The organism is Helicobacter jaachi, from assembly GCF_000763135.2.
GTDB classification, from domain to species: Bacteria; Campylobacterota; Campylobacteria; order Campylobacterales; family Helicobacteraceae; genus Helicobacter_C; species Helicobacter_C jaachi.
This window is the reverse complement of sequence record NZ_JRPR02000006.1, coordinates 57,672-108,733: the sequence shown is the minus strand read 5'-3', so window position 1 is coordinate 108,733 and position 51,062 is coordinate 57,672. Positions and strand designations below refer to the sequence as shown.

The 51,062-nt window shown below is 40.7% G+C and carries 44 protein-coding genes, 2 tRNA genes and 2 pseudogenes; 27 read left to right on the top strand and 21 right to left on the bottom strand.

Annotation, left to right across the window (positions count from 1 at the left end):
* Nucleotides 1–310: 310 nt before the first annotated feature.
* A complete protein-coding gene (locus LS71_RS07670) occupies nucleotides 311–694 on the bottom strand; it encodes a hypothetical protein (protein ID WP_138109897.1) in 384 nt (127 codons plus the stop codon).
* A 355-nt stretch (nucleotides 695–1,049) separates the two neighbouring features.
* Between LS71_RS07670 and LS71_RS09830 the strand changes: the two genes are divergently transcribed.
* Nucleotides 1,050–3,128, top strand: coding sequence for a methyl-accepting chemotaxis protein (locus LS71_RS09830; RefSeq protein WP_034356591.1), 2,079 nt, complete (start codon nucleotides 1,050–1,052; stop codon nucleotides 3,126–3,128).
* 152 nt (nucleotides 3,129–3,280) lie between these two features.
* On the opposite strand, the gene LS71_RS07660 is transcribed toward LS71_RS09830, so the two are convergent.
* From LS71_RS07660 to LS71_RS07645, 4 genes are all read right to left on the bottom strand, one after another.
* Nucleotides 3,281–3,748, bottom strand: a complete 468-nt coding sequence (locus LS71_RS07660; RefSeq protein ID WP_052058186.1) for a hypothetical protein — start codon at nucleotides 3,746–3,748, stop codon at nucleotides 3,281–3,283.
* 227 nt (nucleotides 3,749–3,975) lie between these two features.
* On the bottom strand, nucleotides 3,976–5,862 hold the full coding sequence (locus LS71_RS07655) for a primosomal protein N' (protein WP_034356594.1): 1,887 nt from the start codon (nucleotides 5,860–5,862) through the stop codon (nucleotides 3,976–3,978).
* A gap of 16 nt (nucleotides 5,863–5,878) precedes the next feature.
* Nucleotides 5,879–6,145 (bottom strand): hypothetical protein, encoded by a 267-nt coding sequence (locus LS71_RS07650; protein ID WP_034356597.1) that lies wholly within the window; start codon nucleotides 6,143–6,145, stop codon nucleotides 5,879–5,881.
* Nucleotides 6,145–6,366: a hypothetical protein gene (locus LS71_RS07645; protein ID WP_034356599.1), complete on the bottom strand. Its 222-nt coding sequence runs from the start codon at nucleotides 6,364–6,366 to the stop codon at nucleotides 6,145–6,147. Before LS71_RS07645 ends, LS71_RS07650 begins: the two co-directional genes overlap by 1 nt.
* A 79-nt stretch (nucleotides 6,367–6,445) precedes the next feature.
* On the opposite strand from LS71_RS07645, the gene uvrB reads away from it, so the two are divergent.
* The 4 genes from uvrB (at nucleotide 6,446) to acpS (ending at nucleotide 10,089) form a co-directional block, all read left to right on the top strand.
* Complete coding sequence (gene uvrB, locus LS71_RS07640; protein WP_034356601.1) at nucleotides 6,446–8,422, top strand: excinuclease ABC subunit UvrB; 1,977 nt, start codon at nucleotides 6,446–6,448, stop codon at nucleotides 8,420–8,422.
* 88 nt (nucleotides 8,423–8,510) lie between these two features.
* A complete protein-coding gene (gene rsmD, locus LS71_RS07635) occupies nucleotides 8,511–9,089 on the top strand; it encodes a 16S rRNA (guanine(966)-N(2))-methyltransferase RsmD (protein ID WP_034356603.1) in 579 nt (192 codons plus the stop codon).
* A gap of 1 nt (nucleotide 9,090) precedes the next feature.
* On the top strand, nucleotides 9,091–9,675 hold the full coding sequence (gene fliL, locus LS71_RS07630) for a flagellar basal body-associated protein FliL (RefSeq protein ID WP_138109895.1): 585 nt from the start codon (nucleotides 9,091–9,093) through the stop codon (nucleotides 9,673–9,675).
* 3 nt (nucleotides 9,676–9,678) lie between these two features.
* Nucleotides 9,679–10,089: a holo-ACP synthase gene (gene acpS, locus LS71_RS07625; protein WP_034357206.1), complete on the top strand. Its 411-nt coding sequence runs from the start codon at nucleotides 9,679–9,681 to the stop codon at nucleotides 10,087–10,089.
* 220 nt (nucleotides 10,090–10,309) lie between these two features.
* On the opposite strand, the gene motB is transcribed toward acpS, so the two are convergent.
* The 7 genes from motB to LS71_RS07590 all read right to left on the bottom strand — a co-directional run bounded on the left by motB (nucleotide 10,310) and on the right by LS71_RS07590 (nucleotide 15,946).
* Nucleotides 10,310–11,062 carry a flagellar motor protein MotB gene (motB, locus tag LS71_RS07620; RefSeq protein ID WP_034355685.1) on the bottom strand — a complete coding sequence of 251 codons (753 nt, stop codon included), beginning with the start codon at nucleotides 11,060–11,062 and terminating at the stop codon, nucleotides 10,310–10,312.
* An 11-nt stretch (nucleotides 11,063–11,073) separates the two neighbouring features.
* On the bottom strand, nucleotides 11,074–11,844 hold the full coding sequence (gene motA / locus LS71_RS07615; RefSeq protein ID WP_034355688.1) for a flagellar motor stator protein MotA: 771 nt from the start codon (nucleotides 11,842–11,844) through the stop codon (nucleotides 11,074–11,076).
* Nucleotides 11,845–11,895: 51 nt separating this feature from the next.
* Nucleotides 11,896–12,516, bottom strand: coding sequence for an MBL fold metallo-hydrolase (locus tag LS71_RS07610; protein WP_034355692.1), 621 nt, complete (start codon nucleotides 12,514–12,516; stop codon nucleotides 11,896–11,898).
* Nucleotides 12,517–12,523: 7 nt separating this feature from the next.
* Entirely contained in the window at nucleotides 12,524–12,913 is a 390-nt protein-coding gene (gene rpsI / locus LS71_RS07605) for a 30S ribosomal protein S9 (RefSeq protein WP_034355695.1), read from the bottom strand.
* Between the two features lie 12 nt (nucleotides 12,914–12,925).
* Nucleotides 12,926–13,354: a 50S ribosomal protein L13 gene (rplM, locus tag LS71_RS07600; protein WP_034355698.1), complete on the bottom strand. Its 429-nt coding sequence runs from the start codon at nucleotides 13,352–13,354 to the stop codon at nucleotides 12,926–12,928.
* Between the two features lie 138 nt (nucleotides 13,355–13,492).
* A complete protein-coding gene (locus tag LS71_RS07595) occupies nucleotides 13,493–15,337 on the bottom strand; it encodes a menaquinone biosynthesis decarboxylase (protein WP_034355700.1) in 1,845 nt (614 codons plus the stop codon).
* 87 nt (nucleotides 15,338–15,424) lie between these two features.
* On the bottom strand, nucleotides 15,425–15,946 hold the full coding sequence (locus tag LS71_RS07590) for a hypothetical protein (RefSeq protein ID WP_034355703.1): 522 nt from the start codon (nucleotides 15,944–15,946) through the stop codon (nucleotides 15,425–15,427).
* 270 nt (nucleotides 15,947–16,216) lie between these two features.
* Here LS71_RS07590 and LS71_RS07585 point away from each other — a divergent pair, with 270 nt between their 5' ends.
* A complete protein-coding gene (locus LS71_RS07585) occupies nucleotides 16,217–18,310 on the top strand; it encodes an RNA degradosome polyphosphate kinase (protein ID WP_034355706.1) in 2,094 nt (697 codons plus the stop codon).
* A gap of 1 nt (nucleotide 18,311) precedes the next feature.
* Here LS71_RS07585 and LS71_RS07580 read toward each other — a convergent pair.
* A tRNA-Arg gene (locus LS71_RS07580) sits at nucleotides 18,312–18,388 on the bottom strand.
* A 195-nt stretch (nucleotides 18,389–18,583) separates the two neighbouring features.
* On the opposite strand from LS71_RS07580, the gene gap reads away from it, so the two are divergent.
* The 3 genes from gap to LS71_RS07565 all read left to right on the top strand — a co-directional run bounded on the left by gap (nucleotide 18,584) and on the right by LS71_RS07565 (nucleotide 21,321).
* Complete coding sequence (gap, locus tag LS71_RS07575) at nucleotides 18,584–19,600, top strand: type I glyceraldehyde-3-phosphate dehydrogenase (protein WP_034355708.1); 1,017 nt, start codon at nucleotides 18,584–18,586, stop codon at nucleotides 19,598–19,600.
* A 9-nt stretch (nucleotides 19,601–19,609) separates the two neighbouring features.
* Entirely contained in the window at nucleotides 19,610–20,860 is a 1,251-nt protein-coding gene (locus tag LS71_RS07570) for a glucose-6-phosphate isomerase (protein ID WP_034355710.1), read from the top strand.
* 119 nt (nucleotides 20,861–20,979) lie between these two features.
* Nucleotides 20,980–21,321, top strand: coding sequence for a cupin domain-containing protein (locus LS71_RS07565; protein WP_034355712.1), 342 nt, complete (start codon nucleotides 20,980–20,982; stop codon nucleotides 21,319–21,321).
* Here the strand turns inward: LS71_RS07565 and LS71_RS09465 are convergent.
* Entirely contained in the window at nucleotides 21,313–21,462 is a 150-nt protein-coding gene (locus LS71_RS09465) for a hypothetical protein (protein ID WP_194145679.1), read from the bottom strand. The two genes, LS71_RS07565 and LS71_RS09465, sit on opposite strands and share 9 nt — an antisense overlap.
* The gene (locus LS71_RS07560; protein ID WP_034355715.1) at nucleotides 21,462–23,609 is read right to left on the bottom strand and encodes a carbon starvation CstA family protein; all 2,148 of its coding nucleotides are present in this window, start codon (nucleotides 23,607–23,609) and stop codon (nucleotides 21,462–21,464) included. The genes LS71_RS09465 and LS71_RS07560 overlap by 1 nt, the downstream gene beginning before the upstream one ends.
* 290 nt (nucleotides 23,610–23,899) lie before the next feature.
* Between LS71_RS07560 and LS71_RS07555 the strand changes: the two genes are divergently transcribed.
* The 4 genes from LS71_RS07555 to LS71_RS07540 are packed head-to-tail and all read left to right on the top strand — an operon-like array spanning nucleotide 23,900 to nucleotide 29,800.
* Complete coding sequence (locus tag LS71_RS07555; RefSeq protein WP_034355718.1) at nucleotides 23,900–24,940, top strand: cytochrome-c peroxidase; 1,041 nt, start codon at nucleotides 23,900–23,902, stop codon at nucleotides 24,938–24,940.
* A gap of 45 nt (nucleotides 24,941–24,985) precedes the next feature.
* Nucleotides 24,986–27,199 carry an autotransporter domain-containing protein gene (locus LS71_RS07550; protein WP_034355722.1) on the top strand — a complete coding sequence of 738 codons (2,214 nt, stop codon included), beginning with the start codon at nucleotides 24,986–24,988 and terminating at the stop codon, nucleotides 27,197–27,199.
* Between the two features lie 10 nt (nucleotides 27,200–27,209).
* Nucleotides 27,210–28,742: a bifunctional indole-3-glycerol phosphate synthase/phosphoribosylanthranilate isomerase gene (gene trpF, locus LS71_RS07545; protein WP_052058104.1), complete on the top strand. Its 1,533-nt coding sequence runs from the start codon at nucleotides 27,210–27,212 to the stop codon at nucleotides 28,740–28,742.
* Nucleotides 28,743–28,759: 17 nt separating this feature from the next.
* On the top strand, nucleotides 28,760–29,800 hold the full coding sequence (locus LS71_RS07540) for a CapA family protein (RefSeq protein ID WP_034355727.1): 1,041 nt from the start codon (nucleotides 28,760–28,762) through the stop codon (nucleotides 29,798–29,800).
* 32 nt (nucleotides 29,801–29,832) lie between these two features.
* Here LS71_RS07540 and LS71_RS07535 read toward each other — a convergent pair whose 3' ends face one another.
* Complete coding sequence (locus LS71_RS07535; RefSeq protein WP_034355730.1) at nucleotides 29,833–30,390, bottom strand: manganese efflux pump MntP; 558 nt, start codon at nucleotides 30,388–30,390, stop codon at nucleotides 29,833–29,835.
* A 163-nt stretch (nucleotides 30,391–30,553) separates the two neighbouring features.
* Here LS71_RS07535 and kcuS point away from each other — a divergent pair, with 163 nt between their 5' ends.
* Nucleotides 30,554–30,781, top strand: coding sequence for a KCU-star family selenoprotein (gene kcuS, locus LS71_RS07530; protein ID WP_052058106.1), 228 nt, complete (start codon nucleotides 30,554–30,556; stop codon nucleotides 30,779–30,781).
* A 216-nt stretch (nucleotides 30,782–30,997) separates the two neighbouring features.
* On the opposite strand, the gene LS71_RS07525 is transcribed toward kcuS, so the two are convergent.
* A complete protein-coding gene (locus LS71_RS07525; RefSeq protein ID WP_034355223.1) occupies nucleotides 30,998–31,363 on the bottom strand; it encodes a methionine-R-sulfoxide reductase in 366 nt (121 codons plus the stop codon).
* Between the two features lie 108 nt (nucleotides 31,364–31,471).
* Here LS71_RS07525 and guaA (LS71_RS09855) point away from each other — a divergent pair.
* The 3 genes and pseudogenes from guaA (LS71_RS09855) to LS71_RS07515 all read left to right on the top strand — a co-directional run.
* Nucleotides 31,472–32,155, top strand: a pseudogene (guaA, locus tag LS71_RS09855) (glutamine-hydrolyzing GMP synthase); the annotation flags it as partial.
* Nucleotides 32,156–32,266: 111 nt separating this feature from the next.
* A pseudogene (gene guaA, locus LS71_RS09850) lies at nucleotides 32,267–33,235 on the top strand (glutamine-hydrolyzing GMP synthase); the annotation flags it as partial.
* Between the two features lie 4 nt (nucleotides 33,236–33,239).
* Nucleotides 33,240–33,875 carry a hypothetical protein gene (locus LS71_RS07515; protein WP_034355213.1) on the top strand — a complete coding sequence of 212 codons (636 nt, stop codon included), beginning with the start codon at nucleotides 33,240–33,242 and terminating at the stop codon, nucleotides 33,873–33,875.
* Between the two features lie 362 nt (nucleotides 33,876–34,237).
* On the opposite strand, the gene LS71_RS07510 is transcribed toward LS71_RS07515, so the two are convergent.
* Nucleotides 34,238–34,314 (bottom strand) — tRNA-Arg (locus LS71_RS07510).
* 155 nt (nucleotides 34,315–34,469) lie between these two features.
* On the opposite strand from LS71_RS07510, the gene flhA reads away from it, so the two are divergent.
* The 10 genes from flhA to LS71_RS07460 are packed head-to-tail and all read left to right on the top strand — an operon-like array spanning nucleotide 34,470 to nucleotide 47,702.
* Nucleotides 34,470–36,674, top strand: a complete 2,205-nt coding sequence (flhA, locus tag LS71_RS07505) for a flagellar biosynthesis protein FlhA (RefSeq protein WP_034355210.1) — start codon at nucleotides 34,470–34,472, stop codon at nucleotides 36,672–36,674.
* 8 nt (nucleotides 36,675–36,682) lie between these two features.
* The gene (locus LS71_RS07500; RefSeq protein WP_034355207.1) at nucleotides 36,683–37,813 is read left to right on the top strand and encodes a DHH family phosphoesterase; all 1,131 of its coding nucleotides are present in this window, start codon (nucleotides 36,683–36,685) and stop codon (nucleotides 37,811–37,813) included.
* Nucleotides 37,810–38,076 carry a hypothetical protein gene (locus tag LS71_RS07495; protein WP_034355204.1) on the top strand — a complete coding sequence of 89 codons (267 nt, stop codon included), beginning with the start codon at nucleotides 37,810–37,812 and terminating at the stop codon, nucleotides 38,074–38,076. The genes LS71_RS07500 and LS71_RS07495 overlap by 4 nt, the downstream gene beginning before the upstream one ends.
* A gap of 9 nt (nucleotides 38,077–38,085) precedes the next feature.
* The gene (purN, locus tag LS71_RS07490; protein WP_034355201.1) at nucleotides 38,086–38,751 is read left to right on the top strand and encodes a phosphoribosylglycinamide formyltransferase; all 666 of its coding nucleotides are present in this window, start codon (nucleotides 38,086–38,088) and stop codon (nucleotides 38,749–38,751) included.
* Nucleotides 38,752–38,754: 3 nt separating this feature from the next.
* On the top strand, nucleotides 38,755–39,939 hold the full coding sequence (locus LS71_RS07485) for a cation:proton antiporter (protein ID WP_034355198.1): 1,185 nt from the start codon (nucleotides 38,755–38,757) through the stop codon (nucleotides 39,937–39,939).
* On the top strand, nucleotides 39,939–41,324 hold the full coding sequence (locus LS71_RS07480) for a sodium-dependent transporter (RefSeq protein ID WP_034355196.1): 1,386 nt from the start codon (nucleotides 39,939–39,941) through the stop codon (nucleotides 41,322–41,324). Before LS71_RS07485 ends, LS71_RS07480 begins: the two co-directional genes overlap by 1 nt.
* On the top strand, nucleotides 41,325–43,115 hold the full coding sequence (locus LS71_RS07475; RefSeq protein ID WP_034355193.1) for an extracellular solute-binding protein: 1,791 nt from the start codon (nucleotides 41,325–41,327) through the stop codon (nucleotides 43,113–43,115). It begins immediately after the preceding gene.
* Between the two features lie 47 nt (nucleotides 43,116–43,162).
* Nucleotides 43,163–44,884 (top strand): ABC transporter ATP-binding protein/permease, encoded by a 1,722-nt coding sequence (locus tag LS71_RS07470; protein ID WP_052058056.1) that lies wholly within the window; start codon nucleotides 43,163–43,165, stop codon nucleotides 44,882–44,884.
* On the top strand, nucleotides 44,881–46,632 hold the full coding sequence (locus tag LS71_RS07465; protein ID WP_034355190.1) for an ATP-binding protein: 1,752 nt from the start codon (nucleotides 44,881–44,883) through the stop codon (nucleotides 46,630–46,632). The genes LS71_RS07470 and LS71_RS07465 overlap by 4 nt, the downstream gene beginning before the upstream one ends.
* Nucleotides 46,633–46,637: 5 nt before the next feature.
* Nucleotides 46,638–47,702, top strand: a complete 1,065-nt coding sequence (locus LS71_RS07460) for an ATP-binding protein (RefSeq protein WP_034355187.1) — start codon at nucleotides 46,638–46,640, stop codon at nucleotides 47,700–47,702.
* A gap of 12 nt (nucleotides 47,703–47,714) precedes the next feature.
* On the opposite strand, the gene mnmL is transcribed toward LS71_RS07460, so the two are convergent.
* From mnmL to dapB, 3 genes are all read right to left on the bottom strand, one after another.
* On the bottom strand, nucleotides 47,715–48,677 hold the full coding sequence (mnmL, locus tag LS71_RS07455) for a tRNA modification radical SAM protein MnmL/YtqA (RefSeq protein WP_034355184.1): 963 nt from the start codon (nucleotides 48,675–48,677) through the stop codon (nucleotides 47,715–47,717).
* Nucleotides 48,677–50,080, bottom strand: a complete 1,404-nt coding sequence (gene purF, locus LS71_RS07450; RefSeq protein ID WP_034355182.1) for an amidophosphoribosyltransferase — start codon at nucleotides 50,078–50,080, stop codon at nucleotides 48,677–48,679. Before purF ends, mnmL begins: the two co-directional genes overlap by 1 nt.
* A 115-nt stretch (nucleotides 50,081–50,195) precedes the next feature.
* Nucleotides 50,196–50,963 carry a 4-hydroxy-tetrahydrodipicolinate reductase gene (dapB, locus tag LS71_RS07445; RefSeq protein WP_034355178.1) on the bottom strand — a complete coding sequence of 256 codons (768 nt, stop codon included), beginning with the start codon at nucleotides 50,961–50,963 and terminating at the stop codon, nucleotides 50,196–50,198.
* Between the last annotated feature and the right edge of the window lie 99 nt (nucleotides 50,964–51,062).

Here is a 51,062-nt window from a genome sequence, read left to right as displayed (position 1 = left end):
CGCCCACATTTTGGGAATGCGCAATCCCCCGCCACATTTTTGAGGAGCGGCTTTGGTGGCTGCTTTGGGGTTTAGGAAAATGGCTGCTAGATTGATTTATGCGCGGGATTTTGTGGCAAAATTGCACGCTTGGCGAAAATTTCTAGAAAAAATTGCAGTGCAAAAGTGCAAAAATATCTTTGCTTTAGCTTATTTGCGTATGGATTTATTTGCGCTTTTGTATGCGCAGTGCAGGCTGTCTTGGCGCTTTGATTGTGTCGTTTAGGGCTGTGCTTTTAGCAAAATTTGCGCGTTTTGATTTTTGCGCATTTTATGCAGGGCGTGTGGTTTTGTAGCTGTGGATTGGCGTAAAATTACCTGTAGCGCGTGCGTGCGAGAAATTTGCAAAAAATGCAAAAAAAGTGTAGAATTTCTGCACTTTTAAGCTGCTAGCTTGCAGGCTGGGCTTTGCTTGGCTTTGCGCTGCGACTTTGGGCTTTGCGTGTGTTTGGTGCGCAGGCTGCTCTAATGGCGCGGCTCGTGCTTGTGCGCGGGCTGGTGGCTTATGTTTTTTAACAACGATGTGAAGTGTGTCTGTGTGTCCAAAAGCGTGTCTTTTGCTCAAAAATGGTTTTGATTTTTTGGATAGTGCGCGCGTGTATTGGGCGATTTGAGAAAGCCACTTGACACAATGTGGAATTATAGAATCTAGCATATTTCACAAGTAACCATACAACACCGCAGGATTTCCATACTCAAATTTTATATAAAATTTATATTTTGATAATTTTAAGTAATATTTCCTTTAATTATAAGTAAAGCATGGATAAATTATATAAAATTACTTTGCATTATTGTTACTTTTATAGATTTTATTTTGATTTTTTAAAATTTTGTATTTTCATTATATTCGTTTTATACATTTATTGTGATAGAATTCCACTCGTTTTTTGATGTCTAAAGTATCCTTAAAATACCTTAATTTTTGGGAATTTGGCACAAAGGTAGCTTAAGGCAATGGCTAGCAGCCACTTTGCTCCATCTAAAATATCTCTTCTAGGAGGAAAATTATGCATTATTTCTCTTCGCTTAAAATTGGGACAAAAGTTGTGATTTTTGTCATTTCGGCAGTTATTGTGTGCCTGATTGGGCTTATTTCTTTTGTGAATTCTTACACTTCAGGTGTTCTCGCAGAAGAATCAAAGAAAATCCTACTCAACACATCTAAGCGCGTGAGTAACTTGATACAAGGCTACATGATGGAGTCCCGCGTATCGGTGGCTTTATCTGCGACTGAAATTCAAGATTTAATCCGCCTTGAGCAAGTGAGTTCATATAGTTCTTTATCGGAGAATATCTTATCAGATATGCTTGATGAGAACACGCTAGGTATTTTTGGCTATGTGTATATTAAAAACGCGCAATCTAGCAAGTATCAATTAGGCAATGATATCCTCATGCTTGGTCATGATACTACGCCAAATGCTAAAGGTGGTGTGCAGATTGTGAAACCAGACCCCGCGCTTTTTGAGCTTAAAGGCTTGCAAGAAGCGCTAAAGACAGGAAAAATGTCTGTGGGCAATCCTAGAAAGATAAAGCTAGCTGGCACAGAAGCAAGGGTGCTTAGTATTAATATGCCTTTACTTGATAATAAAGGTGCTGTTGCTGGTGTGGTTGGGATTTTGCTTGATGTAGATGAATTGAGCGATATTGTTAATAACGCAAAGAGGCTGCAAGTGTTTGAGAATGACTATCGTGGTTTATTAACTTCAGATGCGGTGCTTATTAGCCACCCTAAAGCTGAGTTTATTGGTATGCCACTCACAGAGGCAAATAAGGACAGCTCCGCGCTTGCTCTCAAAGAAGCCATTGAAAAAAGACAAGAAACTATTGTGCAGTATAAGAATCTAGAGGGCAACCTAAGCTATACTGCTACAGCGATGTTTGATGTGGTCGATGGTGTGTATTGGTCTGTGATTGTAACTGCACCAGAAGAGAGCATTTTTGCGCCTGTTATATCGGTGCGTAATTATATGATTTTTGGTAGCATTGTAGCTATTTTACTTGTGTGCATTGTCGTATGGTGGGTGATTAGGAGTAATATTACCATGCGTCTTCACACAGTGCAAAGCGTGCTTTTTGCGTTCTTTAAATATCTTAATCACGAGACAAACACGCCGCCAAAGCTTGTCCACCCAAAAGCAAAAGATGAAATTGGCTCAATGGCAAAGGCGGTCAATGATAATATTGAGAAAACACGCCAAGCCCTTGAGCAAGATACTAAAGCTATTGAGCAATCAGCTCAAACAGCTCAAGCTATTGAAAGTGGTGACTTGACTGCGCGTATTACCGCTATGCCTGCTAATCCGCAGCTAGTGCAGCTCAAAGAAGTGCTTAATAGAATGCTAGATGATTTGCAGCACAAAATAGGAAGCGATACTAATGAGATTGCGAGGGTGTTTAACTCTTACACAAAGCTAGATTTTACCACAGAGGTTAAAGACGCTCAAGGTAGGGTGGAAGTGGTTACAAACACGCTAGGCGAAGAGATAAGAAATATGCTTAACACTTCGGCGAGTTTTGCTAAAGATTTGGAGAGCAAATCAAAAGAGTTAGAGCAAGCTGTGCAAACACTTACAGAATCTACCAACACGCAAGCATCAAATCTAGAGCAAACTGCCACTGCTGTGGAGGAAATCACAAGCTCTATGCAAAGCGTGAGCGGTAGGACAAATGAGGTTATCCAACAAAGCGAAGATATTAAAAATGTCATTGGCATTATTCGAGATATAGCAGACCAAACCAACTTGCTAGCTTTAAATGCCGCTATTGAAGCCGCGCGCGCGGGTGAGCATGGGCGAGGCTTTGCCGTTGTTGCTGATGAGGTGCGAAAGCTTGCAGAGCGCACACAAAAAAGCCTTGGGGAAATCGAGGCTAATACAAATGTGCTTGTGCAGTCTATTAATGATATGGCAGAATCTATTAAAGAGCAAGCGGCAGGCATTGGGCAAATCAATGAGGCAATTTCACAGCTTGAGAGCCTAACGCAACAAAATGTCGATATAGCCAACCACTCAAAAGAGATAAGCAGCTCTGTAGATGGTGTCGCTGCGCAAATCTTAGAAGATGTGAATAAAAAGAAATTTTAATTTGTAAATGCTTCTATCGCCCTGCTGTGCGTTTATGCACATTGGGGCTTACTGCGATTATCAACTATTATCAACTTTCATCACTCAAGCTTACAACTCATAAACCTCGTGTTTTTATGTGCTAGATTCTATATCTGTAAGGAATCTAGTCTTTAAGATTGATGTTTGAGCAGTGTCATAATTTTATGGGCAAGCTCTTTGGCAGACTGCTCGCAAAGGGCTTGGATTTTATCTTCTAAATCATCATGTGGATATTGCGGCGCAGACATAGGCGGCTCAAATGCTTTAAGCGCAGATAGGCTAGATTCTGTATCTTGCGTAGCAAGCTCATTTAAAGTAGCAGTCTCATGCAAAGTAATAGACTCATGCGGAGTGGCAAACTTATCCAAATGCTGCTCATAAAAAGCTTGTATATCCTTTAATAGGCTTTTTTGTGTAAAAGGCTTATGAATATGGCAGCACTCATCATCGCCCACAAAGCACAGAGGCTTTTGGCTTACTTTCTGCATATCATCGGTGATAATAAAATCGCATTCTTCTTGGCTTGCAAGATAGTGTTTCAAAAAAGCATTCAAACTGCTCTGCACTAAAGGTGATACGCAATCAATAGCCACTTTCATCGCTGCTCCTTTATAGGATTTGTGCCATTATAGCTAATGCTCTTTTGCGCGTGCCTTAATGTGGGCTAGATTCTATAATTCCCACGCTCTTGCTTTTTTATAAAAAGCCGCGCGGTCTTGTTTTCGGGCAAATGAATTGCCCTGCGAGCCCTCAAAGTATAAAGTTATAGCTGCTTAAAGCATCTATCAACTTGTTTTTTAAGGCTAGATTCTATAATTTATAGAATCTATAAAATACTCAAAGGGTCAATGTCTATCTCACAAATATCTCGTGCGCTAAGTTTTGATAATACAAAATGTATAGCCTCCAAAAGCGCGCGCGTGGAGGGTGAGCGCAGTAAAAGCACAAAGCGATATTTATCATGCAACCGCTCAAGCAAAGCCTTGCTATCGCCCACTATCTCCACTTCTTTGGCGTTGTGATGTTTAAGAATTTTATGGACTTTTTCTAGCGCGTCTTTGGCTTTAGATTCTATCTTATGCGCGAATGTAAGCGTAGCAAGCCTTTGATGTGGTGGATAAATATGCGGGCGCGTATTTAGCTCTGCGCGCAAAAAATCCTCATAATCCCCCATAAATGGCTGCAAAAATGCACCATTAGCGCTTTGAATATACACATATCCATCATATTTGCGCCCAGCGCGTCCAGCAATTTGATACAAAAGGCTTAGCGCACGCTCATTGCAGCGATAATCGCTACTTTTTAGCACATAATCAATGCCTAGCACAACAGCTAGATTTACACGATGATAATCATGCCCTTTGCTTAGCATTTGCGTGCCTACAAGCACATCAATTTCGCCATTATTAAAGGCTTCAAGCGTGGTCGTGAGTTTTTTATGCGTGGTGATATTATCCCTATCAAAAAGGGCGATTTTTGCTTGTGGAAGGGCTTCTTGCAGAGCTTTGGCTACTTGCGCTGTGCCTATGCGATAAGAATGCAGTGTGGGATTATGGCAGTGTGGGCAGGCTGTGGGAATGGGCTTGCTCCAATGGCAGTAGTGGCAAATGAGAGCGTTTTTATCAAGATGTAAGGACATATTGACAGAGCAGAATGCGCATTCTACGCCATTGCCGCAAGCACTGCATACAAGCATTTTATAATGCGCGCGCGTGGGCAGAAAAATAATAGCCTGCTGTTTTTGTGCAAGCGTTTTTTGAATCTGTGTTAGCAGGGCTTCATCAAGGGGGCTAGATTCTGTAGATATGCTAGATTCTGGGCTAAAAATAATATGTTTTTGTGCGTTAAAATATTGTCCCCTCAAGCGATGCATGTTTGCTTTTTTTGTGGCGTGATAGTAGCTTGTAAGCGAAGGCGTGGCTGAACCTAAAATCACTTGAATATCAAGCTTTGTGCTAAGGTAGAGCGCTATATCGCGCGCTTGATAGCGGGGCGCGCTTTGTGATTTATACGCATCATCATGCTCTTCATCAACAATGATTAACCCTAGATTCTCTATAGGCAAAAATAGCGCGCTCCTAGCCCCTGCGATTATGCGTATAGTGCCTTGAGTAAGCGCGCTTAGAATCTGCCTTTTTTTGGGAGCGGTAATTTTACTATGCCAAATGCCCACCATATCGCCAAAGACGGCTTTTAAGCGAGATTCTATCTGCGGAGTGAGCGAGATTTCAGGCATAAGAAATAGCGCATTTTTGCCTTGAGCAAGCGCGTGTATGATGAGATGAATATAAATTTCTGTTTTCCCACTGCCCGTATCGCCAAATAAGAGCGCATTTTTTTGTGATTTTAAGAATCTAAAAGCTTCTTCCTGCTCTGTGCTAAGGGCTTTTAGTGGCTTAAGCTGCAAAGGCTTAGGGCTTAGATTCTCACCTTCTTTTGGAGTGAAAAGCCCATAGCTTTCACCAAGTGTTGCACAGTAATATTGCGCGATAAATGTGGCAAGTATTTTTTGAAATTTTAAAAAATAAAATGGGCTTTTTTGCGCGACCTTGCAGTCGAAAGCAGGCTTTTTGAGGCTTTTAATAATAATGCCAAGATAGGGCTTATTACGCACGCTAATGCTACAAATCTCATCTTTTTCACACGCCTGCTTGCATTCATAGGTAAGCGGCGGGGACTTTAGCCCAAGTGGCGCGATGAGATAGTAATACATCGCCTTAAATACGCCTTTAGCTCATCGCTTGAATATGAATATGTGAAGTAGGCGTGTCGATGTTTTCAAGGCTTGCATAAAGCCTTTCAAGGGATTGGCAGATGAGGGCGTATTCTTGTGCTTTGGTGATGTAGAGCTTTAAAAGCGTGATAGGCTCTACTTCTTTAGTAAATACTGCCCTTAATTCGTTTTTCACTTCAGCATGCAAAGGCTCAAGTGAAATCGTGTAGCGCTTGCCATTTAGGGCGATTTCAAGATTGTCTTGCAGGCTATCTTGGGGCATTATTTTAAGCCCTCATCAATTTTGGCAAAGAGATTTTCAAAACCTCTATCTTTGGCAGCAATTTCCTCATACAAATTAGAAATTTGGCTATCTTTGGCTTCATTTTGTGCTTTGAGCGATGAGATTTCAAGGTGGAGAGATTCTATTTCTTCTTTTTGTGTGGCGATTTTTAATAACATTTCTTCAATTTTTTGGGAGAGTTTATCCATAACGCTACTCATCTTACAATCCTTTGGTTGCGAAAATAAAGTATAATTCTAACACAAAATCTGCCACAATCTACAAGGAGCGAGCTAAAAAATGTCAAATTTTATCCTAGATTCTCAATATCAACCAGCAGGCGACCAACCCCAAGCTATTGAGAAAATCACCCAATACATCACGCAAGGAGCAAAATACAGCACGCTTATTGGCGTTACAGGCAGTGGCAAAACCTACACTATGGCAAATATTATTGCTAAGCTTAATATCCCCACACTCATTATGACACATAATAAAACCCTAGCCGCGCAGCTTTATAGCGAGTTTCGCGCATTTTTTCCTAAAAATCATGTGGAGTATTTCATTTCACACTTTGATTATTATCAGCCAGAGGCTTATATCCCACGCAGAGATTTGTTTATAGAAAAAGATTCGAGCATTAATGAGGATTTAGAGCGTCTGCGTCTAAGCGCGACTACTTCGCTTTTAGCGTATGATGATGTGATTGTAGTAGCAAGTGTATCGGCAAATTATGGTCTTGGCAATCCTAAAGAATATCTCACCATGATAGAAAAGCTAGAAGTAGGGCAGGCATATAATCACAAAGCGCTTTTACTTAAGCTTGTCGATATGGGCTATACGCGCAATGATAATATCTTTGAGCGCGGCAATTTTCGTGTCAATGGAGAAGTGATTGATATATTTCCTGCTTATAATGAAAGCGAGTTTATTCGTATAGAATTTTTTGGCGATGAGATTGAGCGTATTGGTGCATTTGACGCGCTAGAGCGCACGCATTTGGCAAATTTGCAATCTTTTGTGCTTTATGCTGCAAATCAATTTATTGTAAGTGCTAATCGGCTAAAAACAGCCCTGCATAACATAGAATCTGAACTTGAAGAGCGTTTAGCAGAGTTTGAAAAAGAGCAAAAACTCATTGAATATCAACGTCTCAAAGGGCGCACAGAGTTTGATTTAGAAATGATTAGAGAATCTGGGATTTGCAAAGGCATTGAAAACTACGCGCGTCACCTCACAGGCAAGGCAGCTGGGGAGACGCCTTATTCGCTTTTAGATTATTTTGAGCAAAAGGGCAAGCCTTATCTTATTATCGTTGATGAAAGCCATGTGAGCTTGCCGCAGTTTGGTGGTATGTATGCAGGCGATAGAAGCCGCAAAGAAGTGCTTGTAGAATATGGCTTTAGACTGCCTAGCGCGCTTGATAATCGTCCTTTGCGCTTTGATGAATTTATCGTAAAAGCCCCACATTTTTTATTTGTTTCCGCCACACCGGCAGAAAAAGAGCTAGAATTAAGCAAAAATCACATAGCAGAGCAAATCATTCGTCCTACAGGATTGCTTGACCCACTTTATGAAGTGCGAGATTCTGATAAGCAAGTGCTTGATTTGTATGATGAGATTAAGGCTAGGATTAAAAAAAATCAGCGTGTGCTAATTACTACGCTTACTAAAAAAATGGCAGAGGAATTAAGCAAATATTATGCAGAGCTTGGCATTAAAGTGCGCTATATGCATAGTGATATTGACGCCATTGAGCGCAATCATCTCATACGCTCTTTGCGTTTGGGGGAATTTGATGTGCTTATTGGTATTAATCTTTTGCGAGAGGGGCTAGATTTGCCAGAAGTGAGCTTAATTGCCATTATGGACGCGGATAAAGAGGGCTTTTTAAGAAGTGAGACAAGCCTCATACAAACCATGGGGCGCGCGGCGCGTAATGTTGAGGGAAAAGTGATTTTGTATGCTAAAAAAATTACCAACTCTATGCAGCGCGCTTTTGACATTACTGATTATCGGCGCGCTAAGCAAGAGGAATTTAACCGCATTCATCACATCACGCCAAAATCTGTGCAAAGAAGCCTTGAGCAAGAGCTAAAGATAGAATCTAGCGGCTTATCAAGGCTTTATGAAAAGGGCAGCCACAAAATTCCAAAAAGTGAGCGCGAAAATATTATTAAAGAGTTAAGTGCAAAAATGCACAAGGCTGCTAAAGCTCTGGAATTTGAGGAGGCTGCGCGCTTAAGAGATGAGATTGCTAAAATCCGCCGCATGTGAGGCTTTGATTTAAATGCTTAAAGATAAAATGGCGAGATTTTGTATGGCTAGATTCTATAAATGTGAAAAAAATAGGTTGGGAAAATAAATGAGCGCAAAGTTTCACATTCACGCAGGTATGTTAAAGCATCTCCGGCTTATGTGGGATAATCAAATAAGCACGCGTCCTACAAAGTCCATTGTAAGAGAATCATTTTTCAACACAATGGGAGCGAGCATTGTAGATAGTGTGTTTATCGAGGGCTTTGGCGGCTGTGGCTCAATGGGCATTGAAGCCCTCTCACGCGGGGCAAAAGAGGCAGTATTTTATGAAATAAATAAAAAAGCCTATCATATTCTGTCCCAGAATCTTGCTTTGGCACAAAAAAGAGTGCCTACATTAAAATTTTCTGCCTACAATGCCGATTTTTTCACACAAAGCTTTCAAAAATGGGCAGCTCAACACATTATTTTATACCTTGACCCGCCTTTTTGCACAAGGGAGGGTATGAATGATATTTATGAGCGGCTTTTTGTGATGATAGAAAAATTGCAAGAAAGTGCGTATTTTATTGTTTTTGAACATTGGAGCGAGTATAATATGCCCGACATTATAGGAGCATATACAAAGCTTAAAATGCGTCAGTTTGGCAAAAGCACGCTAACTTACTACACACTAAAGGATTAAAATGGCAGAAGAAGAAAAAGCAGCCGCAGAAAAGGGCAGCGAGAAAAAAAACAAGGCAATTTTGTTTGTTGTGATTGGCATTGTGGTGGTGCTGCTTATTTTGGTGGGCATAGTAGTGGCTATGATGATGAGCGGAGGCGATGAAGAAGCACACGCTGCTCCCGCTCCACAAGCGCAAGAGCAGGCTACCCCCTCACAGCAGGCGGCTAAGATTATCGTTGGTAATACGGTTTCTGTGCGCAGCACGGATAAATTTTCACCCGGTCTTATCTATCCTGTGGAGGGACCTATTGATATAACTGTAAATCTCATGACACAAACGGGCAAGCGTTATCTTAAAACAAGCATGCAGTTTGAGCTTGATAAAGATGAGGCAAAGGCAAATGCTACAAAAGCCGAGCTTGACAAAAAGCTGCCTATGCTTAAGGATACAATTATTGAGATTCTCTCTTCAAAATCTATCGAAGATGTCGCCACTGCAAAGGGTAAAAACCGCGTAAAAGATGAAATTGTGAAGCGTATCAATGAATTTTTAGTCGATGGCAAAGTGAGTGATGTATTTTTTGTCGCATTTGTGGTGAGCTAGGGCTTGATAGGCATTGATATTATTGCCATTGCGCGTATGCAGGCTTTTATCAATAAATTTGGGGAGCTAGCTCTAGCTAGATTCTTAAATACAGATGAGATAGCCCTTTGCAAGCGTGATGCAAATGCCACAAATGTATCATCTGCAAATATGGCTTGCCAATCTTTTGATAGCTGCTATAATATTCCGCGCGTGGCGGGATTTTGGGCAGCAAAAGAGGCTTGCGCTAAGGCACTGGGCGTGGGAATTAGCAAGGAACTAGCATTCTTAGATATATACATTAGTAAAAATGCCAAAAATGCCCCGCAAATACATATCGCAGATAGTAAAATGCAAGCTTTTCATATCAACAGGCTCGCTCTAAGCATAAGCCACGATGGGGGATTTGCCATCGCTGCAGTAATTGCGCTTTAGTGTGTATATTATAGAATCTAGCGTATTCATCGCAAGCCTAGATTCTATAATTCCGCGCTGTTGCTTTTGCTAGCACAAAAGCCGCACGGTCTTGTTTGCTGGCAAGTGAATTGCCCTCAAACGCCTAAAGTATAAAGTTATAGCTGCTTTAAGCATCTATCAACTTATTTTTTGAGGTTAGATTCTATAAATATACACACACCTAAAGGCTAAAGTCGCGCTACTGCTGCTTTTGTAAGGTCTCCTCTAAGATTGATTGTGTGGCTGGAGCATCTTTTGGGTCGACAAAGAAAAATATTTCCACACGATTATTTTTTGCGCGATTAATGGCAGTGTCATTAGGCGCGACAGCTTGATGCTCGCCATAGCCGGAAAATGAAATGCGTTCAGGCGAAATACCATTTTTAATAAGATTTTTCATCACACTTAAACTTCGCGCCGATGAAAGCTCATAATTGTCCTTATAGCGCGAGCCTACAGGCAATGGGGAATTATCAGTATAGCCGCGCACATCGATTTTAACATACTCGGGCAGTTTTTTAATAATCGCGCTCATACGCTGCAAATACAAATACACATCGCTATTTTCAATCTCTGCGCTGCCAGCTTCAAAGAATAAATTTGAGGGCAATCGCAGTGACATACCCATTTCCATTTGCTCCAAAATGCCGCCTTCCTCCGCCATTTTTTGGATTTCGGCTGTGGTTACTGATGAAACTTGACTTGATGCGCCGCTTTCATTTTCTACTTCATTTTCATTAATGTCCTCTTCATTTGAGGGGAGAGGCGTGGTGAGTGTGAAGTCAAAAATTTTGACAAACTCGGTTTTAAGCGCTTCAGAATCTGCTTGGCTTGTTGATGAAATCGCCCACAATGCGATAAATAACGCCAAAAGCAAAGAGAGAAAGTCCGCATAAGGGACAGCCCACTTTTCCCCTGCTGGACATTCTGGGCATTTTTTCTTTTTAGCCATTGTGATACTCTTTATTCAAATTGTGAGATTTTAGGTTCGCCCGGTGGGATAAATCCAAGCAACTTTTCCTCGAGATTGCGCGGGTTATCGCCATTTGCAATGCCCACAACGCCCTCTAATATCACCGTGCGCTCTCTTAGCACATCTTTACTTTTAGAAATCATTTTATGTCCCCAAGGTCCAAAGAGCGCATATGAGCAGAAAATCCCCGTAACAGTAGCGGTAAATGCACCTGCAATCCCCGCTGCCATAGCCTTTGGGTCATCAAGGAGCTGTAAGGCGAGCATAAGCCCCATAACCGCACCCACAAGTCCCATTGTAGGGCAAGTCTCAGCATAGGTTACCCAAAAATGCGCCGAGCCATGATAATACTCCTCCAAAGATTCTATTTGCACCTCCATATCTTCGCGCACTGCGCTTGCATCACGCCCATCGATAATCATTGAGAGTGCTTGACGCAAAAAATCATCTTCAATCTGAGCTGCTTTGCCCTCAAGTGATAGCACACCATCTTTTCTAGCAAGTGTGGATAGCTCCACAATCGTGCGTATGGTTTCATTCAAATTGACTTTGCTCCCACCAAAAACAAGTTTTAACTCTTTCAATGCGCCCTTAACATGTGTGCCATGCGTGCTTGACATAGCCGCGCAAAAGGCTGTGGGGATAATGATGATAAGTGAGCTTATGTGGATAAGGTGTATGGGGTTACCACCCTCCAAAAAGTCGCCTATTGAGAGACTTGCAATCGCTCCTAGTAGCCCTAAGATGGTCGTTAAATCCATAAGCACCTCTTTATATGTAGATTATTTATATGAAAAAAGCAAAAAATATTCCTAGCCTTCGTTTAAGTATGTTATCCATAATGTCGCATTGTGCTGCTCATCAAGCAGGTTTGTTGAAATACCATGGCCAGGGTGAATTGGTTTATTTGTTTCACTAGGGAGCGCTCTAAATCGCTCAAGCGAGTTTTTCATATCAGCCACGCTAGAATAGGGGAAATCACTACGCCCAATAGAGCGATAAAAGATAAAATCTCCGCTAAAAATTTCCCCCTCAATCTCTACAATAGAGCAGCCCGGCGTATGCCCGGGAAAATGCCAAAAGGTTACCTCTACGCCATTAAAGTTGAGTGTTTGCGCATTTTTGTTGCATTGTGTAAGAATATCTGGTTTGCTAGGCGTAATGCCTGTATGAAAGCAATCAGATTCTAACATAAACGCATCAAGTGAGGGACATACAAGCGGTATGGTAGGGAAGTGGGATTTGAGCGCGGCATTACTCCAAATGTGGTCAAAATGCCCATGTGTATTAAGAAAGGCAAGGGGCTTAGGAGCAGATTCTATAACCCACTCATACGCACCCATACCCGCATCGATGACAATCTCTCCTTGAGGCAGTTTGCAAATATAGCAATTTGTTTGATATTCGCCAAAGCTTTGAGAGAGAATATCCACAGCGATATTACCTCTTTGAGAATTGCGGGCTGCGGCGTGCCTTTCTTTTACCATATTTTTTACGCTCAACCACGCGTGAATCGCGAGTTAAAAGCCCTTTTGGTTTAAGAATAGCCCTAAATGCAATATCATAGCTATTAAGTGCCTTTGAAATACCATGCCTTAAGGCTTCAGCTTGAGCAGAATATCCACCACCAAGCGTTACAGCGCGAATATCCACAGACTTTTCTTGTTGCGTGAGGATAAGCGGCTGCATAACCTTCATTTTAATAGCCTCATGCCCGCCTAGCCATTCATTGAGCGTTTGTCCATTGATAGTGAGCTTACCGCTGCCCGAACTTAGCCAAACCTTTGCGACTGCTGTTTTTCTCTTTCCTGTTGCATAAACTTTTGCCATAAGATACCTTTATTACTTAGAATTTTTAGCAATTTGAGCGTTATGTGGGTGCTCGCTGCCACGATAAACTTTAAGCTTTTTAAGCATAGCGCGCCCAAGCTTATTTTTAGGAAGCATTCCGCGCACGGCTAGATGATAGAGCTTTTCTGGATTGTTTTCTAGCATATCTTGCAGCGTTTTACTTTTTGTGCTGCCAAAATAGCCTGAATGCGTGAAATATTCTTTATCATCAAGCTTTGAGCCTGTAAATTTCACACTTGTAGCATTTATAATCACCACAAAGTCCCCGCAGTCAATATGCGGTGTAAAGCAGGGCTTATGCTTGCCGCGCAAAAGTGTAGCCACTTCGGTGATAAGACGCCCAAACACCTTATCTTTAGCATCAAGCACAACCCATTGACGATTGATGTCATTTTGCGTTGCTATTTTTGTCATTTCCATTGCGTTTCCTTGAACGAAGATTCTAAATTTGAAAGCCGCGATTATAGAATCTAATTTCTTAAGATACACTGAATTTAAGTTATATTTAAATTTAATTTCATCATTTTTGCGAGTAGATTCTGTATAGATACCCAAATTTCAATGCAAAATCCCAAATCGTTCCAAAAATACAGAATCTACGCCCTGAAGCAAGCCTTTTTCGCGCAGTGTGGCAATGACAGATTCTGTGCAGTTTGTATCAAGTGGCCATTCGCGCAAATGCCCATCACAAGCGCCTTTATCCGTTGCATCAATAAATATTAGATGAGGCGTGATAAGCACATCGCGTTTAGCATCGATATTATTCACAATGCGCCAAGTGAGCATATAGGGATTATCTAGATTATTTTTATGCGAATCAACAAAGATAATAATACTAAGGCAGTCTTTTAGCGCCTCAAACGCGCTCAAATGAGCATTAAGCGCACTAAAGACATTACCTTGTTTGTTTATACTAACAATGCAAATAGGATTAATGCTGTGAGCAAAATATTGCTTAAGTGCGCGAGCCTGCGGGCAAAGTGGGGCAAGCAGATTCCATAAAGCATTATCATCAAGAGCTTTAAATGTAGGTTTATGCACTTTTTCTATAGCTTCAATGCCGAGTTTTCCTCCGTGCGCAAAATGCGGGCTTGCGTGGTCTAGCGCATCGCAAATGCCCTCTGTGATAAGCACATTGCGCGGTGAAAATCGCTCCAAAATATAATTACCTAAAGCCTCATAATCCTCCAAATGCGGCGCATGCTCATCAACAAAAATGGCATGCTTTACAAAGCTCATTTGCCCCACACCCCAAAAATTATGCATAATCTGCTTGCTATGTGAGGGATATTCTGGCTTAATTTTGGCAAAAATAAGATTGTGAAAAACGCCATTTTCAGGCATATGATAGTCTATTAAACCATGTGCGGTGGTTTGCAAAAGCGGTAAAAACACGCGCTCTGTCAAATAGCCCATATATTTATCCTCTAAAGGTGGCTTGCCAACGATTGTGGCGGGGAAAATAGGCTTTTTTCTCATCGTAATAGCGCTCACCTCAAGCACAGGATATGGCTCAATGGGCGTATAGAATCCAGTATGGTCGCCAAAAGGTCCTTCATCGCGCATTTGCGCCGTATCTACCCAGCCCTCAATCACAATATCCACATCATAAGGCACAAAAAGCCCATTAGTAACGCATTGGCACAGCAAGGGCTTATGCTCGCGGATAAAGCCATAGAGCATAAGCTCAAAAATGCCTAAAGGCAGCGGAGCCTGCCCACACCAAATATATAGCGGGTCTCCGCCTAGCGCGATGCTCACAGGCATTTTTTGTTTGGCCTGTTTATACTCATGAAAGAAATGTTGAGAATCTTTATGAATCTGCCAATGCAACCCCAAATGCTTCTCATCATAGACTTGCAAGCGATACATACCTAGATTTTTTTGCGTGCCTTGAAGATTTTGCGTATAAACTTGCCCCATAGTGATAAACGCCCCTCCATCGCGCTCCCAAGTCGTGAGTATAGGTAAATCAAAAAGATTAATATGCTCATCTTTAAAAATAATTTCTTGGCAAAGTCCTCTTTTTTTACTATATTTAGGAAATACGGAGCGCAGCGCATAAAGCTCTTTAAGCTTATGCCATATTTGTTTTATGCCCTTTGGTGGGCTAAATTGGAGGAGATTCTGTATATGGCGCGCTATGGAGGGAATGGGTTTATTAACGATAAGTTCAAGCCTTTTTTGCGAGCCAAAAACATTCATAAGCACGGGAATATCAAATGTTTTACCACTTTTTTTGCATATAGGGCGGGTGAAAAGCAGGGCTTTGCTGGTAGGTTTTTTAACCTCAATATAGGCAAGTTGGGGGATTTCAAGGTAAATATCAAGTGGCTCATCAATGATAGTAAGTTCGTTATGAGATTGTAAAAATGCGATGAGTTGGGGAGAATCTAACGCCATAAAAATACCTTGACAAAGATATCGCCTAGATTCTATAAATTACAGAATCTAGCGCGCAAATATTAAATAAAGATTAAAAGTGTGGGCTTAAAAATGCAAGCCAATGAGTGCCTGAATGCTTTGCATTTTTTGCTTTTCATCAACAACCTTAAATTCTGGATTTTGATAAGTGTAAAGCAAGCCAAGAGAAATAGGAATAAGGTCAAATTTGAGCTTTAGGCCTGCATTGTAGGAAGTGGTGTCTTTAAAACTTTTATCAAAGCTTGAGTAGTTCACTCCCACATAAGGCGTTAAGCGTGCGATTATAAGCCCAATGTTAAATCCTGCAGATAGACCATATTGGAGGTTTTTAAATGTCGTATCGCTAGCAGAATGGCGATTAAAGTCATATTTGACTTGTGGAGCTACCACAAAATCAAGTGCGCCAAGCCATATACGCCCAAATGCACCATAATCTGTGAATGTCACATCGTTTGCATTTGTGGAAGCCTTTGTCTGCCCTGCGGCAAGACCAATTTCTGGGCTTACTTCAAATCCCATAAGCCCCACAGCATACGCATTTGCGCCAAGCGTTGCAGCGCACAACAGGGAAAGCAAGTATTTTTTCATCATCATCTCCTTTTTTTGTGAAAATGGAGGGCATTATAGCAAAATGTTATTTACTATCCATGCAAAAAGATGGCTAAATTACAGAATCTGATTTAAAAATTGAAACAATTTTGCCACAATGGCAGAAACTTTGTAAAAATTAAATCTCTTAAGCAGGCTTTTAAGCTAATTTTGGGGTAAAATCAAGCCTATCTTAGGGATAATTAAGGACGAGTTTAAGGCATACAATTGCGCGGCATTTCACACAATCTTATCGTATAAGGGGGTAATATGACTATCAATGATTCTAAGCTGTATTTTAATCGCGAGCTATCTTGGCTTAAATTTAATACGCGCGTGCTAAATGAGGCGAAAAATACGCATATTCCGCTGCTTGAGCGATTAAAATTTGTAGCTATTTATGGCACAAATCTTGATGAGTTTTATATGATACGTGTAGCAGGGTTAAAGCGACTTTATGCAAGCGGCATTACCGAAGTAGGCGCAGATAGGCTAACGCCACTGCAGCAGCTTAAGAGTATAAGAGAATACCTTGATAAAGAAAAGCGCGTGCTTGAGGCGACTTTTAAAGATATACAAAGCGGGCTAGCCAAAGAAGGTATGCATATTAAGCGCGTTTCTCAATTAAATAGCGAGCAAAAAAAGCAGTTAAGTGAGTATTTCCTTAATTATCTTTATCCTGTGATTGTGCCTGTAGTTGTGGATTCTACACACCCTTTTCCGCATTTAAATAATTTAAGTTTTGCCATCGCATTGCGCTTAAAGAGCCTGCAAGATGGAAGTATTAAATTTGCTATGGTGAGGATTTCGCGCTTACTTTCGCGATTTGTGGAGATTGAGAGCGGTATTTTTGTGGCTGTGGAGGATATTGTGGGTGAATTTGCCCATGAGTTGTTTGGAGATTATGAAATTATTAATTATGTGCCTTTTAGAATCACGCGTAACGCGGATATGGAGATTGAAGAGGAGGAGGCAGATGATTTTATTGAGATTATGAGCGAGGGTTTAAAAACGCGCAGAAAAGGCGAAGTAGTTCGGCTAGAAATAGGCGAGGATAAGGATAGTAGCCTCCTTGATTTTATTAATTCTCATTTAAATGTCGATGTGAAAGATATTTACACTTATAATATTCCTCTTAATTTAAGTGGATTGTGGGAATTAGTGGGAAGCAAGGCATATGCTCATCTCACCACACCGCCATTTAACCCTAAAACCCTCCCACCATTACAAGTAAATGGCGATGTGTTAGCCACAATGGAGGGGCATGATATTGTGCTATTCCACCCTTATGAGAGCTTTGATTCTGTGGTGAATTTTATCCAAAGCGCAGCAAAAGACCCTGATGTGCTTTCAATCCGCATGACGCTCTATCGCGTGGGGAAAAACTCACCCATTGTCAAAGCCCTTATTCAAGCGGCTGAAAACAATAAGCAAGTAACCGCGCTTGTGGAATTGAAGGCGCGATTTGATGAGGAGAATAATCTGCATTGGGCGCATTCTTTAGAATCTGCAGGCGCGCATGTGATTTATGGCGTGCCAGGACTTAAAGTGCATGCTAAAATTGCGCTAGTGATTAAAAAAATTGGCAACACGCTTAAAGAATATGTGCATTTAAGCACAGGTAACTACAATCCAAGCACGGCAAAAATTTATACTGATATATCGCTTTTAACTTGCAATCAAGCCTTTGCAAAGGACGCCATTAAGCTCTTTCATAGCCTCTCCACTGGCTCATCATATCGCACAAAGCTTGATTGTTTATTTATGGCGCCTACACAAATTAAGCCTAAAATTTTAGAACTCATTGAAAATGAAATCAAAATGGGTAATGAAGGGCGTATCATTATGAAAGCAAATGCTTTTGTTGATGTTGATGTGATACGCGCGCTGTATAGGGCTTCTATGGCAGGTGTAAGTGTTGATTTAATCGTGCGTGGCGTGTGTGCGCTGCGACCGGGCGTGAAGGGTGTGAGCGAAAATATCCGCGTGTATTCAATTGTTGGTAAATACCTTGAGCATGCCAGAATATACTACTTTAAACACGATAGTGTGAGCGTGTATTTTGCTTCAGCAGATATTATGCCAAGAAACCTTGAAAGACGTGTAGAACTGCTCACTCCAAGCCTCAATCCACAAATTAGCAAGCGGCTTATGGAGATTTTGCAAATGCAGCTTAATGATAATGTGCAGATGTATGAATTGCAAAGTAATGGCGAGTATCAAAAGGTCTCAAATACACAAAAGCCCTTTAATTCACAGCTTGCTTATGAAGAATATGTGAATGCTATCTATGGAGATTCTGTGCGTAACGACGAAGTGAGCAAAGCTAAAAAGCTTGCCAAAAGAATGCTTAAAGAAAGCTAGGTGGTGTCCTCGATGCGATTTGAACGCATGGCCTCACGATTAGGAATCGTGTGCTCTATCCAGCTGAGCTACGAGGACTTTAAAATAGTCGGGTATTTTACACTCATTTAACCTAGAAATCAAGCACAGAAAAACATAGAGATAAATGATAAATATTTTTGTGCTACAATCCTGCCATTACATTGCAGTTTATAGAATCTAGATTCTATAAGCACAGGGTTGCTTTGGATTTAAGCCTTAGCAAGCCGTAAATAATTACCATAAGGAGCGGATATGGCAACAAAAGTAGCAGTAAATGGCACAGGCAGAATTGGGCTTTGCGCGATTAGGCTTTTAGATTGTAGTGATGACCTAGAATTAGTAGCGATAAATACCACAATGCCAATTGACACACTCGTGCATTTATTGCATTATGACTCCGTGCATCGCGGCTTTGACTTTGTGAAAAAAATAAATGACAATACGCTAGAGATGAATAATAAGCCTGTGAGAGTCTTAAGCGATAGAGACCCTGCAAATTTAGATTTTGGCGAGGCAGAGTGTGTGATAGAATGCACCGGCAAGTTTAACTCACTAGAAAAATCAAAAGTCCATCTAAAAAATAATGTCAAAAGAGTGATAATATCTGCCCCTGCCGATAATACGCCCACATTTGTATATGGCGTGAATCATAAGGAATACGCTGGAGAGAGCATAATCTCAAATGCCTCATGCACGACAAATGCCCTAGCGCCCATTGTGAAAGTGCTAGATTCTGTCTTTGGCATTGAAAATGGCTTAATGACGACCATTCATAGCTACACGAATGACCAAAATTTGCTTGATACTAAGCACAAAGATTTGCGCCGCGCACGCGCTGCAGCGCTTAATATGATACCCACTAGCACTGGGGCGGCAAAAGCAATAGGGCTTGTGATGCCGCATCTAAGCGGGAAGCTAAATGGTATTGCCATTCGCGTGCCTACACCTGATGTAAGCCTTATTGATTTATCTGTAAATCTTAAGACGCGCACGGATAAAGATTCTATGTTAAAAGCCTTTGAGGACGCGGCAAATGGCGAGATTTTAGAATCTAGCTTGAAAGGCTCACTGCTCATTGATGAGGAAATGCGCGTCTCAAGCGACTTTGTGGGCTTCTTATATAGTAGCATTATCGTGCCTGATAAGTGCATGGTGATTGACAATGAGGCAAATGGCTCTCTAGCTAAGATTCTAGCGTGGTATGATAATGAGATGGGCTACACATACCGACTAATTGATATGTGCGAGCATATTTGTAAAGATTTGTAAGGGTGGGCTATGGTTAAATTTTCACTTCATTTTGAGAATCTAGCCCCGCAAGCAGCTTGTGATAGCCTTTTAAACGCCATTGCGCGAGAGAGGGAAAGCCAAAAGAGTGGCTATTATCATTTGCCCTTTGAAGATAAAGCGTCTAAAGAGGCGAGCGCGTATATTTCAAGTCATAAAGATAAGCTAGATTCTATAACGCACTTGGTGATTGTGGGCATTGGCGGCAGTTCTTTGGGGCTAAAGGCTATAGATTCTATGTTGTCGCATTTGCCTTGCAGGAAGAGCATAAAACTTGTATTTTTGGAGCATACAGACCCTATTTGTGTGGCTCAAAGTCTGCAAGATGTGCAGCTAGAGCGCGCGCTTTTTATTGTTATTTCAAAATCTGGAACTACTATTGAGACTTCTTCGCTCCTTAAATTTATACTTCACAAATATGAGATACTAAAAAATCCGCACAATAAGGCGCATTTGCTCATTATCACTGATGCGCAATCTCCGCTTGAGCAGTGGGCGCGCACAGAATCTATACACTATATAAATATCGCATCAAATGTGGGAGGGCGATTTTCCGTGCTTAGCGCTGTGGGGATTGTGCCTTTGGCTATTTTGGGCTTTGATGTGGAGGCGATTTTGCGCGGTGCGGCGGGCATTATGCGCCGATTTTTTGAGCAAAAAGAAGCACATATTTTGCATAAAGCCATAACTTATGCTAAGCACTATGAGCAAATTCCCATGAATGTGCTATTTTCATACTCAAGTATTTTTACGCATTTTAATGCGTGGTATGTGCAGTTGTGGGGCGAGAGTTTGGGGAAAATTAATGCACAAGGCAAAAGAGTGGGCTTAAGTCCTATTGGGCTTATTGGCAGCATTGACCAGCATTCATTTTTGCAACTCATCGTGCAGGGTATGCAGGATAAAAGTGTAACTTTTCTAAGTCTCAATCCTGCGTGTAATCCTAAGCCTATTATCCCAGATATGCAGCTTGCGTTTTTAGAGACTACAAATTTTGTCAATGGCATAAGCTTTGCCACATTGCTTGACAATCAGCGCATTGCAACTATGCAGACGCTAGAGCATGAGGGAATTTTGGTAGATTGCATCGAGGTGGAGCGTTTATGTGAAGAGAGCGTTGGCACGCTTATAGCGTATTATGAGCTGCTCACTTCTTGCGTGGGCGCGTTATTTGATGTGAATACTTATGACCAGCCCGGCGTGGAATTTGGCAAAAAACGACTAAGAGGTTTGTTTAAATAGGGCAGTGCTATTTTTGTGAATTTTTGCAAGAGCAGATTCTGTAAAATCTTAACGCTTGCTAAGTTTTGTTATGTGCAAATGTGCTATAAGTGCGTGAAATTTATTTGAAAGGATTAATGATGATAGCACAGGTTACGCATTGGAGCGAGGCTGAACTCATAAAGGGCGAAGTAAAAGTAAATGTCCTAGCTCAAAATAACGCAAGCAAAGAAATCCAAATCGCTATGGGTGAGGGCGGGGAGATGAAAAAGCATAAAGCTCCATTTGCCATTAGCGTGCAGGTGTTAAGCGGATATATTCATTTTGAAGTTGAGAAAGAGATTTTTGAGCTTAAAGCCCTAGATATGATTAGTCTTGAGGCGAACATCCCTCATTCGCTTAAAGCCCTCAAAGATAGCATTGTGCGCCTAAGTTTGGCACATGGTGATAGCGTGCAGCGCGTAAATGCTGTGCTAAAGTAGATTCTGTAAGCAAGACCATGCGGCAAAGGCGATGGTAGAAAAGCCAACGACCGCATGCTCTGACCAATAAGACCACGCCACTTTTTTAAAAAGCAACAGCGTGGTATTTATAGAATCTAGCAGGTCGTTACTTTCGAGCACTACCTCAATGTAGTATTGTAATCGGCTACCTTTTTGTAGGGTGTTTCGGCTAATGGGAGCTTTTCACCTCGCACGCAGGCTATGCAGATTTTCACACACTGAATAAGCACAAGGCAGGTAACCACCATAAATAAAGCGCAAAGCAGCGCGTTAATGAGATTATTATGAGCGATGGTTGAGAATTTTGCCGCGCTTGCTATTAAATCTGCAGCCGCTTGCGTATCTATGGTATTTTGGGCTTCTTGTAGTGCTGCTGCAGCCTTTTGTGAGTTGATTTGCCATAATGCTATGTGGCTTACAGAATCATGCACTTTTTCACCATTGGCGGGCAAGAGTTTTAAGATTCCCGCATAGAGTGTGCTTACAAGCACCCAAACCGCAGGGAGAATAGCCACCCATGCTTGCTTTGCCTTGCCCATTTTGAAAAGCACAGCAATAACTGTGAGTAGAGCCATACCCGCTAGCATTTGATTTGAAACGCCAAAGAGTGTCCAAAGCGATTTTACACCGCCTTGTGGGTCTGTTACGCCCTGATAGAGGATATATCCCCAGCCAGCCACGCAAATAAGGGTAGCGACAATCCCCCAAAACATAGAATGAATGTTGCCGATAGGCTTATACACATTGCCAAGCACATCTTGCACCATAAATCGCCCAGCGCGTGTGCCAGCATCTACAGCGGTGAGGATAAATAAAGCTTCAAATAAAATAGCAAAGTGATACCAAAATGCCATAGAGCCTTGATTAAAAAGTGGCACTTGAGAAATGATAGTTGCCAAGCCTATCGCAAATGTAGGTGCGCCGCCCACTTTGCTAAGGATATTTTTCTCACCAATTTCTTGAGCGGTGTTTAGAATCTGCTCAGGCGTGATGACAAATCCCCAATTACTAATGGTTTGCGCAGCAACGCTTGCTGCTTCTGCTATGTCACTAATATTTTGTGTGTCAAGTGTTGCGGGAGCTACATTGATGGCAAAATATAAGCCCGGTGTGAGAATGACGGCTGCCACAAGAGCCATAACTGCTACGGCAGATTCCATAACCATTGAGCCATAGCCTACCATTCTTGCATGAGATTCTTTTTCAAGCATTTTAGGCGTTGTGCCCGTTGAAATAAGCGCATGGAATCCGCTAATGGCTCCACAAGCAATGGTGATAAATAAAAATGGAAAAAGCTGCCCACTAAATACAGGTCCTGTGCCATCGACAAATTTTGTAGTGCTAGGGAATTGAATATCAGGCGCAACTACTAAAATGCCTCCAGCCATAAGCACGATAACGCCAATTTTTAAAAATGTGCTTAAATAATCGCGTGGCGCAAGCAGAAACCATACAGGTAAAATAGCTGCAATAAAGCCATAAATAATCATTACATAAGTGAGTGTAACAGGAGAAAATGTAAAAAGTGCCGCAAGTTGTGGGTGTGCAGCTACATCTCGCCCATAATATAGCGCTAAAAGCAGCAAGACAAAGCCTATGATGCTTGCCTCGCCAATTTTCCCCGGGCGAAAAAAGCGCATATGAAGTCCCATATAAATGGCAATAGGAATAGTCATAGCGATAGTGAAAAGTCCCCAGGGAGATTCTGCAAGGGCATTTACAACCACAAGCGCTAGAATAGCAATGATGAGCATCATAATGCCTAAAATCCCTAACATAGCGATACTTCCTACACCTTTGCCTAATTCTAGCTTAATGATTTCGCCCAAAGATTTGCCATTTCTGCGCATAGAGATAAAAAGCACAGTAAAATCATGCACAGCACCAGCTAGCACTACGCCTACGACAATCCAAATCATACTTGGTAAATATCCCATTTGTGCGGCTAGGATTGGTCCTACTAGTGGTCCAGCTCCAGCAATAGCGGCAAAATGATGTCCAAAAAGCACGATTTTGTTTGTTGGCACAAAATCTCGTCCATCATTATTCACTACAGCAGGCGTGGCACGATTATCATCAAGGGCTAGCACTTTAGTAGCGATATATTTTGAGTAATAGCGATAGGCTATTGTATAAATACACACTGCGGCAACCACAATCCACACGGCTGAAATGCGTTCACCCGTATGCAGGGCTAGCACGCCAAAGCACCAAGCACCAATGAGTGCTACAACTGCCCACAATCCTATACTTAAGATTTTATTCATAAATGCTCCTTTACACAAATGAGATTGTTGCAATATCTAGTCTAAACATTTCAAACTTAAAGCTTTGATGCTAAGGCAAAGATTTAGGAATTTTGCGTGGTAATAAGAAATAAAGTAACCTTTTGCACTTATTTAAAGATTTTTGAATGCGTGATGATATACCGAGAATGATTTATTGTAAATTACTCACATTTATATTAAAAAATAATAATTATTAAAAAATATTTATTTTGTCTTAATAATTTTACTAATAGAATAAATACGCATTTAAACCAAATAAGGAGGAAAAGATGAAAGGCATTACTTTCATTACATCAGCAGTTATTGTTTGTGGGCTATCTTTGAGTGCGCTTAATGCGGCTAGCTCGCTTATTGATGAAGCAAAAGAAGCGAATTTAAGGGCATTGCCTAAAAATCAAGCAGAAGTTGATAATTTGCTCAAAGAAAATGGCATAAAAGCAAGCAAATTCACGCAAGCAAAGGCAGAGCTAGGCAAGAAGCTATATTTTGAGCCAAGACTTTCAAAAAGTGGCATTATTAGTTGTAATACTTGTCATAATTTGGGCTTAGGCGGCGTAGATGGAATCTCCGCAGCTATCGGACACAGATGGGCGATTAACCCCCATCATCTCAATTCACCAAGTGTGTATAATGCTATATTAAACACTACGCAGTTTTGGGATGGTCGAGCAGGCACACTTGCTGACCAAGCCAAAGGTCCTATCGAGGCAGAACCAGAAATGGCGACACCTGCTAAACTGGCAGTAGAGAAAATTGCCTCTTTGCCTGAATATGTTAAAGAGTTTAAGAATATTTATGGAAAAAGTGGCGTAAATTTTGATAACATCGCCGATGCAATCGCCAACTTTGAGCGGACTTTGATTACTCCTTCAAGATTTGATAGATTTTTAGAAGGTGATACAAAGGCTTTGAGTAAGGAGGAACAAGCGGGATTAAAGCTTTTTATTGATAAAGGCTGCACAGCTTGCCATAATGGAGTGAATCTAGGTGGTAGCATGCAGGCTTTTGAAGTGGCAGGCAAATATAAGTTTGCTAATGTGGGTGATTTTAAGGGCGATGAAAATGGTATGGTAAAAACGCCAACATTGCGAAATGTCGCGGAGACTGCTCCATATTTTCATAATGGCGCGATTTGGACACTCACAGAAGCGATTAAAGAAATGGGTAGCGTGCAGCTTGGTATTAGCATTACTGATAAAGAGGCAAAGAGTATTGAGGCATTTTTGCACTCTCTTACTGGGGAAAAGCCACAAATCACCTATCCACAGCTACCTATTTCAACTGCAAAAACACCAAAACCACAGCTTTAAGGCAGCTGGCTATCCTCTCCTTAAAGTCAAGGAAAGGATAGGCTAATGCCATTTTTAACAAGAAACTTTATAAAAACACTCCCTCTTTTTGTCCTATTACAGAATCTATGCGCGATAGATTATCAAGATACTAATCTGCCGACAAATATTACGCTAAATGGTGGGCAAAGAAGTGATACTATCACTTCAAGTCGCGGCAATGGGCAAGCCACAACTATAGGTTATGGGCGCAATCCTAATCTTAATATTAGCGGCACGCAAGGTTCGCAATATCAACTCCAAGTGCAAGATAGCACAACTACTTGGTATTCAGGTGGATTAAATATTGGCTCTAATATTCAAGCAGCGCTTATAGGCGTGCATACTTTAAGCATTGAAAGAAATGCTATCAATGTAGGCAGTGGAGCGAGTTTGAGTATTATCTCAAGTGGTAATACTATCAATGCACAGACTACGGATTATGGGGGAGATTCTAAAATACACTTTAGTGATAATACAAGGCTATATCTTGCGCAAAATGCAAGCGCGACTTTTAGCAATTCACTTTTTTTTATACATAATGGCACTACGACTTTGGAGCAAGATTCTAAGCTCAATATAGAATCTAAAGTGATTAGAATCCAAAATGCCATTCAAAATAATGGCGGTGAAATCACATTCACAGGCAAGGTGCAAAATATCGGTAGCAATTTAGGCGGCTATGGGAATAATAGTACATCAACTTTTGAAAATAATAGCGGCACTAGCACCATTAATGGTGATTTTTATAACGGCGGACAGGCAGATGTGGAAAAATGTCTCATTGCTTTGTGCGTATTTGACCCCGGATTTGGCGGCGGTGGGAATTTGGTCATTAATGGTGGGAAGGTTAGTATTAATGGCAGGCTTATCTCTACACATGGCGGAGATATGATGCAAGATGGCAGTATATTTAATGCGCAAAATGCAGAGATTAGAATCTATGGCGGCACGCTAGAGGTTACAGGTGGAGTTACAAATAATGTTGGCTCTACACTTAGATTTGGCGCGCGTAATGGCAAAATGGGGCAACTTGTGGGGAATCTTACTAACAACGCTGGAGCGATTATAGTTGATATTGCCGGAGCAGATTTAGGCACCTACACGCTTGTTACAGGCACAATTAGTGGCAATCAAACTTTAAGCATTGCGCATAATGATTTTATCCACACTACCCAAAATGCTAATGCTATTACGCTAAGAAAAAATCAAGCAGCCATAGATGCCTTTAGCGCTGGGCTTAGTGGTAATGAATCCGCTATTCTTAATGCGCTAGATTCTGGGCTTAATGGCAGAATCTACACTTATGGAAATAGTGCTTACCTTAGCCAAACGCTTGGAGAAATAAATAATAATGTGCGTGCTTTAAGCCTTAATGCGCCCATTAGCACATGGAATCTGCTTACAAATATTACCACGCAGCTGCACACGCAGCCAAAGCAAGACAATCTATCAATCACCCCGCTTTTTTCAAATGAGCGCGCCAATAATGCTAAAGGCACACTTTATGGCGCGCAACTAGGCTTTAGCAAGTATATAGGAGCGCATTTTTTAAGTGGTTTTGCAGCTTATGGGCTTTCAAATCAAGCAGACTCTATAATGGAAAAGCAAGGCTCCAATATGCTTGTGGGCTTGTCTAATACATTTAATTTATCATATTTTAAGCTTATGTTTATGGGACATTATGCTTATAGCACGCACCATACAAAGCGCACTACAAGCCTTTTTGCCACTAATGAAAGCGCGCAATTTAATAGTATATCTGCCAATGCGCAGTTTGGCTATCAGGAATTTGGTTTAAAGGCGCAAATGGGCTTGCCGCTTAGTTTAGCTCATAGTTTGTATATTACGCCATATGTAGGCTTGCAGTATAATCTTATGGCGCAAGGGGCGTTTCATGAAAATAGCACAGATGTATTGAGTATAGCTGCAGACGCCTATAGGGCAAATATGCTTAATATCGCTTTTGGCGCGCAGGGCAAGTATTATGTGAAAAATTATGCTTTATTTAGCGGCTTTGAGATAGCTCACGCCCTCTTAAAGCCACAAAGTATGAAAGTGTCTCTAAATGGGCAGCCATTAAGCTATGATTATGACAATGTGCTTAGTTATACGCTTTATGTGGGCGGCTCTGTGCCTTTGTATGGTAATTTGTATGTCTCTATTTATGGTTTGTATGCGCGCTCTTCATTAAATTTTAGCACTATTTCTGGTAATCTTAGTTTTATGTATCAATTCTAAAAGGAGTTTTATGGTAGAGATTTTGGCTCAAATCACACAGAAAAAAGCCCAAGAAATAGCCCAAAAAGGCTTTGATTTAGGTTTTGATATTCCAAAAGATAGAATCCACCCGCTCATTACACCACATTTTGATGATATATTTTTGATTGCCGAAATTAAGCGCGCCTCTCCATCAAATGCCCATATAGGCGAGATTAATGCACCTTGTGCGTTAGCAGGAGCATATCTTAATGGCGGGGCTAGTGCTATTTCTGTTTTGTGTGAGGAGGCGCACTTTAAGGGTTCTTTAGCAGATTTAATGGCGGTTAAAAATGCTTATCCTAACGCCTGCATTTTGCGCAAAGATTTTATTCAGTATAAGCAAGAAGTGGGAGTGAGCTATCGTGCAGGAGCGGATATGTTGCTTTTAATTGTGGCGATGTTTATTGATGAAAAAAATGGCTTTAGGGATTTTAAGGCAATTTATGATGAATGCTTGAAATATGGCATTACGCCGCTTGTTGAGGTGCATACGCAAGATGAAATTGATTTTATAGCCCCGCTTAAGCCCTTGCTCGTGGGCGTTAATGCGCGTAGTTTGCACACTTTTGAGATTGATATTATCACCGCCTGCACGCTAAGGAAAGCCCTGCCGCATAGCAAAGTGATTTTTGAATCTGGCATTCACTCGCCCTCATCTGCTTTCATGGTAGGCTCATTTGATTTTGATGGCTTGCTGTGTGGGAGTTATCTAGTCGCGCATGAAAATCCAACATCTGCCATTCAAGCGCTAAAATCTGCCCTAAGGCTCGGTAAAGCGCAAAAACCATCTTTTTATCAGTATATTTTTGCCCTATGGAAACAAAGGGAGGCTTGCGCGCATAAGCCCTATAAACCTCTTATTAAAATTTGTGGTATCACCAATCTTGATGATGCACTTTGTGTGGCGGGAGAAAGCATTGGTGGGGGTGTGGATATGCTAGGTTTTATTTTAGTGAAACAAAGTCCTAGATTTATAGAATCTAGACATATTAAGGACATTGCAAAGGCGCTAAAAAAGTGCTATCCGCATATTTTATGCGTGGCTGTAGTGAATGATAAACATTCGCTTAATGAAGCAAAGGCGCTGTATCAGCAGGGCTTTATTCATGGCATTCAGCTGCATGGATTGAGTAAATTAGAGCCGGCTCAATTTGCTAATATTTGTCTAAAAGAGGCACTTTTTTGCTTTTATGGGGTGCAAAATATTGCTACTTTGGAGGATTTTAATCCACATTATGAGGGGGCATTTTGCCTTGTAGATTCTCAAAGTGCGCAAGGTGGAGGGAGTGGGAAAAGCATTCAATTTGATGTATTAAGCAAGCTTAAAGAGCGCTATTTATGCATTGCTGGGGGTATAAATGAGAAAAATATCAAAGATTTTTTAGCACTTTGCCCCGCTATGCTTGATATTAATTCTGGCATTGAAAGCAGTGCAGGCAAAAAGGATAAGCATAAGCTTCAAGCGCTTTTAGAATCTGTAGCCACCATTTGCGCGCCTACCCCGCATACAAAGCACATATAAAGCATAAAAGGACAAAAATGAAAAAAATATTTATAGTATGGTGTGTCATCTGTGGGCTACTCTGCGCAGATTCTCAACACTTAAGGCTTATTATGGCTGGTGATGCGCTGCTGCATAATTCTGTGTATGAAGATGCTAAACAAATTGATGGGAGCTATGATTTTAGCTCCATGCTTGGCGCGCTTAAGATAGTCAAACAATATGATTTAGCCTTTTACAATCAGGAGACGATTTTGGGCGGTAGCGCGCTTGGTTTAAGCACATATCCTAATTTTAATTCTCCTCAAGAATTTGGGGATAATATGCTACAACTAGGCTTTAATCTCATCTCGCTAGCCAATAATCACACACTTGATAGAGGAGAGAAAGCTGTGCTAGCCTCTTTGGCATACTGGAGAGATAAAGATGTGCTAACTGCTGGGAGCTATGAGTCCTTTAGTGCGCGCAATGAAGTGAAGATTTTGGAAAAAAATGGCATAAAATACGCCCTCCTTGCCTATACTTATGGCACAAATGGTATTGCTTTGCCTAAGGGGAAAGAATATTTGGTGAATGTCTATAATACTAAAATGTTAAAAAATGATATTAAGCGCATACGCTCTAAGGTGGATTTGCTCATCGTATCGATGCATTGGGGGATTGAATATGATTTTACACCCTCTAAAGAGCAAAGGGACTTAGCCGCGTTATTAGCGAGTTTGGGCGTGGATTTAGTGATTGGCACGCACCCTCATGTTATCCAGCCTGTGGAGTGGGTAGGAGATACTTTAGTATTTTATTCGTTAGGAAACCTTATTTCAGGGCAGAAAGGCACGCATAAGCGCACAGGTATGCTAGGCAGTGTGGATATTATAAGGCAAGATGATGGGAGCATTAAGCTACTAAATCCGCGTGCAGAGCTTATCTATACTTATCATAATGCGCGCTACAGGGACTTTAAATTGATGTTTTTTGATGAGCTAAATGATAGCATTTTGCCTAGCTACAAAGAGATTTATAAGCAATATACGCACATTATTACACAAGGCAAAGATGAAATAAAAATCGGTCTTGAGTGAAATAGTAAGGCTTTAGGCTTAGCGCGCTTAGTTTATAAATGCTCAAATAAAATTTTTGCACTAATAAGAATAAGCACTATGCCGCCTACAAACGAAGCCTTATTCCCAAACCACTCACCTAGCTTTTTTATCCTGCCAATTCTTAGTCCCAGCATTGAGAGCAGGGCTGTAATTATACCAATCACAAGCACGCTTAAGATGAGGTGATTATTTAATAAAGCCAAGCTAAAGCCTGCTGCTAGCGCATCAATGCTCGTAGCAATAGCTAGTGGGAGCATATTGCCCACACTAAAGGGATTAGCCTCTAGCGCGTAGCTAGTATTAAAAGAATCTTTTATCATCTTTAGTCCAATAAACACGATGAGTGCAAATGCGACATAATGACTATACAACTGCACATAAGCAGTAAGCACAGCACCCAGCATATAGCCAATAAGCGGCATAAGTGCCTGAAATCCGCCAAAATAAGCAGCCACGATAAAGTAGTGCTTGATTTTAATTTGTTTAACACTTAAGCCTTTGCATATCGCTACAGCAAATGCATCCATACCTAGCGCACAGGCAAGCAGCACTAAACTTACAATATCCATCTTTAATCCTATTCCTTAATTTGCAAAGTCGCAATTCTACTTTATGCGCAGTATATTTTAGCTTATGGATTTATTTTTAAGATTTTTGGCACTTATGCGCGGCAAAGCAAAAAGTTAAATAAAATAGGCTACATTTATAGAATCTAACCTCTAAGGCAGTGTGATGAAAAAAGAAGCAGCAAGCCGATTATGGCGGCGATGGTGGGCTAAAATCAAAAGCCTATACAGGCGGAGTGATAGGGTTTTACACCTTTTAGTGGGTATGCCAAGCTATGATAAATACCTTGAGCATATGCGCATTCACCACCCTAACACGCCTCCCAAAACGCAAAAAGAGTTTTTTGCCCAAGCGCTTGAAGCAAAATACGGCGCAGGAAGTTCAAAATGCTGATAGCAAGGACATTGCAAGGTTTGCAACACAAAGGCGCTATCTTAGATTCTATAATTTCCGCGCTGTTGCTTTTTATAAAAAGCCGCGCGCATCTTACAAATGTAAGCAAAGCTCACATTAGCCCTCAAAGTATAAAGTTATAGCTGCTTTAAGCATCTATCAACTTATTTTTTGAGGTTAGATTCTATAATGTCCGCACTTGCACGGAGGTAGATTCTATAAAGTTTGTTCATGCGGAGTGAAGTGAATAGAGAGTGAATTCACGCAATGGCGCGTGTTTTTGGGCGTGAAACCCTCACCCTCGAAGACATGCCCCAAATGCCCTCCACAATTTGCGCAGACTATTTCTGTTCTCACACCATCTTTATCCCTAAGGCGCGTAACTGCACCATCTATCTCATCATCAAAGCTCGCCCAACCGCAATGCGAGGGAAACTTAGCGGTATGGTCATACAGCGGCACACCGCACTGCCGACAAGCATAAATACCACACTCAAAGTGGTTGGTATAAATTCCGCTAAAAGGAGCTTCTGTGCCTTTGTGCAAAATTACTTCGCTTTCTTGTGCATTAAGCGGAGGCATAGTATTATAGTGCTTTCTTGTTTGTTTCATACATATCCTTTTGGGCTAGCGTATTTGGCTCTATTCTAAGTCATTAAGCCTAACAATTTACATAAGAAAAGGAAAAAAATGAATAATGTGCAGATTTTGGTGCTGGATTTTGGGTCGCAGGTGACGCAGTTGATTGCTAGGCGTTTGCGTGAGGTGGGCGTTTATACTGAGATTGTGCCGTATTTTGAGAGTTTAGATTCTATAAAGGCGAGAAATCCGCGCGGTCTTATTCTTAGCGGCGGACCTGCTAGTGTGTATGAAAAGGGCGCATATAAGCCAGATAGCGCGATTTTTTCACTTGGCGTGCCAGTGCTAGGGATTTGCTATGGTATGCAGTATATTGCGCATTTTTTTGGTGGGCGCGTGGCTCGTAGCAGGAAGCAGGAGTTTGGTAAGGCAAGGCTGCATATTTTGGAATCTATAGAATCTAAACAAGATTCTAAAGCCTTGCAAAAAGACAAGCCCTTTGCGTTGTTTAAGGGAGTGCCGCAAGATTCTGTGGTATGGATGAGTCATGCTGATAAGGTGGAGAGTTTGCCACAGGGCTTTGTGGAGCTTGCAAGTAGTGAGAATACGCATTATTGCGTCATTGCGGATTTAAATCGCAAGATTTACGCGCTGCAGTTTCACCCTGAGGTCGCCCATAGTGCGTGCGGGACGCAGATTCTAAAGAATTTTGCGGTGGATATTTGCAGGTGCGATACTAGCTGGAATATGAAAAATTTTGCTACGCACGAGATTGCACGGCTTAGAGAAAAAGTGCTAGGAGTAGATTCTAAGATTATCGCTGCGGAAGCATCTTTAGGCGATTTTGTGGGTTGTCAAGGTGGCGGCGACGGGAGTTTATTAAACATAAATGACCGAGCCGCCACCGCAGACTCCCGCAAAAGCGACGTGCAGTCGCAAAGCGACAAACCCATACTTGCAAAAGAGGCAACGCAGAAAGTGCTGTGTGCGGTAAGTGGCGGGGTAGATTCAAGTGTGGTGGCGACACTTCTTTATAAAGCCATAGGAGACGCGTTAATCCCCGTGTTTGTCGATACCGGGCTTTTAAGAGCGGGCGAAAAAGAGGCGGTAGAAAAAATGTTTAAAGACAACTTAAAAGTGCCGCTAATTAGCGTGAATGCAAGCGATATTTTCTTGCAAAAACTAAAGGGCGTGACTGAGCCAGAGACAAAGCGCAAAATCATCGGCGAGACATTCATAGAAGTCTTCGAGGCAGAAGCCAAACGCCATAACAGCAAAGGCGAAATCAAGTTTTTAGCACAAGGCACACTCTACCCAGATGTGATAGAATCTGTGAGCGTAAAGGGTCCAAGCAAAACGATAAAAAGCCATCATAATGTCGGCGGACTGCCTGAATGGATGCGGTTTGAATTAATCGAGCCGCTGCGCGAGTTATTCAAAGATGAAGTGCGCCAGTTAGGGCGCGAACTAGGCATGCCAGAAGCCATGCTAATGCGTCACCCATTCCCAGGACCAGGACTTGCGATACGCATAATGGGCGAGGTGAATGCGGCTTCTTTATCGATATTAAGAAAAGCGGATTCTATATTTATAGAATCTTTGTGCGAGGCGGGGCTGTATGATAGCGTGTGGCAGGGCTTTTGCGTGCTTTTGAATGTGCGAAGTGTCGGCGTGATGGGCGATAATCGCACTTATGACAACACGATTGCCCTGCGTGCCGTGAATGCGAGCGATGGCATGAGTGCGAGTTTTTCGCATTTGCCTTTTGAGTTTTTAGAATCTGTTAGCAACCGCATAATTAACGAAGTTAAGGGCATTAACCGCGTAGTGTATGACATCACTTCAAAACCCCCCGGTACTATTGAGTGGGAGTGAGATTATGAGAGTTTTTGCAAGGTTTATTGAAAAAAATGGCTTTGAATATAGGCTTGATACACTGCTACAATTTGGCGATAGCTGGGATTTGCTAGGCAATATTGTTTTGGCAAATCCGGGTAGTGCTGCTCCTATAAATAAGGCAGAAAATACAACAAAAAAATTTTGGGATAAATATAGAAAAAATACGCAGTTTAATCCAAATGAGTGGTATGAGTTTAAAGCAGATTCAACAATGGGCTATGTAGAGAAACTTTTTAGCGGTTTTTATACGCACAAAGACAAGCAAATCTTAAATGGTATAATACAACTTTTTAATTGCTTTAATGTAAGAAATGCTAACTTAGAAGCGGCTATAAAAGATATTGATAAATACGATGAAACATTAGCTTTTAGTCAAAATATAGAATCTTATTTTAATGACAAGCCTGTTTATTTTGGCTTTTCAAAGGCAGTGCTTAATAATGAGAAATTAAAGAATATTGCAAAGAAAATATTTGATAAAACTCCGCAAAATCTTAAGCCTGAAAACATATACAATGCAGATTTTAATCAAAATAAATTTTATCATTTAGGATATATCAATAGGGCATATACTTGTGATAGAATATGCAGAAAATGTTTTATTTCCTTATTATAAAATTGTCTAGCAACCAAAATTAATAAGAAAGGATTGAAATGAATTCTAAATACAACACCATTATCCAAAAAATTCCTTTTATTTTTCAAATACTGAATTTGAGGAAAATTATGAAGCAAATACTATGAATCTTAATTAAAGAGAATGCATTTTCTTGGAAGTTTTCAAAAGAAATTTTATAAAAGTTTCAAGGCACTTACTTACTAGAATCTGCCATGACACTATTGAATAGGAGTAGATTCTAAAAAAGAATCTTTGTATTAGCAGATGATTACTTGAATTTCAATACTCTTAAGAATCAAAAACTTTTCTCATTAGATTAAAAATCACGATTAAAAATTTGGAGATTAGATTTAGGAGAGTGGCACGCCCGAAGGGAGTCGAACCCCTAACCCTCAGATCCGAAGTCTGATGCTCTATCCAATTGAGCTACGGACGCAGTGGCAAAATTGTATCAAAAAACCATAAAATAATCAATTATGCGCTAGGTTTGAATTTGCGTTTTGCCCACAGCAAGCCAAAGTCTAGCCACTTATGAAATTTAAAAAATCTTGTTACAATGCCACATCATTTCAATGCAAAGCAGGATAAAAATTGACATTTAATGCGACAAAAATTTTAGACCAAACTTTACCATTTTTTAAAAGCCTCTCAAGAAGCAAAGAGCTTATTGTAGTGCTATTCATTGTGCTTATTATGGGCATTATTATCGTGCCGCTACCAAGCGCAATGCTGGATTTTTTGCTAAGCATCTCCATTGCATTATCCATTCTTATTATTCTCATTACACTTTATGTGGATAAAGCAACTGAATTTTCGGCATTTCCTACGATTTTGCTTATTGTTACACTTTATCGTTTGGCTCTTAATGTCGCTACCACGCGTATGATTTTGAGTGAGGGGCATAATGGTGCAGAATCTGTAAGCAGCATTGTAGCGGCATTTGGGCAGTTTGTTGTGGGGGGGAATTATATTATTGGGATTATTGTTTTTACCATTTTGGTGATAGTTAATCTCATTGTAATCACAAATGGTTCTACGCGCGTAACAGAGGTGCGTGCGAGATTTACGCTTGACGCAATGCCGGGCAAACAAATGGCTATTGATGCGGATTTAAATGCTGGGCTCATCGGGCAGGAGGAAGCCCAAAAGCGCCGTGATGCACTCGCTCAAGAAGCAGATTTTTATGGCACAATGGACGGAGCGAGTAAATTTGTCAAAGGCGATGCGATTGCCTCTATCATTATCACCATTGTAAATATCATCGGCGGGTTTTTGATTGGCGTGTTTCAGCATGGTATGAGCGTGAAGCAAAGTGCGGAAACTTTTACTATTCTTACCATTGGCGATGGGCTTGTTGGGCAAATTCCAGCGCTTATTGTCGCGACCGCCACAGGTATTATCACCACACGCGCGGCAAAAAGCTCGCAAACTAACTTTGCGGGCGATATTATTACGCAAATTACGAGTAATGCCAAGATTCTAAGCATAGTTGGCTTTATTCTTGTTTTGTTTGCGCTTGTGCCGGGCTTGCCTATTTCGCTGGGTTTTGTGGGATTATTTTTTCTTGTGGTGGCGTGGCTTACTAGTCGTGAGGATATGAGCAGTCTTTTTTCACTTGTGGAAAAATATATTCGCAAAAAAGCTCCGCCAAATACGCAAAAAGCCCCCACTCAAGCTGAGCAAGATATTGATATATCCCAACACAAAGCACAAAGGGCGCAAAAAAGTGAAGAGGAGATAAAAAAAGAGGAGGAGGCTATCATCAATGAAGCCTTAAAGGTCGAGACTTTGGAGATTTATTTGGGCTATCAGCTCATTCGTCTAGCTGATGTAAAGCAAAATGGTGATTTGTTAGAGAGAATCCGCGCTATGCGTAAGAAAATTGCCACAGATTATGGCTTTTTAATCCCTCAAATCCGCATCAAAGATAATCTTAATTTGCAGCCTACTAATTATGAGGTATTGCTAAAGGGCGTGAAAATCGGTGAAGGAAGTGTGCTGCCTGATAAATTTTTGGCAATGGACACAGGCATGGTAGGGCAAGCAATTGATGGAATCCCAACAAAAGAGCCAGCTTTTGGGCTTGATGCGCTGTGGATTGAGCCAAAGGATAAGGAGGAGGCTATCATTCGTGGTTATCATATCATCGACCCTTCAACTATCATCACCACGCATATGACAGAGCTTATTAAGACTTATGCTGAAGAGTTTATCACTAAAGATGAAGTCAAAGTGCTGCTTGATAGGCATGCAAAAGATTATCCTGTGGTTGTGGGCGAGGCATCAAAAATCCCTATGGGCATTATATTGCGCGTATTGCGTGAATTACTCCATGAGAAAATTCCTATTAAAGATATGCCTACAATTTTAGAGAGCATTACAGATACTTACCCTATTTTACAAGATGATACAGATGCGATTGTAGAGCAGGTGCGCTCGCGTTTGGCACGCACTATTACAGATATTTTTAAAGCAGAAGATGGGAATTTAAAGCTTTTCACACTCTCTCTTGCTACAGAGCAGTATCTTATGGATAGGCTAAAAGAGCAGCCCGGGGGCAAAAACTTTGTGCTGCACTCTAATGAGGTGCAAAAGCTCATAGATTCTATACAAGAAGAGGATATGAAATTAAAGCAAAAAAATATTATGCCAGTTTTGCTTGTGGATTATAGAATCCGCAAGCCGCTTGTTAAGCTCCTTGAGCCTTTTAGAATGACTATCACCATTCTTAGCAATGCCGAAATCGACCCACACACTAATTTTGAGGTTGTCGGCACGCTTAATATCGATTTTTAAGGAAACAAATGCAAGTTTTTCATCTCTCGCACACAGATTTAGATGGATATGGCTGCCAATTTATTGCCAAAGAGTTTTTTTCTCATATTAGATTCTATAATGCTAATTATGGCAAGGAAGTGCTTGTGCGGCTTAATATTATCCTTGATACTATAGCGCATTTGCCACTGCAATCCCCAGAAGAGCTTTTAGCCGCTAAGTTCGGCAAATCGCTTAAAAATCACAAACGAGCTTCAGATTCTCATAATAAATTTTTAGTTCTCATCACAGATTTAAATCTTACATTAAGCGAGGCAAATTACCTAAATGAGCGCGTGAGCGAGCTAAAAATTTCAGGCATTGATATAGAGCTTTTACTCTTAGACCATCATATTAGCGGGCAGGAGTGCGCAGATAAATATGAGTGGTATCATTTAGATGCTACGCGTTGTGCGAGCAAAATTACTTTTGATACGCTAAGTGCGCGCTATAAGATAATAGACCCCACACGCCTAGAGTGGATTAGGAATTTGAGCGCGATGATTAATTCTGTGGATATTTGGCTAGAAGATGGCTATAAGTTTGATTTTGGCAAGGTGGCTATGGGTATGATTAGCGCAAGCCACGAGCTTAATCGCTTTATGTTTGATGAGGAGCACAGATTGTATAAATTTGCTCTTATAGAATCTGCTAAGGATTTTTTAGAATCTCCTCAAGGTGAAGTTGCCTTTGATAACGCGCTGTATGAGATTAAAAAGAAAGCGCTTGGGGGTAATCCACAAACGCAAACTATGGATAGCATTATGTCAAATGCGCAAGTAAGGCTGCTTAGCGCCAAAAAAGAGAGTTGCACGGTTATGTATAATGGTAAAAAGGGCTTCTTAAGCTACTCAATGGGCGGGATTAGCGTGCTTGCTAATTTGTTTTTGCGGCGCAATCCTGAATACGATTTTTATCTTGATGTCAATTCGCGCGGGAATGTGAGTTTAAGGGCAAATGGCAATTGTGATGTGAGCGCGATGAGCAAGGCATTATTTAATGGCGGAGGGCATAAGAATGCCAGCGGAGGGAAGATTGATGGCTTTAAGGAGAGCTTTGCTTATGGAGATATAAAAACGCAAGTGGAGTATATTTTTAATAAATATAAGGAGATGGTATGAGTATTGATGAGAATGTGAGTGAAGAGCTAAATTTAGAGATGAGCCTAGAAGAGATGGCGCTAGAGGTGATTGATATGCTAAGTGTGGCGCTTTATTTTGCGGGCGGGGATAAAAAGCATATACAAAAGCTTATTGAACTCTACTCGCTTCAAATGGATAAATTTTATGCCAAATTGCCAGAAGATGCGCCATATGGGCAAAAAGAGATGATAGAAATTATTAAATCTCTTAAAAAAGATTACCCACAATTTTTTATAAAATAGGCTTAGTGTATGAAAACTTTGCGATGCGCAATCCTTTTTAGCGGCTATGGCGGAAATATGCAAAACCTTATAGAATCTTTGCACAATCATAGATTCTATACAGAATCTAAAGAGGAAGTGCGGCTTAAAATTGTTACTACACTATGCAATAATCCCAACGCTTATGGCATTACGCGCGCGCAAAGCCTGCAAATCCCCTGTATTATTATAAATCATCGCGATTTTGCAAGCAGAGAGGCTTTTGATAAGCAAATGATAGAATCTTTGCAGCCCTATGAGATTGATTATGTATTATTAGCCGGTTTTATGCGCATTCTTACACCGCTTTTTATCCAGCAATTTAAAATTATTAATATCCACCCTTCTTTTTTGCCAGAACATAAAGGCGCGCACGCCATTAGAGATAGCTTTAATAGCGTGAGCGACTATGGCGGCGTGAGCGTGCATTGGGTGAATGAGGAGCTTGATAGTGGGGAGATTATTTTGCAAGAAAAGGTCGCAAAATTACCTAGCGATACTCTTGAGAGTTTTGAATCTAAAATCCACACACTTGAATATGACCTCTATCCGCGCGCTATTCTTAAAGCACTAAAGCTTGAGCCTTATGCGCTAGATTCTAAAGCCTATACTCACACAAGCCCAAATACTAATCCCACAGATAATAAAAGAGCCTAAGAAATGAGTGCTATTGAGATTTTAAGTGCTTTTAGTATTTTTGCATTGCTTATTTTGTGTGCTTCGCCAATTAGTGGCATTACTCGCATTCCTATTGTGGTAGTTGAGATGATTTTAGGTGCGATTGCGGCGCATTTTTTTCCTTTTATTAATCAAGCGGAGGAGATACACATTGTCGCAGAAATTGGCTTTTTGTTTTTAATGTTTTTGTGCGGCTTAGAAGTAGATGTGAAGTCCTTTACTAAGCTTGGCAAGACCTTTTTGCTGCAGGCTTTGGCGTATTTTTGCGCACTTTATGGCATTACTTGCGTTGTGGTATGGGGCTTTGGCTTATCTTACATTTACATTGCGGCTTTTCCGGTTATGAGCTTAGGTATGATTGTGGCGCTTATTAAAGATTATGGGAAAAACCAGCCTTGGCTTGATTTAGCTCTAAAAATTGGCATATTGGGCGAGCTTGTGAGCATTGCTGCGCTTGTGATTATTGATGGGGCTTCGCGGCATGGTGTGGGCAGCCAGCTGTGGCAAAAGTTGCTTATGCTCATACTCTTTTTGCTCTTTGTGATTTTTGGCTTTAGGATTGCAAGGGTGTTTATTTGGTGGCTGCCTCAAGTGCGCTTTTTATTTTTGCCGCGCGATGATGGCAATTCACAGGATTTGCGCTTTGTGTTTGCGCTTTTGTTTGGGTTTGTGTTGCTTATGATGTTTTTAGATATTAAAGCCGTGCTTGGTGCATTTTTAGCCGGCACGATTTTAAGCACATTTTTTAAGCACAAAACCTACTTGCCAGAGCAGTTGCATCATTTTGGATTTGGATTTTTTGTGCCATTTTTCTTTGTGCATGTAGGCTCAACGCTTAATTTAAGCACTATTTTTACAGATATCCAGATTCTATATCATGCCCTTTATCTTATCATTGGTATGCTGCTACTGCGCATTGTGAGTGCAAGCATCGCATTTGGGAAATATTTTAAAAGTGCTAAATCCACGCTACTTTTTGCGCTTAGTGATTCTATGCCGCTTACTTTTCTTATTGCCACAGCGACTTTGGGCAGAGGCATTGGCGAGCTAAATGATACGCTTTATGCCTCATTTGTGTTAGGAGCGATTTTAGAGGGGATTATTTTTAGCCTTTGTATTAAAATTATCTATATCGCTTGGAAACCACCAAAGAAAAAGGAGAAGTAATGTCTAAACGCCAAACTTGGAGTTCGAGTATCACTTATATTTTAACGCTAGCAGGAGCTACTATCGGCTTTGGCGCAACTTGGCGATTTCCTTATTTGGTGGGTGAAAATGGTGGCGGAGCGTATGTGCTAGTGTTTATTTTAGCGATGATTTTAGTGGGTGTGCCTGTGCTGTGGGTGGAGAATGTCATCGGCAGGCGCGCGCATAAAAATAGCATTGATGCCTTTAGTGGCGAGGTAGAGGGCAAAAAGATTGCCAAAAAATGGCAGATTGTGGGGTATTTGGGCATTGCTGGGGCATTTGGCATTATGGCATATTATATGGTGCTTGGGGGTTGGGTGATTACTTATATTAGCAGTATTTTAAATGGCTCACTTGATTTGTCAAAGCCTATTAGCGCGCCTTTGGCTTTGCAATTTTATGAAAGCAAAATTGAGCATAATCCGCTTATGATTGGCGTTTGGACAAGTATTTTTGTGGGCGTAAATTGGATAATTCTTAAAAAAGGCATTATTGATGGGATAGAATCTAGCATGAAATATCTTATGCCGCTTTTGTTATTATGCTTGCTTATTATGGTTATTCGCAATCTCACGCTACCCGGCGCTATGGAGGGAGTGAGATTCTATCTTTTGCCTGATTTTAGCAAGATTACGCCTAGACTTTTTATTGAGGTGTTAGGGCAAGTATTTTTTGCGCTATCTTTAGGCTTTGGCGTGATGATTACACTTTCATCATATTTGCAAAAAAATGAAAATATGATAAAAACCGCCATTGCCACGGCTGTTATTAATACCATTATCGCACTTTTGGCAGGCTTTATGATTTTCCCTTCACTCTCTAGCTTTGGGCTTAGTCCAAATCAAGGACCAAGCCTTGTGTTTCAAACGCTGCCCATTGTATTTTCTCATCTGCATTTTGGCAATATTTTTGCTATCGTGTTTTTTCTACTGCTTATTATTGCCGCGCTTACCACTTCGCTGCCTATTTATGAAGTGATTATTACTGCTCTGCATGAGAAATTTAAACTCTCACGCATAAAAGCCATTAATATCACGCTAGGCTTTATTTTTATTTGTGGGAATATACCTTGCATTTTATCGTATGGCGCTTGGCGCGATGTAGTGTGGCAAGGACGCAATATTTTTAATAATTTTGATTTTATTAGTGGAAATGTGCTGTTTGTGCTTACTTCGCTTGGCACTTTGCTCTTTGTGGGCTTTGTTCTTAAAGATGAGGCAAAAAAAGAATTAAGTAATAATAACACCCTTAATCCGCGCTTAGTGAATATATGGTATGTGTATATTAAATTTTTCTTGCCATTTTTTATTCTGCTTATTTTCATAAGTGGTTTATTCCCACAAGTGCTGTATAAATGGCTTTAGATGAATAGATATTTTGTCTTTTTGCTCCTCTGCGCACTTTTACAGAATCTACATGCCAAAACGCATGCTTTAAGCATTGTGGGCAAGCCAAAGTATGCAAGTGATTTTACGCATTTTGATTATGCTAATCCTAACGCCCCAAAAGGTGGCACGCTAAAAGGCTTTGCGCTTGGGACTTTTGATAGCCTTAATCCTTTCACACAAAAGGGCAATGTGGCTGCTGAACTTAGCACGCTTGTGTATGATACACTCACTATTCAAAGCCTTGATGAGCCTTTTAGTGAATATGGATTAGTCGCAGATTCTATAACGCAGGGTAAAGATTTTATTATTTTTCATATTAATCCGCAAGCGCGTTTTAGCGATGGAGTGCCTATTACGGCTAAAGATGTAGCCTTTAGCTTTGAGACATTGCTAGAAAAAGGCAAGATTGAATTTAAGCGCTATTATGCTGATGTCAAAAATGTAAAAGTATTAAATGATAATGAAGTGATATTTTACTTTAAGACAGAATCTAATAGGGAATTGCCGCTTATTTTAGGGCAGCTGCCTATTTTGCCATTACACATTTATATGCAAAATGGTAAAAATACATTTGGTGAGAATCTGCTGCAAATGCCTATTGGCAGCGGCGCATACAGGGTTAAAAAAATCGATATAGGACGCTCTATTACTTATGAGCGTAATCCCAACTATTGGGCGCGTAATCACCCCACGCAAAAGGGCGTGTATAACTTTGATGAAATTATTATTGAATACTACAAAGACCCCTCCGTAGCGCAAACTGCCTTTATGGCGGGGGAGTATGATTATCGTATAGAATCTAGCGCTAAAGTGTGGGCAAATGATTATGAGGGCAAGGCAAAGAGCGAGGGTAAAATCATTCAACGCACTTTTAAGCATAAGCTCCCTAGCACTTTTCAAGGATTTTTTTTCAACACGCGCAAAAAAATCTTTGCAGATATTAGAGTAAGGGAGGCTATTTTTTATGCCTTTGATTTTGAATGGAGTAATAAAAATTTATTTTTTAATCAGTATGAGCGCACAAAGCATATTTTTAATAATTCGCCCTTTGCCTCCTTTGATGTGCCAAAAGGGCGCGAGCTAGAGCTATTGCTGCCTTATAAAGATGAGCTAGATTCTAGAATCTTTACTCAAAGCTACATTATCCCGCGCACAGATGGCAAAAGGATACGCGGAGAAGATTTGAGGGAAAATCTAAAATATGCTAGGGATTTATTTAAAAGTGCTGGATTTTATATCCATAATGGGCAGCTTTATACACCTAGTGGTGAGCCTTTTGTGTTTGAAATCCTTATTTCTTATGATGCTTTTGAGCGTATTTGCTTACCTTTTGTGAAAAATTTACGCAAGCTTGGCATTGATGCGCGCATTAAAAAAGTAGATGATTCACAATACATTAACCGCGTGCGGAATTTTGAATATGATATGGTGATTGAGCTATTAGGGCAGAGCCTCTTTCCGGGTAATGAGCAAAATTACTATTGGAGTTCTCAAGTAGCGCATACAAGCGGGAGTAAGAATTTTGCGGGCGTGAGTCAAAGGGTGGTAGATGATTTAATCACGCAGCTTGTAAATGCTTATGATGAGCAGGAGCGCATTCATATTGGCAGGGCATTAGATAGAGTGCTGCTTTGGGGATTTTATGCGATTCCGCATTTTAACTTGCCAGCTTTCCGCGTGGCGTATTGGAATAAAATCAGTATGCCGCAATCTGCCCCGCCTTATGGCATCAATCCATACTTATGGTGGGCTAGCCCTCAAAAATAAGAAGCTAAAAAGCTAGAGATTGCTATAATCTGCGCAAAAGGAAATATATGTCAAAGACCAAATTGCCAAGCACATTTATGATGCTTCGTCATCTCACAACTAGAAGGGATAAAGTTATCCTTTTAATGCTATTTATCGCCACAATTATTTTATCTATTATTGAAACTATTGGCGTGAGCGTGATTATGCCTTTTATCACCTTTGCGAGCAATCCTCAAATGATTTTTGCGCATTGGAGTTCAGCATGGGTGTATGAAAAGCTGCATTTTGCAAATACTTTGCATTTTATGTATGCTTTTAGCGGCTTGCTGCTTGTATTTTATCTCTTTCGCGCTGTGTATAATGCGCTCTATAATTACGCGCTTTCACGCTTTGCCTTTGGAAAATTTCACTTTTTTGCCTATCGTTTATTTTGCAAAAGTGTGGAGTTAAGCTATCTTGATTTTACCACTAAAAAGACCGATAAACTGCGTCAAGCCATTATTACAGAAGCCCAAAACACTTCATTTTATCTCCAAAATCTCCTCCAAATTGCCGCAGAGTTATTTACTATCACACTTATGTATGCGCTTTTATTGGTGGTAAGCTGGAAAATGACCTTAGCCCTTACACTTTTGCTTGGCATACAAGTGGCTTTAATCCTTAAATTTCTCTCTAGCAAAATTAAAAATACAGGGGAAATTGATGTAGAAATGAGTGCAAAGCTTAATGAGATTCTCACCAAAACCTTTGGCAATTTTAAATTTATCAAACTCAAAGGCAATCAAAAGCAAGTCTATGATGCTTTTAATCATATCTCCCGCAAGCGCGTGAATGCCACTATTCTCACCCAAACGCTAATGCCTATGCCGCGCATTATTTTAGAAACTATTGGCTTTAGCGTGCTTATAGGCTGTGTGGCATATATTTTATTTAGATATGAGGACGCAAGCGCGGTTATCCCTATTATTTCGATGTATGCTTTGGCGCTTTATAGAATCTTACCCGCTGTAACGCGTATTTTAAACAACATTAATATGATGAGTTATTTGGCTTATGCGGTTAAAAAGGTATATGAAAATCTCATTTATCACACAGATTATGAGGATAATGAACCTTGCGTGTTTGAGGATTGCATAACACTGCAAAATGTGGATTTTGCCTACACAGCAAATAAGCCCATTTTGCGCAATTTCTCACTTACTATTAAAAAGGGCGAAAAAGTCGCATTTGTAGGCGAAAGCGGTGCAGGTAAAAGCACGCTTGTGGATATTATCATAGGCATTTATAAGCCACAAAAAGGGCAATTGCTTGTAGATAATGTGCCAATCACTAATCACAACTTGCGCTCATGGCGTAAAAAAATAGGCTATATCCCTCAAAGCATTTATCTCTTTGATGGCAGCGTGGCAGAAAATGTCGCCTTTGGCTCTGTGCTTGATGAGCAAAGAGTAAGAGACGCGTGCAAAAAAGCATGTATTTTAGATTTTTTAGAGCAGCATAATGGCATTCATACGCGCGTAGGTGAGGGCGGGATTTTGCTAAGTGGTGGGCAGAAGCAGCGCATTGGTATAGCGCGCGCTATTTATGATGAGCCAGAAATCTTAGTGCTTGATGAAGCCACAAGTGCGCTAGATAATCAAACAGAATCTAATATTATGGACGCTATTTATGATGTCGCCGCACAAAAAACGCTCCTTATTATCGCCCACCGCTTAAGCACTATTGAGCGATGTCAAAGGCGCATAGAACTTGAAGTCCCGCATAAAACAAAACGGAGCAAAGCATGAAGCATTATCTAAACTTTATTCAATGCAAACATTTAAAACAAAATAATATTTTTAAACTGCTCAAATGCAGCGAAGATGAGGGCAAAATCCTGCAATATATGGCAAAAACTATGCTTGAGGGCGATATGGACTTTGTCGTGTATAGTGTTTTGAGCAAAACTTTCCCATGCAAGCAAGCGGATAAGCAAGGGCTACATAATCTTACATTTTTGCCCTGTGTGCGCCATCTCATTGAATTAGGGTGGATAAATCAAATTTCATTTTTGCAAACTCCAAAGCTTAGCGATATGGCTTTGCTTGAGCTTTATCACGAAAATATTACACTCTCTCATACTTTTTTAAAACTATTAGAAGATGGCTCGCTTAATGTCGAAATGCCAGAAATCACGCCTTATGAAGACCATTTGGAGTATTTAAAAGATAGATTTGCTCATATTGATTTGCTCTATAAAATGAATGGCTTGAAATTTTCTCCCTTGCCAGATTCTCAAGCGCTCTCGCGTGCAAATTATCGCCTAAAGTTATTAGAAGATTCTATCCAAGCGCGATTAAAGCTTACTACTAAAGATATTGCTATCCTTAAATTTATTAAAGAGCATCATTTGGAGCAAAAAGAGCAAATTATATTTTTTGCCCTGCTGAAAGAGGAATATGCAGCAAGTGATGGGAATTTGCGCGATATGAATACTTTGCTTGAGCTTATTTCACTTGATGAGTATGATAAGATTAAACATCGCCCTTTACTTGATGAGAATGCTAATCTTATCCAAAAGGGTTTGATTGATTATGATGAGATTATTAATCCATTTGGCGGCATTGCGCGCAATTTTTTTATCCCTGAAGAAATACTACAAAGCATTATCCACCCCAAAAAGAAAAAGACTAAAGTTAATCTTACAACACTCATTAAAAAGCAAGAGATTTTTGAGCTTTTAGAGCCAAAGTATGATATGAGTGAGATTATTTTGCATAGTAACACGCGCGAGATTTTGAATAATCTGCTTGCACAAATGGATAATAATGTCGTGCATTTGCTGCGCCTGTGGGGTATAAAGGATAAAAAGAGGGGCATAGATTCTAAAATTTTACTCTATGGAGCAGCTGGCACTGGCAAATCAATCACCGCTATGGCTTTGGCTAAGAGTTTAAAAAAGCAGATTCTAAGCTTTGATTGCTCCAAGATTTTATCGATGTATGTGGGCGAGTCTGAAAAAAATGTGCGTAAAATTTTTGATAGCTACAAAGATATGAGTAAAAATATCAAAAATGAGCCTATCTTGCTGCTTGATGAGGCTGACCAATTTTTGAGCGCGCGCGCGAGTAATGGCAGCAGCGCGGATAAAATGCATAATCAAATGCAAAATATTTTCTTAGAGCAAATTGAGCGATTTGAGGGCATTTTAATCGCTACGACTAATCTTTTAGAAAATTTTGATAGTGCATTTTCACGCCGCTTTAATTATAAAATTGAGTTTAAGCGCCCTGATAAAGCCCAAAGGGAAGCCCTATGGCTAAAGCTCCTCCCACAGCACGCACACTTTGGCGCACACACAAGAGAGCAGCTAGCGCATAATCTTGCGCAATACGATTTAAGCGGCGGGCAAATTAATTTAGTGATTAAAAATACAGCCTATAAAGTCGCTACCAAAAAAGAGCCAATTTTTACGCAAGAAGACTTTGTAGCCCACATCAAAGCCGAGTTAAGTGGGAATTTTGATAGCACTAAAAGTATGGGCTTTGGGCGCTAGATTCTATGCAGGATATATCGCGCACATACCTTGAGGGTGTAGCAGGGCTAAAGCCGCGCAGATATGGGCTAAAAGAGGGCAAAATATTTTTATATGGTGCGCCGGGTGTGGGGAAAAGCGCTCTAGCATTACTCTATGCTGCGCGACATAAAAAGGTGCTTTATATTAATTGCGCAGATTGTCGCATAGATATAGAATCTGCAAATGCCTTTATCCTTAAATCATACCTTGAGCGTCATCTTGAGCTGCTCATTGTAGATAATTACACGCCTGCACTTTCTTTGCCAAATCTTAAGTCAATTATTCTTATTGCAGCTAGTATTACGCACTGCCCAGAGGATTTTCAGCCTAAATTCATTAGTGCTTTAAGCTTTGAAGAATATGTGAGCTTTGATAATAAAAATCTCTCCATAAATAATTTATTCAATCTTTTTTTGAAAGAGGGGAATTTGCCTCAAATTGCCTTCCTCCCGCCAAGCCATAAAATCCCGCGCAAGCAAGAAATACTAAAGCTTGCCTTATGGAATGATTTTGAGATTTTTACTGCATTATTGCGTATGCAAGGGCGCGAGCTTACGCCAAATTATGTCTATACGATGCTCAAAAAAACGCATAAAATTTCAAAAGATAGAATCTACCCACTTTTGCAATCTCTGCAGGAGCGCGGCATTATCTACCTTGTGCCACACACGCATACTAAAAGTAAAAAACTATATTTTTATGATTTTAGCTTGCCTTTATGCGTGCAGAATGACAAAAATTTGCTTGCTATATTAGAAAATATGCTTTTATTAGAACTTTTTAATTTTTGTTTGCGTGATAAAAAAAGCCCTGAAGTAAGCTATGGCGATATGGGGGAGTTTATCTGCGCGCTTGGCGTGTTTGTATTCATTCCATTTAGCACGCAAGAGGGTATAGAATCTAAGCTAAAAAAGCTCCATTATACGCATATTTTTGTGATTACGCTTAATTTTGAGGGGCAGGGCTGTATCAAAACGCCGTATACTTTAATACATTGGAGGGCTATGGAGTTTATGAATTTTGCGCTTGAGTGGGCAGCAGATTTTTAGAATCTAACCCACTTAATATTCTATGCCGGCGGATTTAAGCTTATCACGGATATAGCGCATTTGGATATTTTTATCAAAGCACCACTTAGGCGCAAGCAGGCTTTCATCATGCGCGCCTGCACTTATGCGCTGCACCACCACATCTGGCGGGATTTTCTCTAGTGATTTCACAATAAGCGTGCTAAAAGTCTCCATAGTGATAGGCTCATATAATCCGTCCTTATAGAGCTTTGCTAAACGCGTGCCTTTCACTACATAAAGCGGGTGAATTTTAATCCCATCAATCCCCCATGTCAATACAGAATCTAGCGAGTGCAGCATCATTTCAGGGCTTTCCTCAGGCAGCCCATAGATTAAATGCGCACATACCTTAATGCCTTTTTTGCGCGTTTTCTCAAACATCTCTTGCGCTCCAGCAATGCTATGGGCGCGGTTTGTAATCTCTAAAGTTTTATCATACACAGATTGTATGCCATACTCAAGCCAAATTTCTTTGCCTTTTTTAACATATTCGCCAAGCAGGTTAAGCACATCATCTTGCACGCAATCAATGCGCGTGCCAATGCTTAGCCCCACGACATTTGGGAAGCTTAAAGCCTTATCGTAGAGGGCTTTAAGCGTATCAAATGGCGCGTAAGTGTTTGTATAAGATTGAAAATACACCATATATTTACTAATATCAAATTTATCTTTATGAAATTGTGAATGCCAATAAAACTGCTCTTCAAGCTGGTGGAGTTGCTTATCTAGCAATGGATTATTTTTTAGTGAAAAATTCATCTTGACTTGCGAGATTTTATCAAGCTTAATAAGGCTTGGCGAGAAGCTTTCATTATCGCAATAAATGCACCCACCACGCGCGAGCGAGCCATCTATATTAGGGCAGGTAAAGCCTTGCAAAGAGATGGGGATTTTCCTCACCCTAGAGCCAAAGCGTTTTTTAAAATAACGCCCCACACTTAGCATAACACGCATTAGCCACCTAAGTTATTCGTATAATCATCAACATAGCATTCATCAAAGCAGGCTTTACACAAGGTTTTGCCCTCACTGCCTATACTTTTTACTAAGCCTTTAATGGACAAAAAGCCTAGAGAATCTGCGCCAATATATTTGCGCACTTCCTCGATAGTTTTATTTGCACAAATAAGCTGCTCTTTATGAGGCGTATCCACACCATAAAAGCAAGGTGAAATAGTAGGCGGAGAGCTAATGAGTAAATGAATTTTTTTAGCTCCCGCTTGTCGTAATATTTTAATAATCTGCTTACTTGTAGTGCCGCGCACCACAGAATCATCAATGACAATGATTTCTCTATCAGCAATTAATTCTCTTATAGGATTAAGCTTGAGCCTAACCTTTAGCTCCCTCTCCTGCTGCGTAGGCTCAATAAATGTCCTGCCTACATAGTGATTGCGTATGAGACCTAGCTCAAAATCAATGCCACTTTGCTTGCTATAGCCAATCGCAGCCGCCACTCCAGAATCTGGCACAGGAATCACCATATCCGCTTTAATTTTATGCTCTTTGGCTAGCTCGATGCCCATTTGCTTGCGCGCTTTATAGACATTATAGCCAAACACATTGCTATCAGGGCGCGCAAAATAGACATGCTCAAATACGCAGGGGTGCGGATTTGGCTCAAATACTTGAATGCTTTTGGGTTGAGAATCTTGCATAGCATACGCCCCATCAAAAATAAGCATCTCACCCGCTTTTATCTCTCGCACAAATTCCGCTCCCACCAAATCAAACGCACAACTCTCACTAGCCACCACATAGCCTATGCTGCCATCATCATTGTAAATTTTGCCCAAACTCAAAGGGCGCAAGCCATATCTATCGCGGATAGCAAACATTTTTGTGCGTGAAAGGAAAATAAAGCAATACGCGCCATCTACATGTTGAAGCGCGTCTATAATCCTATCTGTCAAAGATTGCTTTTTGCTACGGGCGATGAGGTGGATTAGATTTTCTGTATCAAGGTGGCTTTGAAAGATAGCGCCCTCTTTAATGAGCATTTCGCGCACTTCTTTGGCGTTTGTGAGATTGCCATTATGTGCAATAGCCATTTCTCCCAAATCATAGCGAGCAAAGATAGGTTGAGCGTCATTTATAGAATCTTCGCCCGCTGTAGAGTAGCGATTATGCCCTATGCTTGAGCGTCCTGTGAGTTTATCGAGGCGTTTTTGTGTAAAAATTTTAGTTACTAAGCCTGTGCTTTTAATGGTGGTGATTTTTGTGCCATTGCTCGCAGAAATGCCGCTTGCCTCTTGTCCGCGATGCTGCATGGCAAAAAGTGAATAATAGCTTAATACACTTGCCTTATCGACATTATAAACGCCCACAACAGCACATTCTTCATTCCAACTCTTCATTTTCCCAACTCTTCATCTAGGGCTTGCCCTCATTTTGTGTTTTCGCGCAATTGTATAGCAACAAAACTAATAAGTAGATTCTATATCTACACGCGTTTTAAGTGCGGCTTAGCTCTCATAAATTAAGCGCGTCTTGAATGCTATACAAGCCATTTTCCTGCCTTACAATAAAGCTTGCCATATCGAGCGCGCCTTTGGCAAAAGTAAGGCGTGAAGTGGCATTATGCGTAAGCTCTAAATACTCTCCATCAAGATAAAATCCAATCGTATGTCTCCCCACCACATCTCCACCGCGTAGGCTCATCACACCAATTTCATCTGCCCTCCTTTGCCCAATATGCCCATCGCGCCCGCTCACACGCACAGAATCTAGATTGAGATTTCGCGCTTTAGCGCAACTTTGCGCCAAGCTTAAAGCCGTGCCGGAGGGCGCATCTTTTTTGTATCGGTGGTGTATTTCGCAAATTTCTATATCACTTTCTTTGAGCGTTGCTGCTACAAGGGCTGCGATTTTATCAAGCATAGCTATGCCTTTACTCATATTAGCCGCATAGAGGATAGGCATACTATTAGCCGCGCTCTCAAGCAAATTATATGTATCATTATCTAAGCCCGTTGTGCCAATGACTAGCGGAGTAGGGTGGGTAGGTGCTACCTCAAGCAGGGCTTTTGTAGCCTCTGGCGATGAAAAATCAATAATGACATCGCTTGATTGCAAAAATACTTCAAAATCCCTTGTAATCATTGTGCTAGCCGGTAGAGAGTATTGTAGTTCATTGCGCACATATACGCTTGAGAGTTCAAATTGCTCATGGTTTAAAATCTCATCAATAAGCAGCTTTCCCACACGCCCTGTCGCTCCAAAAATCCCAATTTGTAGCATAAAAACTCCTTTTTAAAAATAAGGAATTATATAGATTCTATATTTACAGAATCTATACGAGGGCGTTTAAGTTTGAGGTAGTGTCGCTGTAAGACCGCG

What these genes read in the sequence shown, in the direction of transcription:
- LS71_RS07470 (WP_052058056.1), top strand. Translation starts at nt 43,163, where the DNA reads ATGTCAAAGACCAAATTGCCAAGCACATTTATGATGCTTCGTCATCTC.
- LS71_RS07535 (WP_034355730.1), bottom strand. Translation starts at nt 30,390, where the DNA reads ATGGATATTGTAAGTTTAGTGCTGCTTGCCTGTGCGCTAGGTATGGAT.
- LS71_RS07540 (WP_034355727.1), top strand. Translation starts at nt 28,760, where the DNA reads ATGAAAAAAATATTTATAGTATGGTGTGTCATCTGTGGGCTACTCTGC.
- motA (WP_034355688.1), bottom strand. Translation starts at nt 11,844, where the DNA reads ATGGATTTAACGACCATCTTAGGGCTACTAGGAGCGATTGCAAGTCTC.
- LS71_RS07585 (WP_034355706.1), top strand. Translation starts at nt 16,217, where the DNA reads ATGACTATCAATGATTCTAAGCTGTATTTTAATCGCGAGCTATCTTGG.
- LS71_RS07655 (WP_034356594.1), bottom strand. Translation starts at nt 5,862, where the DNA reads ATGTATTACTATCTCATCGCGCCACTTGGGCTAAAGTCCCCGCCGCTT.
- trpF (WP_052058104.1), top strand. Translation starts at nt 27,210, where the DNA reads ATGGTAGAGATTTTGGCTCAAATCACACAGAAAAAAGCCCAAGAAATA.
- rplM (WP_034355698.1), bottom strand. Translation starts at nt 13,354, where the DNA reads ATGGAAATGACAAAAATAGCAACGCAAAATGACATCAATCGTCAATGG.
- LS71_RS07570 (WP_034355710.1), top strand. Translation starts at nt 19,610, where the DNA reads ATGGTTAAATTTTCACTTCATTTTGAGAATCTAGCCCCGCAAGCAGCT.
- LS71_RS07645 (WP_034356599.1), bottom strand. Translation starts at nt 6,366, where the DNA reads ATGAGTAGCGTTATGGATAAACTCTCCCAAAAAATTGAAGAAATGTTA.
- LS71_RS07555 (WP_034355718.1), top strand. Translation starts at nt 23,900, where the DNA reads ATGAAAGGCATTACTTTCATTACATCAGCAGTTATTGTTTGTGGGCTA.
- LS71_RS07660 (WP_052058186.1), bottom strand. Translation starts at nt 3,748, where the DNA reads ATGAAAGTGGCTATTGATTGCGTATCACCTTTAGTGCAGAGCAGTTTG.
- LS71_RS07525 (WP_034355223.1), bottom strand. Translation starts at nt 31,363, where the DNA reads ATGCCTCCGCTTAATGCACAAGAAAGCGAAGTAATTTTGCACAAAGGC.
- mnmL (WP_034355184.1), bottom strand. Translation starts at nt 48,677, where the DNA reads ATGCGTGTTATGCTAAGTGTGGGGCGTTATTTTAAAAAACGCTTTGGC.
- LS71_RS07565 (WP_034355712.1), top strand. Translation starts at nt 20,980, where the DNA reads ATGATAGCACAGGTTACGCATTGGAGCGAGGCTGAACTCATAAAGGGC.
- purN (WP_034355201.1), top strand. Translation starts at nt 38,086, where the DNA reads ATGAAAACTTTGCGATGCGCAATCCTTTTTAGCGGCTATGGCGGAAAT.
- LS71_RS09830 (WP_034356591.1), top strand. Translation starts at nt 1,050, where the DNA reads ATGCATTATTTCTCTTCGCTTAAAATTGGGACAAAAGTTGTGATTTTT.
- rpsI (WP_034355695.1), bottom strand. Translation starts at nt 12,913, where the DNA reads ATGGCAAAAGTTTATGCAACAGGAAAGAGAAAAACAGCAGTCGCAAAG.
- uvrB (WP_034356601.1), top strand. Translation starts at nt 6,446, where the DNA reads ATGTCAAATTTTATCCTAGATTCTCAATATCAACCAGCAGGCGACCAA.
- LS71_RS07475 (WP_034355193.1), top strand. Translation starts at nt 41,325, where the DNA reads ATGAATAGATATTTTGTCTTTTTGCTCCTCTGCGCACTTTTACAGAAT.
- LS71_RS07460 (WP_034355187.1), top strand. Translation starts at nt 46,638, where the DNA reads ATGCAGGATATATCGCGCACATACCTTGAGGGTGTAGCAGGGCTAAAG.
- LS71_RS07670 (WP_138109897.1), bottom strand. Translation starts at nt 694, where the DNA reads ATGCTAGATTCTATAATTCCACATTGTGTCAAGTGGCTTTCTCAAATC.
- LS71_RS07515 (WP_034355213.1), top strand. Translation starts at nt 33,240, where the DNA reads ATGAGAGTTTTTGCAAGGTTTATTGAAAAAAATGGCTTTGAATATAGG.
- kcuS (WP_052058106.1), top strand. Translation starts at nt 30,554, where the DNA reads ATGAAAAAAGAAGCAGCAAGCCGATTATGGCGGCGATGGTGGGCTAAA.
- motB (WP_034355685.1), bottom strand. Translation starts at nt 11,062, where the DNA reads ATGGCTAAAAAGAAAAAATGCCCAGAATGTCCAGCAGGGGAAAAGTGG.
- dapB (WP_034355178.1), bottom strand. Translation starts at nt 50,963, where the DNA reads ATGCTACAAATTGGGATTTTTGGAGCGACAGGGCGTGTGGGAAAGCTG.
- LS71_RS07560 (WP_034355715.1), bottom strand. Translation starts at nt 23,609, where the DNA reads ATGAATAAAATCTTAAGTATAGGATTGTGGGCAGTTGTAGCACTCATT.
- LS71_RS07590 (WP_034355703.1), bottom strand. Translation starts at nt 15,946, where the DNA reads ATGAAAAAATACTTGCTTTCCCTGTTGTGCGCTGCAACGCTTGGCGCA.
- LS71_RS07480 (WP_034355196.1), top strand. Translation starts at nt 39,939, where the DNA reads ATGTCTAAACGCCAAACTTGGAGTTCGAGTATCACTTATATTTTAACG.
- purF (WP_034355182.1), bottom strand. Translation starts at nt 50,080, where the DNA reads ATGAAGAGTTGGAATGAAGAATGTGCTGTTGTGGGCGTTTATAATGTC.
- LS71_RS07550 (WP_034355722.1), top strand. Translation starts at nt 24,986, where the DNA reads ATGCCATTTTTAACAAGAAACTTTATAAAAACACTCCCTCTTTTTGTC.
- rsmD (WP_034356603.1), top strand. Translation starts at nt 8,511, where the DNA reads ATGAGCGCAAAGTTTCACATTCACGCAGGTATGTTAAAGCATCTCCGG.
- LS71_RS07595 (WP_034355700.1), bottom strand. Translation starts at nt 15,337, where the DNA reads ATGGCGTTAGATTCTCCCCAACTCATCGCATTTTTACAATCTCATAAC.
- LS71_RS07465 (WP_034355190.1), top strand. Translation starts at nt 44,881, where the DNA reads ATGAAGCATTATCTAAACTTTATTCAATGCAAACATTTAAAACAAAAT.
- fliL (WP_138109895.1), top strand. Translation starts at nt 9,091, where the DNA reads ATGGCAGAAGAAGAAAAAGCAGCCGCAGAAAAGGGCAGCGAGAAAAAA.
- LS71_RS07650 (WP_034356597.1), bottom strand. Translation starts at nt 6,145, where the DNA reads ATGCCCCAAGATAGCCTGCAAGACAATCTTGAAATCGCCCTAAATGGC.
- LS71_RS07495 (WP_034355204.1), top strand. Translation starts at nt 37,810, where the DNA reads ATGAGTATTGATGAGAATGTGAGTGAAGAGCTAAATTTAGAGATGAGC.
- LS71_RS07500 (WP_034355207.1), top strand. Translation starts at nt 36,683, where the DNA reads ATGCAAGTTTTTCATCTCTCGCACACAGATTTAGATGGATATGGCTGC.
- LS71_RS07485 (WP_034355198.1), top strand. Translation starts at nt 38,755, where the DNA reads ATGAGTGCTATTGAGATTTTAAGTGCTTTTAGTATTTTTGCATTGCTT.
- gap (WP_034355708.1), top strand. Translation starts at nt 18,584, where the DNA reads ATGGCAACAAAAGTAGCAGTAAATGGCACAGGCAGAATTGGGCTTTGC.